This window comes from Ruoffia tabacinasalis (genome assembly GCF_005864045.1).
Taxonomy (GTDB): domain Bacteria; phylum Bacillota; class Bacilli; order Lactobacillales; family Aerococcaceae; genus Ruoffia; species Ruoffia tabacinasalis.
In genome coordinates this window covers 1-50,211 of record NZ_VBSP01000015.1, presented here as the reverse complement: position 1 = coordinate 50,211, position 50,211 = coordinate 1, and the positions used below count along the sequence as shown (strand labels likewise).

The following is a 50,211-nucleotide window of genomic DNA, read 5'->3' as shown; positions in this document are numbered from 1 at the left end:
GGCTTAGTTCCACTAAGCGAATTGGTAGAGTCTGCTTACGCAAGGTATTGAACCGCCGTGTACGGAACCGTACGCACGGTGGTGTGAGAGGTCGACTAGTCAAATAATGGCTAGTCTCCTACTCGATTTCTATTTGCAATCTTTTTGCGAACAAATGTTTGAGTTTTGTGTTATACTTACAAAAGGTAAATACAACATTATTGAGGAGAGAAAGTTATATATGGCTCAAAAAAATATAATCGTAAAAGGCGCAAGAACACATAACTTAAAGAATCTCGATGTAGAAATTCCTAGAGATAAATTAGTGGTTATGACTGGTTTATCTGGTTCAGGAAAAAGCTCGTTAGCTTTTGATACCTTATATGCCGAAGGACAAAGACGATATGTAGAAAGTTTATCTGCATATGCTAGACAGTTTTTAGGACAAATGGATAAACCAGATGTAGATTCTATTGAAGGTTTGAGCCCAGCAATCTCAATTGACCAAAAAACAACCAGTCAAAATCCACGTTCTACTGTCGGAACAGCAACAGAAATTAACGACTACTTAAGACTTCTATATGCTCGAGTGGGGACACCTTATTGTCCAAATCACGATATTCCAATCGAACGACAAAGCCCAGAGCAAATGGTAGATCGAATCTTAGAATTACCAGACAGAACACGTATCCAAATTCTATCACCTGCTGTGCGTGACAAACGTGGACAACACAAGAAATTATTAGAAAGAATAAGCAAGGATGGCTATATCCGTGTGCGTGTTGATGGGGAAATCTATGATGTATCAGAGGTTCCCGAATTAGAAAAGAATAAAAAACATACGATTGAAGTGGTTGTTGACCGTATAGCTATTAAAGATGGCGTGAGATCACGTTTATTTGATTCAGTTGAACAAGCACTTTTATTCTCTGAAGGTTACATGGTTATTGATGTTATCGGGGAAGAAGAAATGTACTTTAATGAACATTTTGCTTGTCCGTTTTGTGATTTCTCCATCGATGAATTAGAACCTAGACTTTTTTCTTTCAACGCACCATTTGGTGCTTGTCCAAGTTGTGATGGTTTAGGCTCACGTTTAACAGTCGATGAAGAATTGATTATTCCGGATGATAGCTTAAGCATCGAAGAAGGTGTTTTTGCACCTTGGAATCCAATTAGTTCAAATTATTATCCATCAATGATCGATCAATTTTCAAAACAAAATAATATTCCAACGGATGTTCCATATAAAGATTTAACCAGTGAACAACAAGAAGTGTTAAAATACGGTGCTCCGGACGCAACTTTTTCGTTCACATTCAAAACAATGCGAGGTGAAACGAAGACGACTGAGAATACGTTTGAAGGTGTCTTTAATAACGTTCAAAGACGTTATAATGACACAAATTCAGACTATACACGTGATGTTATGCGAGAATATATGCATGAATTAACTTGTCCAACGTGTAAAGGTACTCGTTTAAATGAAGAAGCCTTATCCGTTCGTGTATCAGACAAAAACATCGCCGAAGTAACAGCAATGTCTATTGGTGATGCTAAAAAACACTTTGAAACTATTGACTTCTCAGTGACTGATACGATGATTGCCGATCCAATCATTAAGGAAATTGATGATCGATTGACTTTCTTAAATGAAGTGGGACTGGATTATTTAACAATGAGTCGTGTAGCAGGTTCACTCTCAGGTGGAGAGTCACAACGGATTCGTTTAGCGACACAAATTGGTTCGAACTTAAGTGGGGTATTATATATCCTGGATGAACCTTCAATTGGTTTACATCAGAGAGATAATGCTCGTTTAATTCAATCATTACAAAGAATGCGTGATTTAGGTAATACGCTCGTTGTTGTTGAACATGATGAAGAAACAATGATGGCTGCAGATTACTTAATTGATATTGGGCCAGGTGCCGGTGAATTAGGCGGAGAAATTGTTTCTATTGGAACGCCTGAAGAAGTTCAAGCTGATGAGAATTCTCTAACAGGTAAATACCTATCTGGAAAAGAAAAAATTGAAGTGCCTAAAACTCGACGCAATGAAGATAAAGGTTGGGTAACAGTCAAAGGAGCAGAAGAAAATAATCTGCAAAATGTTGAAGCGTCTTTCCCAATCGGGCGATTTACATGTGTTACTGGAGTGTCTGGTTCAGGTAAAAGTAGTTTAGTGAACAGCATTTTAAAAATTGCATTAGCAAAACGCTTAACAAGTACAAAAGAACGACCAGGTAAATTTGAATCGATTGAGGGCTTTGAAGGGCTTGAAAAAGTCATTGATATTGATCAAAGTCCAATTGGACGTACACCAAGAAGTAACCCTGCAACATATACTAGTGTATTCGATGACATTCGCGGGTTATTTGCTCAAACAAATGAAGCGAAGATACGTGGATATGACAAAGGCCGTTTTAGTTTTAACGTTAAGGGCGGACGATGTGAAGCATGTAAAGGTGGCGGAATTAAGCAAATCGAGATGCATTTCCTTCCAGATGTGTATGTTCCATGTGAAGTTTGTCATGGAACGCGCTATAATTCAGAAACACTTGAAATCAAATATAAAGGGAAATCAATTTCAGATGTGTTAGATATGACGATTGATGAAGCTTTAGTATACTTTGATGCGATTCCGAAAATCAAACGCAAAATCCAAACCTTAGTCGATGTTGGTTTAGGTTACGTGCGATTGGGACAATCAGCGACAACTTTATCTGGTGGTGAAGCACAAAGAATGAAGCTTGCCTCTGAACTACAACGTGTTTCAACAGGAGATACATTCTATATCTTAGATGAGCCAACGACTGGTTTACACGCACATGATATTAAGAAATTACTTACAGTATTGAATCGCTTAGTAGATGTAGGTAATACCGTCGTTGTGATTGAGCATAACTTAGATGTTATTAAGACAGCTGACTACATTATCGATATGGGTCCTGAAGGGGGGATCCGTGGTGGAGAAGTCATCGCTACCGGAACTCCTGAAGAAGTGGCTAAAGTTGAAGGCAGCTTTACAGGACAATATTTAAAATACGTCATGGATAAAGATAAATAATCGAAATGATTGAGGCGTTCAACAATGTCCTCATATCAAGAACCCAACCTAGTGGTGGCACTACCACTAGGTTGGGCTTTTTTATGCGGAGATTCGAACTTTTAGAAGCCTCCCATTTTTATGACTAGCTGAATTCACTTAATCTTCTTTGAACAAGTGACTCGAGGAATTCGCTTTGTTATACTATAAAAGATAGAACAAAATTGGAAGCGTTACACATATAAAAGGGAGTGGTAAGCTTTGAATCATGCAGAAATAATTATCATTGGCTCATCCTTTGCTGGAGTATCGTCTGCCTTGACAGCTAGGCAATTATATCCCAATAAACGAGTACTCATCATTGAGAAAGAAGGAAATATTGGACATATCCCCAGTAGTTTAAATTTATTGTTAAAAGAAGAATTAAAACATTTAAGTGATAAAACATTTATTAACGAAGAACAATTAGAAGCTAGTGGGGTTGAGTTATTACTAAACAATGAAGTATTAGATATTGATTTGGCAAATAAATCACTCTTAGTAGAAGATGAAAATACACATGAAAGTTATCACTATGACAAGCTGATTTTGGCTATGGGCTCAAGTCCAATCTCAGAACGTATTTTGGGTTCAAATCATCCGCAAGTGTTAACGACGAAAACGTTAGAAGCGAGTAAGAAGGCATTGCAGGAAATTGAAGGGTCAGAACGGATTCTCATTGCTGGTGGAGGGCAAATTGGTCTTGAAGCAGCGGATGCTTTCAAGCAAGTTGCTAAAAATGTGACCATAGTTGAAGCTTCTGATCAACTGGCTTTCAAATATTTTGACTCAGATATGACTCAATTATTAGAGGAAAAAATACAAGAAAGTGGCGTCAACGTGATTAAAGGACATTATGTCGAAAGCATTCACTCACAGGATACAGAGTTTAACGTTATATTATCACAAGATATTGAAATACTGACAGACCATGTGATGCTCGCTGTGAATTTCCGTCCCAATACAAAGTTAATTGAAGATCAAGTTCATTGCCATTTAGATAAAACAATCGAAGTGGATGAATATTTACAGACGAGTATGGCTGATGTGTTTGCAGTGGGGGATTTAATTCGAGCGCCTTATGCTTATACAGAGACAGATTATTATTTACCATTAGTGAACCATGCCTATCTTAGCGGGAAAATTGCGGCGATGAATCTCTATCAAAAAACAAGCACCGTGCCCCAATCTTTACGAGTGACCGGAAGTCAATTATTCGGCTTATACATGGTCAGTGTGGGCTTAACAGAGCAAGAAGCTGCATTGTTTTATCCAATTGAAACAACGATGCTTGAGAAAGAATTGTCAAAAGAAAATCCATCTCAGATAACGGTTAAACTCATCACAAAGAAAGAAACAGGACAGTTGATTGGAGCGCAAGTTTATTCACAAAGTGATATTTTAACTCTGGCTGATTTACTCGCGATTTCGATAAATGCACAAATGACAGATGAAGCACTGGCTTTTCAAGATCGACTTTTTTATAGAGGAGAATTTTCAATGAGTGAGTGTATTTATGCTTGTGCCTTAAAGAGCTATCAAAAGCGTATGAGTGAGGTGTTTTTAGATGGTAATTGAAGATTTATTTGAGAAACGTGAGCGTGGCCTATGGGTTCTATTATCTACATTAATTAATCATTCGACGGATCTCGAAATTAAAGAGGCAATGGCGCAAACAGCCTTGTCGAAAGTGACTTTATTAAAATACGTCGAAGATTTGAATGAATTAGCCGATTCACAAGGTTTTCCATTATGTATTCAGCTCATCAATGACCGCCTAGGATTAAACTTAGGACCACATGTTACAAAGCAAGATATCGTGCAACTATTCTTATCTTATTCTTTAAAATATCAGATTCTGGACTATTTATTTAAAATCGAAGAGTATACGGTTCAAAAGCTATCACAAGAATTACTCATTAGTGAAGCGACGTTTCACCGTCAATTAGTTTCTTTGAATGTATTACTAGAAGAATTTTCTTTAGCCGTTCGAAGTGGGCGTATTAGAGGTCCTGAACATCAGATTCGCTATTTTTACTTTCGTTTATATACTCTAGTCGAACCTAAAAAACGATTAAGTAAATTAGCACAATCAAAAGAAAGTCAACAAGTGATTCGTTCTTTTCAACAGCTTTGGGGGCAGGATACTTTTGCGGATAGAGAAGCAGAAATAGGTTTATGGCTCATGATAACGCGTCAAAGAATGGGTGTTAAATATAAGGATTTTAACGCTTTAAAAGAGTTGATGAAACCTTATTATTCACATCGTTTCTATCAACAAGTTCGACAGAACACGCTAGTATTTTTAAGTCGCTATGCCCTAGAAAGTGAAGAGGAAGAGGCTATGTGTCAGTTTACGTTTATGACAACAATGTCTATTCTACCTGCATTTGTCATGGAAAGAAGTTTAGGTTACGGTGGGCCAGTTAGTGAGGCGACAACAACGGGCTTGCAATATATTCGCTCAACGGTTTCAAGCCAAGAAAATCTAAATGAACAAGGAATGTATTCATTAAACCAAATACTTGGGAGATTATACTTCTTTAAAGGTGCAATTATTGAACGTAGCATTGATTATGAGTTAGATCGATCACTCATTAAACATGGCATGAATCTAGAAAATGAAGACCTAGCGATCCCCTTACTTGAGGATGTCATCACAAATATCTATCACTACGACCATAAAGAATTAGGTGATGCTTATAAGGAGGCAGAATGGACCTTAACAGAAGTGCTGTCTTATGTTGTTTACCAGATGCCTATGACAATAAGTATCGGGCTAGATCTCATTGGTGATGAGACTGAGAAGTTGCCGATCATATCAGTCATGCGTCAACGACTTGAGGTCAATCGGTTAGTAAGTGTAGAAATATACGACAAGAGAAGAAACTTTAATTTGATTGTCTCCAATGCTTACGACAGAGAGTATCCCGTTCCTTACTATTACCTCAAAGGCTTACCAAATCACTTTGATATGAGGCAATTAGAGAGTATCATTAATGGATTATTTAATGATGACAATTAATTTTTATTTGAAACACTGACTTTAATTACTGAATCCAGTGTTTTATCTTTTTTTTTCAGCGCTCTCAATTTTTTAAATAATTCTAAAAAACGCGATAGTTACAAATTAACTTTAAGAGATACAATATAATCACAAAGAAAGCGATTTCTAAACATAAATAATAATTGCTTACAGATTAATAGGGGGATTAAGATGGAAGAAAAGTATATTTTGTCGATTGATCAAGGTACGACGAGTTCACGAGCGCTGATAATTAACAAACAGGGCGGAAAAGTAGCGAGTTATCAAAAAGAGTTTACTCAAATATTTCCTAAAGCAGGTTGGGTTGAACATAATGCGAATGAGATTTGGAACTCAGTTCAATCAGTCATTGCGGGGGCATTTATTGAAAGCGGTATTAAACCATCAGATATTAGTGCAATCGGAATTACGAATCAACGTGAGACGACTGTTATTTGGGATAAAAAGACAGGATTACCTATTTATAACGCGATTGTTTGGCAATCTAGACAAACAGCGGATATCGCTGAACAATTGAAACAAGACGGTCATGCAGATATGATTCACCAAAAGACAGGTTTGATCGCAGATGCGTATTTCTCAGCGACAAAAATTCGTTGGATCTTAGATAATGTTGAGGGCGCTCAAGAACGGGCTGAGCGAGGTGAATTATTATTCGGGACAATTGATACATGGTTAGTTTGGAAATTAACAGATGGAGCGACTCACGTCACTGATTACTCTAATGCTTCTAGAACGATGCTTTATAACATTAAGGATTTAGAGTGGGATGACGAGATTTTGGAGTTGTTAAATATTCCTCGTAGCTTACTACCAGAAGTGAAATCTAACTCGGAAGTATACGGGACAACGAAACCGTTCCACTTCTATGGTGGAGAAGTGCCTATTAGTGGTATGGCTGGGGACCAACAAGCAGCCTTATTTGGTCAATTAGCTTTTGAACCAGGAATGGTCAAAAACACGTATGGAACAGGTTCATTTATTATTATGAATACTGGAGAGGATTTTGAATTATCTAAGAATAATTTATTAACGACAATTGGTTATGGAATTAACGGAAAAATCTATTATGCTCTTGAAGGGTCAATCTTCATTGCCGGAAGTGCCATTCAATGGTTACGTGATGGAATGCGTATGTTTAGCGATTCAGTTGAGTCTGAAGATTATGCAAGAAACTCAAGCAATAATGATGAAGTATATGTTGTTCCTGCCTTTACAGGTTTAGGTGCGCCTTACTGGGATTCAGATGCGACCGGATCTGTCTTTGGATTAACACGCGGGACAACGAAGGAAGACTTTATTAAAGCAACACTACAGTCCATCGCGTATCAAGTGAGAGACGTTATTGACACCATGCAATTGGATACAGGGATTAAAATACCTTTATTAAAAGTAGATGGTGGGGCTGCAATGAATAATTACTTAATGCAGTTCCAATCAGATATTATCGGAACAGAAATTGCTCGCGCTAAAAACTTAGAGACAACTGCTCTAGGTGCTGCCTTCTTAGCTGGTTTAGCCGTAGGATACTGGGAAGATTTAGATGAAATTAAGAAATTAAACGAAACAGCCGAAACATTTACACCATCAATGAATAATGCACGTAAAGAACAATTATACAAAGGTTGGAAAAAAGCAGTTCATGCGACACGTGTCTTTGCACAAGATGAAGTTGAGATGGAAGAAGGAGAGGAATAATCATGAGATTTTCTAAAGATACACGCCAAAGAGCGATTGAGAAGTTACAAGACCGTACCCTTGATTTATTAATTATCGGTGGAGGAATCACTGGAGCAGGAGTGGCGATTCAAGCTGCTGCCAGTGGGTTAGAAACAGGTCTAATAGAGATGCAAGATTTCGCTGAAGGAACAAGTAGTCGTTCAACGAAACTCGTTCATGGAGGCATTCGTTATCTGAAACAATTCGATGTTGAAGTTGTATCAGATACTGTGCAAGAACGTGCAGTTGTACAACAAATCGCGCCTCATATTCCTAAAGCAGATCCAATGTTATTACCGGTTTATGATGAGCCAAATGCGACATTTAATATGTTCCGTTTGAAAGTAGCCATGGATTTATATGACTTATTAGCCGGCGTTAGCAATTCACCTTTGGCAAATAAAACTTTAACGAAAGAAGAAGTACTGGAACGTGAACCTCAAATTAAAGCCGAAGGCTTAGTTGGTGGTGGGCAATACTTAGATTACAACAATAATGATGCGCGTTTAGTCATTGAGAATATCAAGCGCGCAAACCAAGATGGCGCACTCATTGCTAGTCGTGTGAAAGCTGAGTCGTTTTTATTCAATGAAGAAGGACAAATTAACGGTGTGGTTGCTAAAGATATGTTATCAGGCGAAACATTTGAAATTAAAGCACGTACGGTAATTAACACAAGTGGGCCGTGGAGTGATTTAGTACGTAATTTAAATAAAGAAGATGACCAAATCCAACAAATGCGTCCAACTAAAGGAGTTCATTTAGTCGTAGACAATAGCAAGATTAAAGTACCTCAACCAACATACTTTGATACTGGCTTAGGTGATGGGCGTATGGTCTTTGTCATTCCAAGAGAGAATAAAACATACTTTGGAACGACCGATACAGATTACACAGGTGATTTAGCTCATCCAACAGTGACTCAAGAAGATGTTGATTACTTATTAGGCATTGTGAATAATCGTTTCCCCGAAGCGAATATTTCAATTCATGATGTTGAGAGTAGCTGGGCAGGGTTACGTCCGTTAATTTCAGGGAATAAAGCATCCGATTATAATGGAGGGAATAATGGTTCAATCTCGGATGAGAGTTTTGATCATTTAATTTCAACTGTAGGTTCTTACTTAAATAAAGAAACAACGCGTGAAGACGTTGAAGAAGCTATCGGACAAATTGAAACAAGTACGTCTGAGAAAGCTAACGACCCTTCAGCGGTATCTCGTGGAAGTTCTTTAGATATTGATGATAACGGCTTAATTACACTAGCTGGAGGAAAAATTACGGATTACCGTAAGATGGCTGAAGGAGCAATGAAAGCAATTATTGAGATCCTTTCAACACAATATCAAAAGCAATTTACTTTAGTTAATTCAAAAACTTATCCAGTCTCAGGTGGAGAATTAAATCCAGCAAATGTGGATTCAGAATTAGAAACTTTTGCTCAATTAGGTGTGAAACGTGGTTTAGACAAAGAAGACGCAAGATATATCGCCAGAGTCTTTGGCTCAAATGCACCGCGTGTATTCAACTTAGTTACAACCCTTGAAGCAGCTGAAGGCTTAAGTTTACGCGATACACTGGTATTGCATTATACAATGAGAGAAGAGATGGCTTTAACTCCTGTAGATTATTTCTTAAGAAGAACAAATCACTTACTATTCATGCGTGAAACTCTGGATGATTTAACACTTCCAATTACGAATGAAATGGCAAGATACTTTGAATGGTCTGAAGAAGAAAAACAAGCACACTTAGATGAGTTAGCTGCTGTATTAGCTGAAAATGATTTAAAAGAATTAAAAGAAAACGCCAAATAATAAAAATTAAATATGTAAAAGGGGAAACAGATGGGAACAGAGCTAGTTGGAGAATTTATTGGAACGTTAATCTTAGTCTTATTAGGAGACGGGATTGTTGCTGGGAACTTACTTAAAGGAACAAAAAGCAATGGTGCGGGTTGGTTATCAATTACGATTGGTTGGGGGATTGCAGTAACATTAGGAGCTTTAGCTTCAGGTTATATGAGTCCTGCGCATTTAAATCCAGCGGTAACGATCGCTTTCGCTATTGAAGGAAGTACACCTTGGAGTTCAGTCATACCTTATACAATCGCACAAATGCTTGGTGCATTTTTAGGAGCTGTCTTAGTCTGGGTACAATACAAACCACATTTTGATGTGACTGAAGATTCATCAGCCATCTTAGGAACGTTTGCTACAGGACCAGAAATTTACAATACAGTTTCAAACTTTATTGGTGAATTATTAGGGACATTTGTATTAATGTTTGGTATCTTAAGCTTTTCTAAATATGATATTGCCCCAGGTTTATCAACAATTTGTGTTGGTATCTTAATTATCGGAATTGGTTTATCATTGGGAGGAACAACGGGTTACGCAATTAATCCTGCACGTGACTTAGGTCCACGTATTGCTCACGCGATCTTACCAATTAAACAAAAGAGAGACTCTGACTGGGGTTACTCTTGGATACCAGTATTGGCGCCGATTGTTGGAGCAGCATTAGCAGCACTTGTATTTGGCATCATTAACTAAATATATTTACTAAAGCTAGCGGGAAATCCGTTAGCTTTTTTCTTTTGATGAATTGTAAAATTAAATGCGACAACAAAGAAACTCATAATAGATTCGTGTAAGATGTTAATAACGATAAAAACATACACACGGAGGTCTATTATGAGCTATACATATCTTACCATAGAAGAACGGTCAAAAATAGAAGTGCTTGTTCAAGAAGGTTATAAAATTAACCATATTGCGAATTTATTAGGTCGCAATCGTTCAACTATTTATCGTGAACTTAATCGATGTTCGACTCCATCCTATGTTGCGAAAGCTTCTCAAGCAGATGCGAATCAACTTGCTTCTCACAAAGGCAGAAAAGCGAAGCATACGCCAAAGTTGCTTGAGGATATTCAACATAAATTAGAACTGACCTGGTCACCCGAACAGATTGTGGGACGAGATTATCAAGAGAAACTCTGCTTTAAAAAAATCTATAACTGGATTTATGAAGGCATCTTAAACGTTCCCTTACAAGTGCTAAGACACAAAGGTAAAAGTCGCCAACCTCATGAAACACGTGGTAAGTTCAATATTGGGCGCTCGATCTCCAAACGACCTAAGTCAGTTAGAAACAGACAAGCGTTTGGGCATTGGGAATTGGATACAATGGTTTCTTCACGCGGAAAGAGTAAAGGTTGTTTAGCGACCTTCGCAGAGCGTAAAAGTCGTTTATACCTTGCTTTTCTGATACCCAACCGCACTAAAGACGCTATGCACAATGCAATTGAGCAGTTAACAAGTAATCTGCCTGATCACACCTTAAAATCATTTACTTCTGACCGCGGGAAAGAATTCGCTTGTTACCCAGATGTAGAGGCATCAGGTATTGATTTCTACTTTGCGGATGCTTACAGTGCTTGGCAAAGAGGGACAAACGAAAATTCGAATGGCTTAATGCGCGAATTCTTTCCGAAGAAAACTGATATAGCTAAAGTAAGTGAAACTGAATTATTCACAGCTTTATGGCTGATGAATAATCGACCAAGAAAATGCCTGAATTATCAAACACCTTTAGAAAAATTCATTCACGAAACTTCATTAATTGAGTAAAAAAAATTGTCGCAATAATTATTGCAATTCGTCTTTTATTTAAAATATGGGTCTATAGTCCAATGAATTTATATCCATTTGCTTGCACAATATAGATAGAACGAAAGTAAAAGATATGTCCGTTAACAAATTTGGATATACTTTAACTTACAACTAAGTAAAGATAGGGCTCTGGACCTATGAAGTCCTTGACAATCGATGACATAATAATAAGTGTAGAGAAGCAAATAGATAAAAATCATTGGAGGTAAAATGATATGAATGAAAAAGAGCGTATAATTGAACTAGTAAAACAAAATGTTATTTCCATGGAAGAAGCACTTGATTTATTAGAAGCTGCATCAAATAATGATACTTTATCAGAATCAACGAACACAACAGATGAAGAAACGACTCAAACAACTCAAACAACAGATGACACTGAGAAAGAAACAGAAGCAAGTATTAATCAAACCTTTGAAGAGGTCTTTAATCAAGGAAAAGACTTTGCTAAATATATGGGTGACTACTTTAAACAAAATACTGAGAAAAAGGCTGACTTTGAAGAATGGTCTGAGTTTGAAGAAACTGAAGATACTGAGAAAGTTAAGAATAATCAAGCACGTTTAGCAGAAATTAATACTGAAATTCAAGCATTGAACGATAAGATAGCTAAAGAGAATGAAAAATTAGTAATCAGCAAACAACGCATACGTGAGATTGAGATATTTGAAGAATTAGATGATTTAACCCCTGAAATGATTGAACAAAAAGCAAATACTATTGAAAAAAGAGATCACATTCAAGCTGAATTAGATATTTTACAAAGTAAATTTACTGAATTACAAAATGAAAAAGAAACCTTAGGCTGGAGTAAAGAATCTAACAAGCAAGATTTCAAAGAATTCTTCAATAACCGTTCAGAGAAATTTGCTGAAGCAGCAACACATTTTGGAAAAGAAGCATCCCGTGAAGGAAAAAAATGGGGTTCATTCTTCACAGAGCAATCTAAATCATTTTTAGAGAACTTCAACTTAAAAGATGTTAATGTCTCTTTCCAAGTACCATGGATTAAGACAAGTTCACAAGATTATGAATTTACGTATCCCGTTGAAGGAGTAAATCTCTTTGAGATTGAATTATATAATGGTTCCGTTGAGGTGGTGAGCCATGACGGTGAAGATATTGTCGTTGATGCAGAAGTACGATTCCATGGTAGCCATGAAGAAACGTCGAAAGAGCACTTTGAAGAAGTAAATACGATCGGTATCATTGATAACCGCTTTGTATTGAAAGTGACATCACCGAAATTCTCAGTTGACGGTACAATTAAAGTGCCTCAAGGAGATGTTGATCGATTCCAAATTCAATTACTGAACGGCGAAGTCAATTTAGATGGTTTAACTAGTAAAGAAATTGTAATTAAAGACAAAAATGGAGATATGTCCTTAAATAAAGTTACAGCAAATGAAGTATCATTAGATTTATTAAACGGTGATATTGATATTCAAAACTCACCGATTGATACACTAGTGATGAATGATTTAAATGGGGATGTTCGAGTGAATGGTTACATCCGAAACTTATCAGCAGACACTTTAAACAGTGATTTCTATCTAACGAAAAAAGATACGAATGATGCGAATGTTAAAATCAAGACAGTGAGTGGAGATGTTAAGTTATCGCTGCCAAGTCAAATGAATTTAACCATTGATAGTAAGACTACCCACGGTGAAGTGAAAAACCGTTTATCAAATCTTGAAAGTATTGACGAGCGTCCAACTAAACAAAAAGCACATTACCACCGAATTGTATCAGGTGATACAGATAATGCAGTGGTTAACATCACAACAACTTCTGGCGATATATTTTTAAAAGATAGTAAAAAAGAGTTATAATAAACATAACAAGACATTAAAAATTATGGAGGGATATAAAATGTCAAATCAAAGTGAAAAATTATTTAAGTCATCAACAGATAAACATATTATGGGTGTGTGTGGGGGATTAGCTGAATATTTCAATATTGACCCGACAATTGTTCGAGTAATCTTCTTTATCCTACTTTGGGTAGGGTCATCAGGATTTTGGTTATATATTCTTTTAGGGCTACTCTTACCTTATGACTATCAAGTTAATGGTGGTCAAAGTAGAAAATCGAATCCATTCGGTTCAGATAGATCTTCTTCGAATAATAAACCTAAAGATGTAACACCCGAAGATAATGATAATTGGGATGACTTCTAATTAAACGAAATTAAATAAATTGAACTAAGTCTACACTTGCTTGTATTAAGCAGGTGTAGATTTTTTTACTATATAAGTTATGATTTAATATTTGGTTCGTGATTGTTGGGCAGTTGTGTGATAACATTTAGAAGTAAATAAGATCATTCACAGGAGGAATATACGTCATGACTAATGCAGTAACTGTACAAGAGTTAGTAGACACGCTAGATATCAATTTAATATATGGTGAAGAGTATAAAACAAACAAAATTTATTCAAGTGAAGTTTCAAGACCTGGGCTTGTTTTAACAGGTTACAAAGAATATTATCCACATGAACGTATCCAATTAATTGGACGCACTGAGATGTCGTTTTTAAGTGAAAAGACATCCGAAGAAAGATCAAATATCTTCTCATTAATGTGTACGGATGAGACGCCAGCGATTGTCGTATCACGTGAGATTGATATACCTGAAGAATTAATCCCAGTTGCGGACTCTTTAGGTATTCCTATCTTATCAGCTAGATCCAAAACAAGTCGGGTGTTAGCAAATATTACGAATTATCTCGAGAGAAAACTCGCTGAAAGACTTTCAAAGCATGGTGTCTTTTTGGAAGTCTTTGGTATGGGGGTATTGTTAGTTGGATCCAGTGGTATTGGTAAGTCTGAGATTGGTTTAGAGCTGATTCAGCGAGGGCATCGACTTATTGCGGATGACCGTGTAGAGCTGTATCAAATTGATGAATTGACTTTAAACGGTGAAGCCCCAGAAATCCTACAAAACATGATTGAAATTCGTGGCTTAGGTATTATTGATGTTATGAGCTTGTACGGTGTATCTGCGATTCGTCGTAGTAAACGATTAGAGCTCATTATCAACTTAGTATTGGATGACGGAAACACACAATATGACCGCCTTGGTTATGATAAAGAGTATGAGCAAATATTCGAAGTTCAAGTGCCTTCGATTCGTATCCCAGTTAAAACCGGGCGAAACTTAGCTGCGATTGTTGAATCCGCGGCAATGAATTTTCGTGCGACTCAAATGGGTTATGATGCGAAATTAACGTTTAATAGTAAATTACGTGATTTAATCCAAGAGAACCGTGGGGAACAATAGAATGGGATTGAATTTTTTAGCGATTGATCCGATTGCCTTTGAATTATTTGGCTGGCCGGTCCGTTGGTATGGAATTATAATTGGGTTGGCTATTTTAGTCGGATACATTTTATTTACGCGTGAAGCAAGCCGTAAGGGAATTGATTCAGATACGTCTTTTGATTTGCTCTTTTGGACAGTGATTTTTGGTTTAGTAGGGGCTAGAATTTATTATGTCATATTCTCTTCAAACTCATATCTGTCTGATCCATTAAGTATATTCCGAGTTTGGGAAGGTGGAATGGCCATATACGGTGGTGTTATCGGTGGTGCGATAACAATTTATGTACTTTGTCAAAGATACAAACTCAGTGTCATTAATGTCTTCGATATTGCGATACCCGCACTTTTTGCTGGTCAACTGATTGGGCGTTGGGGTAACTTTATGAACCAAGAAGCCCACGGGGGGTCGGTATCGAAAGCTTTTCTAGAAAACTTAGCTCTGCCTAATTTTATTATTGAACAAATGAATATTAATGGGACCTATTATCACCCGACGTTTTTATATGAGTTTTTATGGAATTTAGTCGGTCTAATTGCCTTACTCCTACTAAGACCCCGTAAAGATTTCTTCAAACGTGGTGAACTCGTTGCATTCTATATGATTTGGTATGGTATTGGACGCTTTTGGATTGAAGGCCTAAGAACAGATAGTTTATATATCGGTCCATTAAGAGTTTCTCAAATATTATCGCTTATTCTAGTAGTTATTGGTATTAGTCTTGTACTTTGGATTCGTCTAAAAGGAAAAGACCGCGTGCCTTACTACACAGATGACCGTTCAACGGTTGTTAGAAATGAGGGAGAATAATGAAGATTGCTGTTATTGGTTCAGGATCATGGGGAACGGCTTTAGCCAAAGTATTAAGTGAGAACAAACATGACACAGTTCTTTGGGGTAGAAAGCAAGCGATTATCGATGAGATTAATCAAACACATACAAATGAAAAGTATTTACCCAATGTCTCTTTACCAAAAGAAATTAAAGCGACGACGTCTTTATCTGAAGCAGTCTCTAAGGCAGCGATGATAATATTAGTTGTTCCAACTAATGCCATGAGACAAATGGCACAAGATTTAAATCCCTTACTTAAAGAACAAACACAGGCACCCATTATCGTGCATGCCTCTAAAGGTTTGGAAATGGATACGCAACTGCGAATCAGTGAAATTTTAAAAGAAGTCCTTAACAAAGCAAATTACCAAGACATCGTTGTCTTATCAGGACCTAGTCATGCTGAAGAGGTTGCTCGCCAGGATGTGACAACTTTGACAGCGGCAAGTGATAATCTTGAAGCTGCTCAAGCAGTGCAACAAGCATTTATGAATCGATATTTCAGAGTGTATACCAATACAGATGTCATCGGGGTTGAATTAGGTGGCGCATTAAAAAATATTATTGCCGTTGGCGCAGGAATTATATCTGGTTTAGGTTATGGTGATAATGCAAAAGCAGCCTTGATTACTAGAGGTTTAGCTGAAATATCAAGACTTGGTACTGCTCGAGGAGCAGATCCATTAACCTTTATTGGCTTAAGTGGAGTAGGAGATTTAATTGTAACTTGTACAAGCCCACATTCCCGTAACTTCCAAGCTGGAACCTTGATTGCTAAAGGCTATTCGAGAGCAGAAGTGAGCGAGAAGATGTTCATGGTAGTTGAAGGGATATTAACTGTAAAAGTGGCCTATGAATTAGCAAAAGAATATGGCATTGACATGCCGATTACGGAAATGCTTTATTTGGCTCTATACACAGATAAGAAAATATCTGTTGAAGATGCGATTGAATCATTGATGTTACGTGAAGGTAAACAAGAAGAGTCGCTTGACAAATAAGATATAATAAATAGTATTAAGCAAATAGATTGATTAAGAACAATCAAAGCTCTATGATATACAATACTAAACAGACGAACCTAGGAGGTTAGAGCGAGTGGTAGAGATAACAAAAGAACGTCTTGAAGCAGATGTAATTATAATCGGAGCAGGCCCAGGTGGAATGACCGCTGCCTTATATGCATCGCGCGCAAATTTAAAAACAATTATAATTGAAAAAGGTGCACCTGGTGGAGAATTAATAAATACGGCAGATGTCGAAAACTATCCAGGCTATACTAAAATTGGTGGACCTGAATTAGCAGGGAAATTCTTTGATAGTTCGATGGAATTCGGTGCAGAGCACTTATACGGTGATGTGACTCATATTGAAGTATCAGGAACAACGAAATATGTTCATACCGCTGACAAAATTTATATCGCACCCGCAGTTGTTATTGCAACAGGTGCCCATCACCGTGAGTTAGGCGTTCTAGGTGAAGACCGTTTAAGCGGTTCAGGTGTGTCATACTGTGCAGTATGTGATGGTTTCTTCTTCCGTGACCGTAACTTAGTTGTTGTTGGTGGAGGAGATTCAGCTGTTGAAGAAGGAAATTACTTAACGCAGTTCGCTGATAAAGTAACAATCATACACCGACGCGATCAATTAAGAGCGCAACAAATACTTCAAGACCGTGCCTTTAATAACCCTAAAGTTGACTTTATTTGGGATAGTGTCGTTGAAGAGATTAATGGTGAAAATGGCGTTAATTCAGTCACAATTCGTAATGTAAAAACGAACAAAGTAGAAGACTTTGAAACGAATGGTGTCTTTGTCTACATTGGTCTAATACCAAACTCATATATTGTTGAGAATTTAGGTGTCACAGATGAAGAAGGCTGGATCATTACCAATGAGCGCATGGAAACAACTGTTCCAGGTTTATTTGCAGTTGGAGATATCCGTCAAAAACACCTACGCCAAATTGTTACAGCTGCCGGAGACGGAAGTATTGCTGGACAAGGCGCGTTTGACTATGTTCAAAGCTTGAAAGATCCAATTAACCAAGTAAACTAATTTATAAAGCATGACCAACGGATTAGACTAACCTCTAATTTAGTTGGTCATTTTTTATGTAAAAATTTATGGAGTATTTACTAAGAAAAGTGATAAAGATAATAAAAGATATCGCGGATTAAAGTAATATATTGCCTAAAACGATAAATAAAATTTGAGAACTGTGAAAAGGCTTTAATTCAGAAAAGGTTAACCTTTGTTGTATTATAAAATGATGTTATAATAAAAATAACATTAGAAAAGGTGGGATAATTATGTCTTGGGAAGAAATATATCAACTATGGAAAAATCATAAGTCACTTGATACACATTTAAGCGAAGAGCTGAATCAATTATCACGCGAAGAAAGCGAAGATGCCTTCGGAGCGAACTTAAGTTTTGGTACTGCAGGGATGCGTGGGGTATTAGGACCAGGTACAAATCGCATGAATATCTATACTGTTCGCCAAGCGACAGAAGGCTTAGCGAAGTTAATCGAAGACGCCGGGGAAGATGCTAAAAAACGCGGGGTAGCGATTGCTTACGATTCACGTCATTTCTCACCTGAATTTGCTATGGAAGCAGCGATGGTGTTAGGAAAACATGACATCAAGAGTTACGTTTATGAAAGTTTAAGACCAACACCTGTCCTTTCATTTGCAGTGCGTCATTTAAACACATATGCTGGTATTATGATTACTGCGAGCCACAATCCAGCCGAATACAATGGATACAAAGTTTACGGCGAAGATGGTGGGCAAATGCCACCAGAAGCAGCAGATAAATTAACAGAATATGTTCGCGCAATTAATAATCCACTTGAAGTAGCTGTCGGAGATAAGACAGACTTGCTAGGATCAGGAACCATTGAAATTATCGGTGAACGAGTAGATAATGCTTACTTAGAAGAGATGAAGGCTGTCACAGTTGATTTAGACTTAGTGCAATCAATGAAAGATGAAGTCAATATCGTCTTCACACCATTACACGGAACAGGTTTAATGATTGGTCTAAAAGCATTAGAGCAAATCGGCTTTGATAACATTCAAGTTGTTAAATCACAAGCAGATTCTGATGGAAACTTTCCAACAGTTAAGTCACCTAATCCAGAGTCCGCAGATGCTTTCGTTCAAGCAGAAGAATTAGGCCGTTCAGTTGATGCTGATATCTTATTAGCAACTGACCCGGATGCTGACCGTTTAGGCGCAATGATTCGTGTCGCAGACGGCTCATACCAATTACTTTCAGGGAATCAAATTGCATCCATCATGTTAGATTATATTCTGAATGCCCGCCGCGAAAAAGGAGAATTACCTGACAATGGTGTTGCTGTAAAATCAATCGTATCAACTGATTTAGCCGATACGATTATTGAAAGCTATGGTTTAGAAATGGTCGAAGTATTGACTGGATTCAAATTTATTGCTGAGAAGATCAAGGAGTATGAAGAAACAAATGAACATACATTCTTAATGGGATTCGAAGAAAGTTATGGCTACTTAGTACAACCATTTGTGCGTGATAAAGACGCGATTCAAGCTTTAGTTATTCTAGCTGAATTAACGGCTTTCCATAAAAAAGCTGGTCGTACTTTAGGTGACGCATTAGAAGCTATCTATGATAAACATGGCTTCTTCGTTGAAAAGACCATTTCAGTTTCATTCCCAGGCTTATCTGGAAAAGAGAAGATGGCAAGCATTATGAGCCAAGTTCGCAAAAATACTCCGTCTCAATTAGGTGGTTTATCTATCGATAAAGCAGCAGATTATCTAGAAGGAACAGTGCAATATGGTGACGGTAAATCAGCAGGCTTAGACTATCCTTCATCAGATGCATTAAAATATACGTTAGAAGACGGTAGCTGGGTTGCTTTTAGACCAAGTGGTACAGAACCTAAGATTAAATTATACTTAGGAGTACGCGGTGACAATCGTGAGACGGTTGATCAAAAAGCAGAAGCGATTGAAGCAGATATGCGTAAATTAACTGAGTAACAATTGAATTAGTCTAAATAAGAGTATCCAAATGATAATTAGTCTGAATATTGGCTTCAATCTGTGCATATCGTTCAATTAGAATGCTGTGGTGAAAGGAGTTTGTATTCGATTAATTATCGTTTGGATTTTTATTTAAAGAAATAAAATAAATTGCTTTTACTAGACGATTACTGATAATATAAGGAAGCAAATTTAGACAAACAGAATATTCAAACGATAATCATAATAAAATCAATGTGATTGTGATATAATATATTAAAATCAAGGGAAAGAGGCGAGATGCATGTCTGATACATTAGAATTAGTAATAATTACCGGTATGAGTGGGGCAGGAAAAACTGTCGCAGTCCAAAGTTTTGAAGACTTAGGTTATTATTGCATCGATAACATGCCACCAAATTTACTTCCTACATTTTGGGAATTAATGAAAGAATCAGGGAAAATTACACGAATCGCACTTGTGATTGACTTAAGGACACGCGAATTCTTCAGTGAATTAGAGAATGTTATTGGCAAGATGGATAACACTCAATTCATTACAACGCGTATTGTCTTCTTAGAAGCCGATGACCAAGCCTTAGTATCTAGATATAAAGAAACACGCAGAAAGCATCCTTTGGCAACACAAGAGAGAACCATTACAGGAATTCAAAAAGAACGAGAAATGTTAAGTGACATTCGAGCACGATCACAAATGATCGTTAACACAACAGATTTATCGCCAAGACAATTAAGAGAGAAAATTATCGAAGTCTTTGCTTCTGATACTTATCAACCATTCCACATTGAAATGGTCTCATTTGGCTTTAAATTTGGGGTGCCCATCGATGCAGATATTGTCATGGATGTGCGATTCCTTCCGAATCCACATTATGTTGATGAGCTAAGACCTAAAACGGGCTTAGATACGGAAGTATATGACTATGTCATGAAGCAACCGGAGACAGAAGAATTTTATTCACGATTTATGAATTTAATTAAATACTGTTTACCAGGTTACAAAAAAGAAGGTAAATCTAGCGTGACAATTGCTATTGGATGTACCGGTGGTAAACACCGTTCAGTTGCCTTAGCTAAGAGAATGGGTCAAGAATTAGAAAATGATCATTACGTGGTGAATGTCTCGCACCGCGATAAATTAAAAAATAAGGAATCGGTCAATCGATCATGAGCGAAAAAGCCAAACCACGCTATAAAGTGGCTGTTATCGGAGGAGGGACTGGCCTCCCGGTAATACTTCGAGGGTTAAAACATTTGAATGCAAGTATTTCTGCTATTGTTACTGTTGCTGATGACGGTGGAAGTAGTGGAGTGATTAGAGACTATATTAATGTGGTACCTCCCGGAGATATTCGAAATTGTATGAGTGCCTTATCGGCACGTGAACCAGAGTTTATTGATTTATTTCAATATCGCTTTGAATCTACGGATGATTTTTTAGCTGGCCATGCGATCGGTAACTTGTTGATTGCCGCTTTAAAAGAAATGCATGGTTCAATGCAAGATGCTATCGACATGTTATCAAGGTGGATGCATATTCAAGGACAAATATTACCAGCAGCTCAAGAGCCTCTGGTACTAAATGCTTTATTTGAAGATGGAACTATTGCGGTTGGAGAATCAAGTATTGCTTCTCACCGCAAGAAGATAAAAGAAGTATTGGTCACAACCACAGAAGGAGAAGAAGCTTTAGAAGCTTCGCCCCGTGTGGTTGATGCTATCATGGATGCAGATATGATTATCTTAGGTCCAGGAAGTCTTTACACAAGTATCTTGCCAAACTTAATGATTAAAGAGATTGGTGAAGCCATTGTCAAGACAAATGCTGAAGTTGTCTACATCTGTAACATTATGACTCAATTAGGTGAGACTGAGAACTTTACCGACGCCGATCATGTAGAAGTTCTCCATCAACATTTGAATAATAAATTTATTGATACAGTTCTAGTGAATACAACGGAAGTCCCCGAAGATTATATTAGAACACAACCAAACGAAGAATATTTATTACAAGTTAAACATGATTTTGAAGGCATACGTAAAGAAGACTGTCGCGTCATCTCTAGCGAATTTTTAAGTATGAAACATGGTGGGGCATATCATGATACTGAGAAAGTTGTCGAAGAATTAGGCTACTTGTTAAATTCTTTAAAATTAGCCCCCCGAAAAGTAGAAAAGACACAATGGTAATAAAGATAGAGAGGTGAGGCACGATGACATTTGCTTCAGACGTAAAAAAAGAATGTACGCTATTAGAAGTACACCGGGAGCATGCAAAAGCGGAACTTACTGCGCTGATTCGAATGAATGGTGCTGTAAGTATATATCAACAAAAGTTCATTTTGAATATTCAAAGTGAGAACGCAGCAATCGCGCGCCGAATTTATACACTTTTAAAGGATCATTATGGAGTCGAAGGTGAATTAATTGTTCGACGCAAGATGAAGCTGAAGAAGAACAATGTATATATAGTACGTTGTCGTATTAGAGTGAAAGAAATTCTAGAAGACTTGAATATTCTGGATATGTTAGGTATTGGCTTGAATACAAAAGTCACAAGTGATATTACCGAGAATGAACAAAAGAAACGTTCATACTTACGAGGTGCATTCTTAGCTGGAGGTTCTGTAAATAATCCTGAGTCAAATAATTATCACTTAGAAATTTATTCAAGTTACGATGAACATAATAAAGATATTTGTCAAATGATGAATGATTTTGATTTAAATGCCAAGACAATCAATCGTCGTAATGGCTTTATAACTTATCTAAAAGAAGCGGAGAAGATTTCCGATTTCTTAGCGATTATTGGCGCATCAAGTGCTGTGTTACGCTTTGAGGATATTCGCATCGTTCGTGACATGCGTAATTCAGTGAATCGTTTAGTAAATTGCGAAAATGCGAATATGAACAAAACCATTGATGCATCTCAACGCCAGCTTGAAGCGATTCGTTTAATTGATGATTATCAAGGACTAACAACTTTACCTGACAAGCTAAAAGTTATGGCAGAATTTAGATTAAGTAACCCAGATATGAGCTTAAAAGAACTTGGAGAGCAAATACCAGGTGGACCGATTTCAAAATCGGGTGTGAATCACCGCTTAAGAAAAATTGTAAAAATGGCAGAAGAAATCGGTTAATTGTAAATTTTATGTAAAATTTGTGTAAATTTGAAAATAAAATAATGGAATCGCCCCTTTTTTACGTATATATATATAGACCAAAAAGAAAGGGGTGATTTTTTTGAATAAAGCAATGTATGTTGGAAGAATTGTACGAGATGTTAAACGTAATAAAGTTGGTCAAAATGGTCGTGTTGTTAATAATGTTATTGCGATCAATCATTACCAAAAAGATGCAAACGGTGAACGCCGAGCTGATTTTATTCCATTTGTCGCTTGGAACCATCTTGCTGATTTGTTGCATAACTATACAGCCAAAGGGCAACAAATTGCCATCACTGGTAAGATGCAAAGTCGCAAATACACAGACAGCGATAATAATGACCGTTACGTTATTGAATGTCTTGTTGAAGAACTAACCTTATTGCAATCACGGGATTCAGACGACTCAAAACAAAAGCAAACCGACAATAATCAAGTTGAGCAAACTCAAAGTGCGGATATACAAATTGATGAAGAAAGCATTCGCGCTGTGATGAACTAATAAAAAATGTAATTCTGTATTTTCATTCATAAACCCCAGTAAAGTATATTATTCAAAAGTACCAAAGCCTAATTTATAAACCTCTAAAGATGCTTAATATAATCGATACCTTTTTATTTACGTATATTCCAACCTCCCAAAAAAGTGACGTAGGTAAATACGAAGGTAGATTATATTGAGCATTTTTTTGCGTGCAAATATGACGAAATTGTGAATATTATGAAGAGATGGGGGATAATGGATTCAAATTGCTTAAAATCATCAAATTCATGTATAATAATGAATACAAGGCACAAGGACTGTGCAAAAGGAGGCAGGAAACAATGATGAACGTTTTAATGATAGAAGATAATGAATCAGTGAGCGAAATGATGTCGATGTTTTTTGAGAATGAAGGCTATGAAGCAACCTTTCATCAGGACGGGGCAGAAGGCTACGAAGCGTATAAAAGCAATCCAACGAAGTGGGATATCGTGATATTAGACTTAAATCTCCCTTCAATGGATGGCATGCAAATCTGCCACAATATTCGAAAAATATCTAAGGAAACACCGATTATAATGTTAACAGCAAGAGATTCAGAAAGTGATCAAGTGATTGGGCTTGAAATTGGGGCAGATGATTATGTAACAAAACCCTTCAGCCCGATTACATTACTTGCTCGTATGAAAGCATTACACCGTCGAGCTCAAGTAACACCGACTCAAGAAGCGGAAGTTGAGACAGCTTCAGAATTTGATGTTGAAACAGAAATTATCCATATCAATACATCAACACGCGAAGCTTATTACAAAGACAATCCTATTGAGAATCTTACACCGAAAGAATTTGACTTACTTGTCGCATTTACAGAGCATCCTAAACGAGTATTTAGCCGTGAAGATTTATTAACAAGTCTTTGGGAAGACCCATTCTTCGGCGATGAACGTACCGTTGATGCACATATTAAGAAATTACGTCAAAAAATTGAACAAGTGGGTCCACAAATTATTCAAACAGTCTGGGGAGTCGGTTATAAATACGAAGCACCTGGTGAGGAATAATGAAGGTTTTATGGCAACAGCTGATTGCATTTTTATTAGTCATTATTGCAACGGTTGCGCTTTTCGCTTATCGAATTGAAGATGAGATGACGACTGAGATTGAACAAACACGGGAGCAACAATTACTAAATTACGGGTATAACATCGTTAATAATAACTTTTCACGGAATGATTTAGTGAGAACATCGCAATTATTAGCCAGTGAGAATATTGTTATTCAAGTGTATTTATCTGACGGAAGAACGATTTACCCGATTTATGATCAACGCTTTGATGCAAATTTATCACAAGAAGAGTTGCAATTAATTCAATCCGGCCAGTATCTTGGTTTCCGAACAGTAGACCGTTATAACCAAAACGGCGAAGTCGAACCTTACTTAACTGTTTATCTACCCCATCATGATGTTGGGGAATTTCCATCAGGCTTTATTAGTTTGGCGGCTCCATTAGATGACCTACAAGCAAGACTCGATGCAGTCAGACAGAATATCTTTATATCACTTATCTTAGCGATTATTATGGGGATTATTATTAGTACTGTCTATTCAATCTTACAAACACGTAAAATCCATCGACTCCAATATGCAACAAGGCAAATTGGTCAGGGGAATTACGATGTAACGATAGCAACGGATGGCCAAGATGAGTTTGGGGATTTATCAAGGGATTTCCAAAAGATGTCACATTCATTAATGGAGTCCCAAGAAGAAATTAAAAGGCAAGAAGGTTTAAGACGTCAATTCATGATGGATGTTGCGCATGAGATGCGAACACCACTGACGACCATGAGCGGTCTTCTGGAAGGTTTACAACACAATATGATTCCAGAGAAGCAACGAGGACGCAGCTTAGAATTAATTCAACGAGAAACGAAGAGACTGACCCGATTAGTCAATGAAAACTTAGACTACGAAAAAATTCGAAGTCATCAGTTCGTCTTAGCTAAACAAGAAAATGATGGAAATAAACTTCTTGACCAAATTAAAGAACAATTATCACGCAAAGCAGCTAAGAAAAATATAAATATATTAGTTGAAGCAGAAGAGGGCTTAATTGTGTGGGCAGATTATGACCGGATTATTCAAATTCTAATTAACCTCGTCACCAATGCCATCCAATTCTCTGAAGACAGTGATATTATTCTTCAAGGGAAGATGCAGGAAGAATATAGTGAAATTAAAGTTATCGACAAAGGGATCGGAATCGACCCGGCACATCTGAAGAGTATTTGGGAAAGATTTTATAAAGTAGATGAATCAAGGAAAAATACCGAATTTGGCGAATCAGGCATTGGTTTATCTGTCGTTCAATCACTTATTGAAGCTCACCAAGGTAATATAGAAGTCGACAGTGAATTAGGTAAGGGTTCAGTATTCACTGTGAAGTTACCACATAAAAAAGAAAGTAAACTCTGAAAGGAACCGTCATGACGAAGCAAGCAAAAATTTTAGTCTCATTGGCCTGTATTATACTTGTTGCGGTAATCATTCAATTAAGTTTCTTTTTGTATTCACAACATCAAGTGAAAAACATCAATCGTCAAGAAGCTTATGCACAAGGAGTTACACAACAAATTGATCAATATTACGTTGAGCAAGAGACAGTCTTTATTATTGAAGATATGAACGAAGAGGATCTTGTGAATATCCGCTCGCACTTAAACGACTTAGAGGAATCAGAAGCTCTTGGACCGAAACAAATCCAAGCGTATAATGATTTACATCGGCGGTATTTCGCTCGCGATGAAGTAAATGCAATGTACGTTGAACCTGTAATCACTGGTGGACACGTCAATAGTAATGTCCCTTATGTTGAAAATATTGACTATTACACTTTACTTGAAACGGTTGATCCTTACCGCTTTCAAGAGACAGAGGATTACTTTCAAGAAACAATCAATTTACTCATTGACGATGCTTTAACCCAAACGTTAAATTACGAAACAGCGATAACGACTTTAAATAATTTAAAGTTTATTCCTGTGACGGATGGGTATTTCGAAGTCATAGCCCGTGGAGTGAAGGAAGCAGAAGAGGCATATGCCTTAGTGTACAATCAAACGTTATTGACTAAACTAAATGATGCTTTTCAAAGCTATGCAAGAGAGTTAATCGAGGAAATAAATACCAGTAATATTGATGTAGCGAACCATCAAGAATTACAAAGCGCTATGGAGATATCTCCATATTTAAAGCGCCTATTTGTAGGAGAATAACTTAGGAGGATTGAATGAGTAAAACGATTGTTTATGTAGCCCACCCAGATGTTGCGACTTCGAGTAGTCAGCAGTTTTTATTAAGTTCAGGTAAACATATCACAGAGGCTACCTATGTAGATTTACAAAGTGAATTTGACCAAAATGGGTTATTCAATGTTGAATCAGAACAAGCGCGTTTATTAGAGTATGACCGAATTATCTTTCAATTCCATCTTTATTGGTATCAAGCGCCAGCAATCATGAAACTGTGGTTAGATACGGTCATTGAAGATAGACAAACAAACGACCGGTTTGCTAGACAATTAGCGCACAAGGAATTAGGTTTAGCCGTTGTGGCAGGTGTGAAGGAAAGTCAGTATCAAGCAGGTGGGCGAGAGAAACGGACATTGTCAGAAGTACTATCACCATATGAATCACTGGCAAACTACTTTAATATGACGTACTTACCAATCTTCTCTGTTCACCAATTTGCTTATATGAGCGAACCAGAGAAGATGGAGTTAATGTATCAATACGCTTGTTATTTAGAAGAAGGCACGCATTTAAGTTATTTAACTTATCAGCGCTACTTGTTAGAAAAATTAGAAACCATTGAAGCTGAGCAATTAAACTTATCAGCAGAAAACGAAATTCTATTTGATTTGTGGAAGCAAACTCTAGAAGATCAAGCGGATGAAGTAAGTGAATTATTCACTTTAACTGATCGTTGGTAGGGAGGGTGATTCAATGAATACACAATATGATGATTACCATAGTGATTGGGTGGAGAAAGCAACAGATTATCCAACCAAAGCTTTATTAGTCGCTGCGATGAGTTTGTTTAAAGAGCAAGAGAAACGCATCGAAAACCATAAAGGGAAACTTGATGGTGCAAGTTGGAGTCCAGAAAATTGGAACGAATAAAAAAAGAAGTCACTTACTAAAAAAGTAGGTGACTTCTTTTTGTTCTGAAGTATTAATCTTCAAAAATAACTAAATGATATTTCTTTTTACCGCGACGAACAATGATGTATTTACCATCAATCGCATCGTTTGGGCCAATCTCATAATCAACATCATTAATTTTCTCTCCGTTGATTGAGATGGCATTGTTATTAATAAATTCACGTGATTGTCTTCTCGAATCAACAATTCCAGTATCAACTAACCAAATAGCTAAGTTCTCTGATTGTCTAGCAACTGTCGATTGTGGCATGTTTTTGAAACCTTCTTCGATTTGTTTCGCTGAAAGTTGGCCAACCTCACCGGTAAAGAGAGCTTCAGTAATTTGTTGCGCTTCATCTAGTGCTTCTTGACTGTGGACAAAGCGTGTAATTTCTTCCGCTAAACGGCGTTGAGCGACACGTAAGTGTGGATTTTCTTCAATTTCTTTCTCTAAAGCCTCAATCTCTTCTTTAGATAAGAAAGTAAAGTATTTAAGGAATTTAGTAACATCTGAGTCTTGTTGGTTAATCCAGAATTGGTAGAATTCATAAGGTGTTGTTTTCTCTGGGTCTAACCAAATCGCATTTCCAGCTGATTTACCAAATTTAGTTCCATCAGATTTAAGCATTAACGGAATGGTTAATCCATAGGCTTCTACTTCAGAACCTTCCATACGACGAATAAAATCAAGTCCCGCTGTAATATTACCCCATTGGTCTGCGCCACCTACTTGTAATTGAACATCTAAGTTCTTGTATAAATAATGGAAATCAATGGATTGTAATATTTGGTATGTAAACTCAGTAAATGAAATCCCTGTTTCTAAACGAGAAGCCACGATATCTTTAGCAAGCATTGTATTGATGTTAAAGTGTTTTCCGTAGTCACGTAAGAAATCTAATAAAGATAATTCACTTAACCAATCGTAATTATTTACAACACGGAAGCCACTATTTTCAGCGTCCGCTTTTAAGAATAATTTATCCATTTGTTGAGTTAATTTATTAGCGTTCTCTTTAACAACGTCCATAGTTTGTAATTGACGTTCACTACTACGACCAGATGGATCACCAATAGAACCCGTCGCTCCACCAATAACAACCACCGGATTATGACCAGCTAATTGGAATCGTTTAAGTATCATGAATGGAATTAAATGACCGATATGCATTGAATCCCCAGTCGGGTCAACGCCACAATATAGACCGATCGCTTTTTTATGTGTTAATTTTTCCAGACCTTCGGAGTCTGTTTGTTGATTGATGGCTCCACGCCACTCTAAATCTTCTAGAATATGCATTATGAGTCTCCTTTTTAGAAATGAATAGATAACCTTATTATAGGGATTTAAGTTAGTTTAATCAAGGTTCTGTTACAAAAATATTGTTGATGACAGTATCCAAGTACTCAAAGTATCCGAATATTATAGGATAGAAAAAATACTTAAATGACAAAAATAGTGATATTTTACAGTAATGTTACAAACAGTATACGAATCAAAGAAAACCAACTATTCGACTCAAAGGTGTGTTATTATCTTCTCAGGTCGAAAAAGAGAAGATTTAATGAATATAATATGAATATAACAAAACTAGTAATAACAAAGGAGCAATAAACAATGAAGAAAACTTTTTCTAAGAGCTTATTCAAAACTTTATTTACATCTGCATTAGCATTAAGCTCGGTTGCAGCACCAGTTTTAGCATCAGCTCAAAACTATGACGCACTGATTAATGAAGCAGACGTACAAATCGAAGGTTTAAGTGCTCAACAAACAGCCTTATACGCACAATTAGCTACAGCATATGCTGAAATTGATACAATTCAAGCAGAGGCAACTGCAGTCCTTGAAGCAGTAGCAGAAGATGATGCGTTAATTGCTGAATTAGAAGAAGAAATTACTCAACTTGAAGATATTATCGGTAAACGTGAAGGCTTATTAGCTGATCAAGCACGTGCTGTTCAAGTAAGTGGTGGATCATCTAACTATTTAAACTATGTAGCATCATCAGAATCAGTAAGTGATTTTGTTGGTCGTGTAGATGTTATTAACAAAATGGTATCTGCAAACAAAGATTTATTAAACGTTCAAATTTCAGATAAAGAAGCGGTTGAAAGCAAAAAATCTGAAACAGAATCAACAAAAAATCAAAAAATCGAAAAAATGGTTGAACTTGAAGCATTAAAAGAAGAGTTGTCAGCACAAACTGCAGCTTCTGAAGAAGTTTACAACCAATTAACAAACGATATTTCATTAGCAGCTTCTCACCGTGAAGCATTAGTTGCTGAACGTCAAGCTTTCGAAGAAGCTCAACGTATTGCAGCTGAACAAGCGGCAGCAGCTCAAGCGCAAGCAATCGCTGAAGCCGAAGCACAAGCTGAGGCGGAAGCTCAAGCAATCGCAGAAGCACAAGCGAATGCAGCAGCTCAAGCTGAAGCAGCGGCACAAGCGCAAGCAGATGCTGAAGCGGCAGCTCAAGCAGCAGAAGAAGCTCAAGCAATTGTAGAACAAACTCCAGTAGTTGAAGAGACTCCTGTAGTTGAAGAAACACCAGTTGTAGAAGAAGCACCTGTTACAGAAGAAACTCCTGTAGTGGAAGTTCCTGTAGAGGAAGCACCAATCGTTGAAGAAACTCCTGTAGTGGAAGTTCCTGTAGAGGAAGCGCCTATCGTTGAAGAAACTCCTGTAGAAGAAGTACCGGTAGTTGAAGAAACACCAGTTGTTGAAGAGCAACCAGTAGAGGAAGAAGTTATTGCAGATACACCTGCATGGGAAGCTGTAGAAGAAGCACCTGTAGTTGATGATCAAGCAGCAGCTGAAGAAGCAGCTCAAGCACAGGCAGAAGCTGAAGCGGCAGCCCAAGCAGAAGCCGAAGCAGCGGCACAAGCTCAAGCAGAAGCTGAGGCAGCAGCCCAAGCGGCGGCAGAGGCGGAAGCCCAAGCAGCAGCTGAAGAAGCGGCGGCACAAGCTCAAGCAGAGGCAGAAGCAGCAGCGCAAGCGGCAGCAGAGGCCGAAGCTGAAGCGCAAGCAGCTCAAGGAAGTGTTGATGCATTATTATCAAACGCATCACAATACTTAGGAACACCATATGTATGGGGTGGGAAATCACCTTCAGGCTTTGACTGTTCAGGATTTGTACAACACGTATTCCAAGAAACTTACGGAATTAACGTAGGTGGCTGGACTGGAGCACAAGAAAACGCTGGAACTAAAATTGGTGTTGGCGAAGCTCAAGCCGGAGATTTATACTTCTGGGGAACACCTGGATCTACTTACCACGTTGCAATCGCAACAGGTAACGGAGACTATATCCACGCGTCTCAACCAGGGACTCCTTTAGAGTACAACTCAGTAAGTTCATACTTCATGCCAAGTTTCGCATTACGCGTGAACAAATAATTAATAGAATTTAACGACCAGGTCAGTCCACTCTGATCTGGTTTTTTGTATTTATAATGTTATTTTGTGTGGGCGAAAGATTTTAGGCGAACTCAAGCCAAACCGTGATGTCATTTATCTTAAGTTGCTCGAACTCAAGCCAAACCGCATATCCATTTGGCTCAAGTACGTGTCAAAAAATCATGTTCAAATAAAATCCACTACCAATTCGTACCGATTCTCTATGAATAAAGCATAATAAGTGTGAGTATGCTATAATGTATTAAAATTATATTATGTAGGAGGCACTCATTCATGACCGAACAAACAAAACCAACTTTTTATATTACAACGCCAATCTATTACCCAAGTGGGAAATTACATATCGGTAATGCCTATTCAACTTTAGCCTGTGATGCTATGGCTCGCTATAAACGATTAATGGACTATGATGTTTACTTCTTAACAGGAACAGATGAACACGGCCAAAAAATCGAAACTAAAGCTGAAGAATTAGGTGTTGAACCGCAAGCTTATGTAGATGGAATGGCAGAATCAATTAAAGAATTATGGAAATCATTAGAGATTACAAATGACGGCTTTATTCGTACAACTGAAGAGCGTCATAAACAAGCGATTCAAACAATCTTTGAACGTTTAATTGAACAAGGAGACATCTATCTTGGAGAATACTCTGGTTGGTATTCAGTGAGTGATGAAGAATACTTTACTGAAAGCCAATTATCAGAAGTTTACCGCGATGAAGATGGGAATGTGACGGGTGGGGTTGCACCCTCTGGACACGAAGTGGAGTTAGTTAAAGAAGAATCTTATTTCTTTAAACTGAGCAAATACGCTGAGCGTTTAGAAGCATATTACGATGCCCATCCAGAATTCTTACAACCAGCATTTCGTAAGACTGAAATGGTTAATAACTTTATTAAACCAGGTTTAGAAGATTTAGCTGTATCAAGAACGTCATTCTCTTGGGGGATCCCAGTAAAATCAGATCCTAAACACGTCGTTTATGTATGGATTGATGCATTATCTAACTACATTACTGCCTTAGGTTACGGAAGTGATAACGATAGTCTATTCAAACAATTCTGGCCTGCAGATGTGCACGTAATTGGTAAAGATATTTCTCGTTTCCATATGATTTACTGGCCAATTTTATTAATGGCATTAGATATACCATTACCTAAGCAAATTTTTGCTCATGGTTGGCTATTAATGAAAGACGGAAAAATGTCTAAATCAAAAGGAAATGTCATTTATCCTGATACATTAATTGAACGTTATGGTCTAGATGCAACGCGTTTCTATCTATTAAGAGAAATGACACAAGGAAACGATACGGTCTTTACACCAGAAGATTTCGTTAACCACATTAACTTTGAATTAGCGAATGATTTAGGAAACTTATTAAATCGTACGATTGCGATGATGAACAAGTATTTTGATGGGAAAATCCCAACGGATTTAACAGCTTTTGATAAAACAGAATTCGATGCGTCAATTGAAGCATTTATCGAAAAAGAAATCGCAGACTATCATACAGCAATGGATCGTTTAGATTTCCATTCTGCGTTAAATAATGTCATGGCAATCGTATCTCGTACAAATAAATATATCGATGAGACAATGCCTTGGACATTAGCTAAAGAAGAAGAAAGCCGAGCGCAATTAGCTTCTGTGATGTATCATTTAGCAGATTCATTAAGAGTTGTGGCGCATTTATTACGTCCAATTATGCCAAATTCACCTGCTCAAATCTTTGAACAACTGGGTATGCCATCAGAAACAGACCGTTTACTGACAGACCTTGCGCTAAACCAAGTGCCTGAGAATACGACCGTGATTAAAAAAGGTGTACCAATCTTCCCAAGATTAGACACTGAAGAAGAAGTTAAATTAATTCAAGAAGCAATGAATGGCAAAGGTAGCAATGAAGCAACTGGTAAAGTTGATGATGAAGACTGGAATCCAGAATCAGTTGAATTAGTTTATGACGAAACGGAATCAGTAGAGTTTACGGACTTCATTAAAACTGAAATGAAAGTGGCTGAAGTGATTGATGTTGCGCCAGTAGATGGCTCTAATAAGTTACTTAGATTCCGCTTAGATGCTGGAGATAAAGGTCATCGTCAAATTTTATCTGGAATTGCGAAATATTATCTAGACCACGAAGCTTTAATTGGTAAAAAGGTTATCGTTGTAGCGAACCTGAAACCACGTAAGATGATGGGATATATTAGTCAAGGAATGATTCTTTCATCTGAATCAGATGGCAAGTTATCATTACTGTTTGCTGATCCAGAAGCAGCTAACGGAAGTTTAATCGGATAATTTATATATATAAAACCTTAGTCTCATTTATTGATTGAGATTAAGGTTTTATTCAGTTATTCTGTATAAGAGACTTTAACAAGGAAGGTAAGATATTTTGAAGTTATTTGATACCCATACGCATCTGAACGCCGATCAATTTGAAGGCATCGAGTCAGAAATCATCCAACAAGCTAAAGACAATGACGTAGAATATATGGCGGTGGTGGGCTTTGATGAGAAGACCATTGAAAAGAGTTTATTACTCAGCCAAGAGAATGAACACATTATTAGCGTCATCGGTTGGCATCCAACAGAAGCGTCACGTTATAATCAAGCCATCGAGAAGCAACTCGAAGAAAAACTCGCAGCACCGAAAGTACAAATGTTAGGTGAAATTGGGCTTGATTACTATTGGCCAGATTCTACTAAAGAAGATCAGCACCGAGTATTTAGACGATTAATTGCGATGGCAAAGGAACATAATTTGCCAATTACCATTCATAACCGCGATGCGACGGACGATGTTTATAAAATTTTAAAAGAAGAAGGTATTCCTAAAGCCGGCGGTATCATGCATTCATATGGTGAAACTAAGGAAGAAGTATATAAATTCCTAGATTTAGGAATGCATATCAGCTTTAGTGGTGTTTTAACTTTCAAAAAGACAGAAGACGTACGTGAAGCGGCTAAAGTTGTCCCAAATGACCGACTTTTAGTTGAGACAGATGCACCTTACTTAGCTCCTGTACCGAAACGAGGTAAACGTAACGAGCCAGCCTATGTTCGCTATGTGGCGGAATTTCTTGGGCAAGTGAAAGACATGCCACTTGATGAAATTGCGACCTTAACAACGAATAATGCCTTTGAAGTATTTAAGTGGTATCCAGAGACGAAGCAACATGAAAAATAATAAGCATGCCAATCCGCCCCGTGAAGTCATTGTTGTTGAAGGGCGAGATGATACGAAAAGATTAATCGAGGCGTTCGGTAAAACTGTCCAAACAATTGAAACGAATGGATCTGCCATTGATCAAGCAACACTCGATCAAATCAAAGCTGCTCATGAAAAGTTGGGAGTCATTGTCTTTACGGATCCTGACTTTCAAGGAGAGCGTATCCGACGAATTATCGAACAAGCGATCCCTAGCGTTAAACACGCCTATATTAAGCCAGAAGAGGCGAATGCAGGGAAGCGAGGAAAGAGTTTAGGTGTTGAACATGCGACCAGAGAAAGCATTATAAAAGCACTTGAAGCTGTTATGACACCGAATACTGTCGAACCGGTATTTATTCACAAAGCTGAATTAATGCGACTCAAACTCATTGGTCACCCCGAAGCAAAAGTCCGTCGAGAATATATATCAAACCATTACCATCTTGGACACATTAATGGTAAACAATTACAGAAAAAGCTAGCAATGTATCAGATTACTTTAGAAGAATTAACAAATCAATTGAAAGCAGGTGAACAAAATGGAAACATCTAAACGATTAATTGCCACACCCACAAGAACTGCCGAAATCATGAATCAATACGATATAAAGATGAAAAAGAGTTTAGGACAAAACTTCTTAGTTGAACCATCAATCCTAGACAAGATGATTCAAACAGCGGATATTACTAAAAATACAACGGTCATCGAGATTGGACCAGGAATTGGTGCGCTGACAGAATTTTTAGCCTTATCAGCCAAAGAAGTACTGGCCTTTGAAATTGATCCCCGTTTTGTAAAAGTATTAGCCAACACCCTATCTGAATATGACAATGTGAACGTAGTTCATGAAGATATTTTGAAAGTGAATTTTAATAATCCGGAATTTGCTCATTTAAAAGAAGCTGAAGATTTAGTTGTTGTTGCGAACTTACCTTATTACATTACAACACCGATTATTATGCACTTATTAGACACAGATTTGCCTTTCAATCGCTTAGCAATGATGATGCAAAAAGAAGTGGCAGAGCGAATGACTGCAGAAGTGGGAACGAAAGCATACAATTCATTGACGATAGCCATCCAGAATAAAATGGAAGCAAGTATTTCCTTTATTGTTCCAAAAAGTGTCTTTATTCCGAAACCAAATGTTGATTCGGCCGTACTAATGTTAAGACGCCGCGAGAAACCTTTAGTCGAAGTGGATGAGCCAAGAGAGTTTGAGAAATTCATTCAAATGGCCTTTACTCAACGTCGGAAAACAATTTGGAATAATGTCAGAAATTATTATCAAAATGGTGAAGCAGACCAAACTAAATTAGCTGAAGGCTTTGAACAAGCTGAAATCGATCCCAAACGCCGTGCAGAAACACTGACAGTTTATGAATTTGAAGAATTATTTAATAAATTAAGCGAAATTTAATTTGAAATTTACTTGTCACCTTTCGAGAGTTGTGGTATCATTGATTTTTTAATCACTATGTGTTATAATGATACGGTGAGGTGATTGGGAATGCCAAATGAATTATCAGAGATAAAGACTTATTTGGAAGATCGTGTTGGTGAAGAGATTAGTGTGACTGTTCAGATGGGGCGCAAAAAGAAAGAAGAACGTAAAGGTGTCCTTAAAGAAACATATCGTTCAGTCTTCATTGTAGATTTAAATCAAGACGAAAATGATTTTGATCGCATTAGTTATAGCTACCGTGATGTATTAACGAATACAATTGAATTAGAATTCAAGTAGCCTTATATATAAATACTGATAAATACCTTAGCTATTCGTTCTGAGTGCGAATAGCTAAGGTATTTTTAGTTATATTAACAAATAAATTACCAGACCGCTGAAGGAGTCTTATCCTTATCTTCAGCGGTCTGGTTCTAATTTTGTGAATTTTTATTCTTCTAAGTTTGCGAAGCTTTCATTAATGATATCACGTAAAGTATTTGCAGAATGGTTCATACGATCTTGTTCTAATTCGTTTAAAGGAATTTGAACAGTAGAGATAATACCTTTTCGGCCTATCACCGCAGGCACTCCGATATAAACATCCTCTTGTCCATATTCGCCGTCTAGATAAGCAGAAACAGGGTAGATAGAATGTGTATTATCTAAGATAGCACGACAGATAGCAGTTAATGAAGCAGCAATTCCGTAATAAGTAGCGCCTTTACGTTTGATAATCTCATAAGCAGCGTCACGAACTTTAAAGAAGACATTAGCTAATGCTTCCTCATCTGTTCCAGGGTGATCTTTAATCCATTCGTAAATTTGTAACCCACCAATGTTTGCATGAGACCAAACTGGGAACTCTGTATCCCCATGTTCACCAAGAATATATCCGTGAACATTACGTGCATCAACATCAACTAATGAAGCAATTTCTTGACGGAAACGTGCAGTATCTAAAGATGTTCCTGAACCAATCACGCGTTCTTTAGGGAAACCACTAAATTTCCATGTTGCATAAGTTAGAATATCCACTGGGTTTGTCGCTACTAAAAAGATTCCATCAAAACCTGAGGCAACCACTTCACCAACGATTGATTTAAAGATTTTTAAATTCTTGTTAACTAAATCTAAGCGAGTTTCACCCGGCCTTTGAGCAGCTCCAGCAGTGATGACAACAATATCAGCGTCATGACAATCAGAGTATTGAGCTGAATAGATTTTTTTAGTTGAATGATAAGCCAATGCACTTGATAAGTCCATCGCATCTCCAACTGTTTTATCAGTATCGATATCAATAATACCTAATTCTCGTCCAACCCCTTGAAGCGTTAATGAGAATGCAAAACTTGAACCGACCGCGCCGTCGCCAATTAAAATAATTTTGTCTAATGTTTCTGTCATAATAAAAATCCCCTTTCATTATATGCTCAGTATATCACAATAAAATCCTATTACTCAATATCAATTATAATTTAAACGTTTCCAAATTGAAAATAATTCAAACTCAGGATTTATAAGTAGGTTTGTGATATACTACCGAAGAGATTTTATTAAGAAATGATAGGTGATAAAAGTGAAGTTAGTAATAGGTTTAGGCAATCCTGGTAGCAAATATAACGGCAGCCGTCACAATATTGGCTTTGATGCCATTGACGAGATTTTGAGACGTCATCATTTAGAAATGACCGAACAAAAATTCAGATCAGACTATACAATTTGGCATCGAAATGGGGAAAGAGTTTTGCTAATGAAACCTTTCACATATATGAATCTTTCTGGAGAAGCATTACTACCAATAATGAGTTATTATGGTGTTGATATTGATGATATATTAGTTATTCATGATGATTTAGACTTGGATCCTGGCCGTGTTCGTTTCCGTAAAAAAGGCAGTTCAGGTGGGCAAAATGGAATTAAAAGTATCATCGATATGCTAGGTACTAACGAATTCAAACGAGCTAAAATCGGTATCGGTCGTCCTCAAGGCGGTTGGAAAGTAGTCGATCACGTATTGGCACGATTTACAGCAGAAGATCGCATTGCTGTCGATGAAGCGGTTGATCAAACTGTCGATGCTATTGAAGCTTGGCTTGATGGCAAGGATTTCCAGCACGTTATGAGTGAATATAATAAGTAAGATATGGTAGAATAAGATTACTATAGATATATGGATTAAAGGGGGTCAGTTACTGAGCCCCTAAATCCGTATTTATTCTTTTAAAAGAAAGGAGCAGACATAAAGAATGACAACAATGTATAAACAACCTTTTAGTCCAATCATCAATCAAATTAACAATTCAACGGATACAGATGCCAAACTCATTACTGGCTTGGACGATAGTGCGCGTTCTATATTTATTGCTCAACAATATTTGAATCAACCACAACAATATTTAGTCATTGAACCGAGACACAAACAACAAAATGAATTATTTGAAGATTTAGTAAGTTTATTGCCGGATGTTCCGGTATTGTTATTCCCTAATGAAGAGTCATTAGCCGTGATGTATTCAATTTCATCGATGGACAATACTGCTGATCGTGTTAAAGCATTAAACGCATTAGCTAGCGGAAAGCCATGCATTATCGTTGCATCTTCAGGTGCTCTACGCATGAGGCTCACACCAGTTGAACGTTGGAAAGATGCTTTATTTACAATGGAAATTGGGATGGATATTGAAAGAGAGGACTTAGAAAAGTTATTCAATCAATATGGTTATCGCCGTGAAGGGATGGTTCAATCACCGGGTGAATATAGTATTCGCGGGAGTATCGTTGACTTCTATCCCTTAAACGCAGATCACCCAGTTCGATTAGACTTCTTTGATACGGAATTAGATTCAATCCGACTATTCAATGCAGAAACGCAAGAATCGATGGAGAATATTGAACAGACTGAGTTTTACCCCGCACAAGATGTCATATTTACACCCCATGATCAAAGAGAAATTTTGGATAAATTAAAGAAACATTTAGATAAACATCTGAAGAAAATAGAAGACGAAGAATTAAAAATGCAATTGAAATCTGTTCAAACGGAGCAATTTACATTATTGGAACAAGGTGAGCCTTTAAAGTATGCCAATGCCTACTTAGGTTTCTGGGATAAAGAGGGCACGTCGCTCATTGATTACTTACAAGATGATGCACGCTTAATCGTCATGGAGATGGGACGAATTCAACAGAATGAATTTCAAGCCATTGAACAAGATCAGTTTTGGATCGAACAAGAAATCAGTAAAGGACAGCTTTTGCCAGGGGTCTCTATCCTATTAGAAGCCTATGAAGAAATTCGCCAAGCGAATAGCCAAGTAGCGGTCCAATATTTCTCACTAATGCAAGGTGGTTTAGCAAATATTCGCTTTTCAGATGTCTTTGCTTTTCAATATCGAAGCATGAATCAGTTCTTCCATCAAATGCCTTTAATTAAAGCAGAGATGGAACAATGGTTGAAGCAAGAGAAATTAATTCAAGTGACCGTGTCAACGAATAAAGATGCGGTTAAAGCGCTGAATTTATTCGAAGAATATAATATTCATCCAACGGTTATCCAAGAGGGAGACGAGCCTCAAACGGGTGCCATCAATATCGTGACGACTTCTTTAGCCAAAGGGTTTGAATTACCGAATGAAAACTGGGTTGTCGTGACAGAGCTTGAATTATTCAATCAATTAAGACGTAAAAAAGCAACGCCACAAGGTTTATCAAACTCAGAGCGAATTAAGAGTTATAACGAGTTAGATGTTGGCGATTACGTTGTCCACTTAAGTCATGGTATTGGACGTTACGTCGGGATTGAAACGATGGAAATAAGCGGCGTTCATAAAGATTTAGTTGCGATTGAATATGAAGATAATGCGCGTGTCTTACTCCCAGTTGAGAATATTAACCAACTACAAAAATACGTCGCGTCAGAATCAAAACAACCGAGACTAAACAAATTAGGCGGAAGTGAATGGAAGAAAACTGTTAGAAAAGTTCAAGCGAAAGTTGAAGACATTGCTGACGAACTCATCGCCTTATATGCAGAACGTGAAAAACGAAAAGGTTATCCATTTACTCCGGATACCCCAGAGCAAAAAGAATTCGAAAACGCCTTTCCTTATGTTGAAACGGCAGACCAATTAAGAAGTACAAAAGAAATTAAAAAAGATATGGAAAAAGATAAACCGATGGATCGTTTACTTGTAGGAGACGTTGGTTACGGTAAGACCGAAGTAGCGATTCGAGCAATTTTTAAAGCTGTCATGGACGGGAAACAAGTTGCCTTCTTAGTACCAACAACAATTCTAGCTCAACAACATTTCAACTCGATTCAAGAGCGGTTTAGTGATTGGCCGTTTGAGATAGGTATGTTAAGCCGATTTGTCTCGCGAGCAGAGCAGACTAAGAATATTAAAAAGATTAAATCAGGCGAGTTATCCATTATCGTCGGAACTCACCGTCTACTTTCAAAAGATATTGAATTTAACGATTTAGGGCTATTAATTGTCGATGAAGAACAACGATTTGGTGTGAAACATAAAGAGAGACTAAAACAATTGAAAGCCGATGTGGACGTATTAACATTAACAGCGACACCGATTCCAAGAACATTACATATGTCGATGATTGGTGTGCGAGATTTATCACTAATTGAAACACCACCACAAAACCGATTCCCAGTTCAAACATATGTGATGGAATTGAATGCAGGCGTCGTTAAAACAGGTATTGAACGTGAGCTAGCCCGCGGAGGACAAGTCTTTTACTTGCATAACCGTGTCGCAACCATCCATCAAAAAGCTGAAGAGATTTCGAATCTCGTACCAGAAGCAAGAGTAGCCGTTGCCCATGGGCAACTATCGGAAGTGGAATTGGAACGTGTGTTAGTCGACTTTATTGGAGGCGAGTATGATGTTCTAGTGACAACTACCATTATCGAAACAGGTGTAGATATACCTAACGCAAACACACTTTTTGTAGAAAATGCGGACCATATGGGCTTATCAACCTTGTATCAACTTAGAGGACGTGTCGGTCGTACACACCGTTTAGCCTACGCATATTTAATGTATGAGCCATTTAAACAACTCAATGAGATTAGTGAGAAGCGTTTAAACGCGATTCGTGAATTTACTGAATTAGGCTCAGGCTTTAAGATTGCTATGCGAGATTTATCGATTCGAGGGGCAGGAGACTTACTTGGTAAGCAACAATCCGGTTTCATCGATTCTGTCGGATACGACCTGTATACACAAATGCTTAAAGAAGCAGTGGATGCTCGTCAAGGCAATAGCGCGAAAACCTTTGGTGAATCGACTTCATTTGAATGGCAAGTCAATATTGATGCCTATATTCCGGGTGAGTATATTGATGACGATATTCAAAAAATCGGTGTCTACAAATCCATTCAAAACATTAGTTCAGAAGAGGATTACCGTAGCTTACAAGACGAGCTGATTGACCGCTTTGGCGAATTCCCAGATGAAGTTTCAGACTTATTAGATATTGCTTTAATTAAACATTACAGTATTGAAGCAGGTATCCTATCATTTACACGTAAGCGTCAAGAAGTGATTGCGACGTTTAATGAAGAAGCAACGAAGCATCTACAAGGAGCGAACATATTCCAAGCCTTACAGAATGTTCCACTACAAGCTAAAGTACAAATCAATAAAAATAAATTAGAAGTCAGTTTAAATGTATATAATAAAGATAATGATCAGTGGTTATCTGCCTTGATTCATTTCACGAAAGATACGGCTGATGTCTTAAATCAAGTAACACAGGAGGTGTAAAGATGCGTCTAGACAAATTTTTAAAAGTGTCTCGTTTAATCAAACGTAGAACCGTAGCAAAAGAAGTAGCAGATCAAGGACGAATTACAATTAATGGTAACGTTGCTAAATCAAGTTCAGCCGTTGCAGTAGGTGATGAATTAACGATTCGTTTTGGGAATCGACTAATGACGGTTGAAGTCAATGAATTACAAGAATCAACTAAAAAAGAAGATGCTCAAAACATGTACAAAATCATTTCAGAAGAACGATTAGAACAGTAAAATTTAATCGAGTCAGTTCACTAAATTTTATCAATTAAATTGGATATTTAAGGGAAATACTGTTATACTCGGATATGAATAAGGGGTGAAACGCGTGCAACAATCGAAAACAAATAATCATAGAAATAATGAGAAAATTGTGTATCTTCCGAATCAACGGGGACAACATCGGAATGTATCTGCTGACCCCGCTGAAGTAAACAACAAACCTAAGAAAGCATTCAAAATGCAAACATTAGGTGTTCTAGCAATAGGTATTATCGGAGTAACACTAGCCACTGTCCCTCTCGTGCAAGCATATCTGGAATCAGATGCGTTAACACAAGAGTTAGCTACTGCAAAAGAACTGGAAAAGGAAGCAATGCAGGAGAATATTCAGGCTCAAGAAGAGTATAAACATATGCAAGATCCTGAATACCTCGCGGATGTTGCAAGACGTGACTATTATTATAGTAAACCAGGTGAAATTATTTTTGAATTAGATGATGTTCAAGAATAATCCCTTACTCATTACAATAGATAGATAGAAAATCAAGGAGGAAATTGTAATTAATGTCAGTTGAAGTAGGTCAAAAAGTTTCAGGTAAAGTAACAGGTATAACAAACTTTGGTGCATTTGTTTCATTACCAGAAAATAAATCAGGACTCGTTCATATTAGTGAAGTTTCAGATGGATTTGTCAAAGATATTAACGATATCTTATCAGTAGGCGATGAAGTCACAGTTAAAGTTCTTAAAATCACCCCAGATGGAAAGATCAACTTGTCAATTCGTAAAGCGAATGAACAAGCACAACCAGATCAAGCAGCTTCAAGACCTGCACCTTCACGCGATAAAAAACCGAGTGAACATAAAGGGCAAAGTCACAGCAATAAAGGTAGCTATAGCAAACCAAACCACAGTTCAAATAGCAGACCACAACAAAGTAGAAGCAATAACAGTAACAATAGTGGTGGGAATGACTTCGATTCATTAATGAACCAATTCCTAAAAGATAGTGAAGATAACTTATCATCTTTACGTCGTAATACTGAAGGTAAACGCGGTGGTCGTGGCGGCCGTCGTAACTAATCTACTTATTCAATCAAAAAGAGCGGACACCATTGCAATATGGTGCCCGCTCTTTTGCTGTATACAGATTCATGCGCGATATATGTGAGAGGAAGATTCAAATGACTTTTCAAATGAAAAGTATAAGGTACGCATGAATTGTTTATTTTGAATGTTCAATTTTCTTATGAGGTAATGTAATGATGACTTTCGTTCCATCACCAAGTTCACTTTGATATTCGATAGTTCCTTCGTGGTTGTCAATAATACGTTTAACAATCGCTAAACCAAGTCCATTGCCTGAACTAAAGCGACTACCGTCAACTTGGAAGAAACGCTCAAAAATAATATTTAACTTCTCTGAAGGAATACCAATCCCCGTATCTTCGATAATCACTTCAACCGAATCTTTTGAGTCTTTCAAGTGAACGATGATTTGACCTTCTTGTTCACTGTATTTGATTGCATTGTCTAAAAGGTTCATCCAAACTTGATTCAATAAATCTTCATTAGCATAAAGCACGGTTGAATCTAAGTCGATCGTCATCGTCAAGTTTTTCTCCATCCATTGGTTATGGAGGCTTAAGATACTTTCGCGAATTTGCTCATCTAAACGATACGACTTTCTTTCAATTGAAATGGACTGATTATCAAGTTTAGATAACTTTAATATATTATCAGATAAACCAGAAAGTTGTTTAGTTGCAACGATAATTCGATGTTGATAAGTTTCTCGTTCACTTGCGGTCAAATCAGGAGACTGCAAAAGCTGTGCATAACCTTGTATCGAAGATAGAGGCGTCTTGAACTCATGCGAGATAACGGATGTAAAGTCACTCTGTAAACGTTGAATACTACTTAATTCATTTACCATTAAATTAAAAGAATGATACAATTCCGATACTTCAGCAATACGTTCATCTTCATCCAATTGAACAGAAAAGTCACTTTCAATCACTTTAGTCATCGCTTTTTTAAGTTTGATGATAGGATTCAGAATTTGTATCATAACAATTCCAGATATAACCAATCCCATGAGACTACTAAAGATGATGGGAATGACCCAAGAAAGTTTAGGAGATCCTTCCAAACTTGGCAAGAGGGCAAACGCTTCTAATAATAGAATAATGACAATTAAAGCAACCGCAATGACGATTGTTAATATTAAAGTTATGAATGAAAAGTAGATCCATAAGCGTGATTCAAGCCACTTTTTCATTGTGCGACATCTGCCTTGTAGCCTAGTCCGCGTATGGTCATAATCTTGAAGTCCTCATTATCAGCAAAGCGATCACGTAATCGCTTGATATGTACATCAATCGTACGTTCGTCTGTTTGCGTATCTAATCCCCAAATTTGATCCATTAATTGTTGACGTGTAAAAATCTTATCTGGGTAGGACAGCAGTTTTTGTAAGAGTAAAAACTCTTTTTGTGGCAATGATGAAACGTCTTCGCCAGTAGTTACTGAGAAGTTATCTTGATTCAAAGTTGTGTCTCCAATAATTAAATGACGACTGTTCGCTATCTTAGAGCGACGAAGTAAAGCTTCAACTCTCAGAACCATTTCTTTAACATCAATGGGTTTAACCATATAATCATCAACGCCGATTCTAAAGCCGAGTTTCTTATCTTCATAATCATCTTTGGCTGATATAACTAGAATAGGGACTTCGTCTCCGATTTGACGCATGGATTCCGCAAATTCATAGCCATCCATTTCTGGCATCATAATATCCGTTATAATTAAATCAACATATTCTTTATCTAAGTAATCCAGTGCCAGGACACCGTTACCAACTGTTTTAACGTCATAATCCGCATGTTCTAAGACGGATTGGAACATATTTGCTAATTCCAAATCATCTTCTATAATTAAAATTTTAGTCATTTGAATTCCTCCTATATATTAGGCTTAATCTAGCATGGATGTATTAACTATTTATGAAGCAATATGAATTAATACGAGTGCTTAAGAAAAAAGATTGATAATTTCAGAAATATGCTGAATCGTCGTTGGATGATTTGGATTGTCACGTCTGTGTGTAGGGTGTGTATAATGAATCGCATGCCATCCTGCTTGAGATGCACCTAGAATATCGTTAGTGTAATTATCACCGATATAAGCAAATTCATGGCTCAGGTAACCTAGCTCTTCTGCGACATGGTTAAATATTTCAATATCAGGTTTTGAACTATTTAATTCTTCTGAGATAAACCAACGATTTTCTGGAATCCATCGGTTGATTTGTAAGGTGTTTAATTTATTTCTTTGATCGATGGAAGGGCCATTTGTAAGAATGAATAAGTCATATCCAGCTGTTTGTAAATGCTCAAAGACATGAATGATTTCTGAATCTAGAGTTAAATGTTGACGGTAATATTCATTTAGTGCTTGGAATATCGTCGCTTGCTCAACACTCATTTCGCAATTGAAATATTTATAAGTAGAAAGGATTCGGTCAAGTTGATATTGCTCCTTAGCTTTTTCTTCACGAATAAATTTCTCATATTCAATATCGGATTGCACTTCAAAGATACGATAGAAAGTTTCAAACGATTGATGAATATGAATCACATTTTTCTGCATCGTTTCGAATGCAGCACGGTAAAAATCACTTCTTTGATAAAGTGTATCATCTAAGTCCCAACCAATGGCTTTAATCTGTTTCATGATGTCTCCTTTGTAAATCTACCTTATAATATCAGGATTTATGTTTATGTAAGTATATGATAGCATGTTAATAGAGAGTTCCAAAAAAATATGACGAAAGTTTAATACACTTAATGTATAGTTAATATATTTATTCTATACTTTATTTCTAATCGTGTTAAAATATACTTCGTTACTGAGAAAGCGAGGTGATGACGCATGAGTGATTTATTATATAACGTCAAACAATTATTGAATGAATGGCCCGAATGGTTTAAAAGTAAGCGTATCTTACTTGCCGTGTCAGGTGGCATAGATTCGATGGTATTATTGACAATCATGCTTCAAATAAATGAACAATTACCTAAAGAAGAAAGAAAAGAATTAATTGTTGCCCACTTTAATCATCGATTAAGAGAAGATAGTGATCAAGATGCCCAATTGGTAAAAGAGTATTCCCAAAAATATAAGTTAACTTACTTTATTAGTCATTGGGACAAACCAGCTTCAGTGAATGTTGAAGCAAGTGCGAGAGATGCGCGTTATCAATTCTTTGGGGATGTCATGGTTAAGACGAATAGCGATACGTTGATGACAGCACATCATTTGAATGATTTAGGTGAAACGGTATTAATGCGTTTAATCCGAGGAACTTCATTACGAGGTGTTCGCGGAATTCGCTCTAACTACCAACGTATATTAACTACTTCAACGAAATTTTCGAAGTCTGTTCGTGTCTTAAGACCTTTTAATTCAACTAAAAAGGAAAAAATAAATGAATATGCCAAAGAACATCATATTCCTTTTAATGAAGATCAGACGAATACGGATATGACTTATATGCGTAATCGTATGAGATATAAGATGTTGCCTTTTTTTGAAGAGGAAAACCCGCAGTTTTTATCTAATTTACTTCTTCTGTCAGAACAGTTAGAAGCAAGTTATGATGCGCATTTTAATCAGTATTTACAGAAAGAACCCGAACTGTTGATGCAATTGTCACAGGGACGGTGGCTTTTATATGTACCTAAGTTTCTAGAATTATCTGATGATTTAATGCAGATATACTTAGCTATATTTTTGGAGGAAAGATTAATTCACCAAATTCAATCCTATAATAAAGCAGCTGTTAAGCAGTTAGAACAACTCATTAGACAAACAGATGCTCCAAATATGTTGATGAATATAGCGAATAACTGGGTAGCTTTAAGAGAGTATGATTATATTTGGATTCAACCTCAAGATTACGGCGTTGAAGAAGCTGAACAAAGTGAGATTAAGATTGAACAGTTTAATCACTGGTACGAATTGAATGAGCAAGAATTAGCAGGTGTGTTTGATATGGATGCGATTGCGACAGACTTAAAGAAAGATTTGTATGTTGAAATACCTTTATCTTTAACCGAAGGAAAACCAAGTATAACGTTGCGACATCGAAAGAATGGAGACACGTTAACTTTGCGTCGCCCAGATGGAACAAGTTATCATAAGAAAGTATCTCGAATCATGATCGATCAAAAAATCCCAAAATCAAAACGTGAAGATTATTGGGTCATTGAAAATCATGAAGGGACGATACTAGGAATGTTACCACCGATTAGTAAGGATAAAACTTACGTTAATTTGGAAGAAAAGCAAACTCATGTATTTATATATCAAAAAAGCGAGAATATTTCTTGATAATATGGTAACATTTACTTCATAACATCAATAAAATGACGCTTTCGCTTTTATTTAAACGTAAAAGAATGAGAATTGGCGTTAAGAATATATGATAATACAAAATAAAGGAGAAACTAAATGTTAGAACAAGACATAAAAGAAGTATTAGTAACCCGCGAGGAGATTCAAGAAGCTGTGAATCGCTTAGGTGAACAGTTAACGAAAGAATATAAAGACAAAGAGGTAGTAGTTGTTGGAATACTACGTGGGGCTTCAATTTTTATGGCAGATATTGTTCGAGCAATGGATGTCTATTTAGAGATTGATTTCATGGATGTATCTAGTTATGGTGATGCATTTGAATCTTCTGGAGAAGTAAAAATCATTAAAGATTTAGACACACATCTAGAAGGACGTCACGTTCTAGTCGTGGAAGACATTATCGACACAGGTCGTACATTGAAGTACTTAGTTGATTTATTCAAATACCGTAAAGCTGCATCTGTGCAAGTATGTACGTTATTAGATAAACCAGTGCGTCGTGTTGTGAAAGATATTATTCCAGATTACGTAGGCTTAGAAGTACCAGACGAATTCGTTGTTGGGTACGGTCTTGACTTTGAACAAAAATATCGTAACTTACCATACATTGGTGTACTAAAACCTGAGATTTATCAATAATTTTAAATTCAATGAAAAAGCAATATTGTAGTGTAAATCCGCTCAATTATGCTATTATAACTAAGATACATAATAATATGTATGCAAGGAGGAGATAGATAAATGAATAATCGAAATCCAAACCCGAATCGTAATTTCTTTCGGGGAACTTTACCTTACATCCTAATATTTTTAGCGATTATTGGTATGTTTCAAGTATTCTCAGGTAACTTAGGTTATGCTGGGCAAACTGAAGAGATATCATCGTCTGAATTTATGAGTGAATTAGAAAGTGGGAACATTGAAACTTTCGAAATTCAAATTGGATCTGGGGCTTATTCAGTTCATGGGGAATACCGAACACCTAATGAAACTGTAGAGCAGGAAGAAGATAACTTTTTACAAGTTATTCAAGGATCTAACGAAGTAAGTTTATTTGAAACAACTATTTTAGGTAATGACGCAACGTTGAACATGGTGACGGATGTTGCTTTAGAAAATGATACTACAATTCAAACAATTCCGGAATCAAGTGCAGGTTTATGGTTAAGTTTCTTACCATTCTTAATCTTATTAATCCCGACATTTTTCTTAATCTATTCAATGACTCAACAAGGTTCTGGCGGCGGAAAAGGCGTGATGAACTTTGGAAAGTCTAAATCAAAAGACGTTTCAAAACAGAAAGTCAAAGTACGCTTCTCTGATGTTGCAGGTGCAGAAGAAGAGAAACAAGAATTAGTTGAAGTGGTTGAATTCTTAAAAGATCCAGATCGCTTTACAAAGTTAGGTGCGCGTATACCAGCGGGTGTTCTTTTAGAAGGGCCTCCAGGTACTGGTAAAACGTTACTAGCTAAAGCTGTTGCGGGAGAAGCGGGCGTTCCATTCTACAGTATCTCAGGTTCTGAATTCGTTGAGATGTTTGTCGGTGTTGGGGCGAGTCGTGTAAGAGATTTATTCGAAAATGCTAAGAAAAATGCACCATCGATTATCTTCATTGATGAGATTGATGCCGTAGGTCGTCAACGTGGAGCTGGTATGGGTGGAGGACACGATGAACGTGAACAAACACTTAACCAATTACTTGTTGAGATGGATGGTTTCGAAGGTAATGAAGGTATTATCGTTATGGCTGCAACAAACCGTTCTGATGTTTTAGACCCAGCTTTACTGCGTCCGGGTCGTTTTGATAGACAAATTCTTGTTGGTAACCCTGATGTTAAAGGGCGTGAAGAAATCTTATTAGTTCACTCACGTAACAAGCAATTAGCCAATGATGTCGATTTAAAAGTGATTGCACAACAAACACCAGGTTTTTCTGGTGCGGATTTAGAAAACTTACTAAACGAAGCGGCTTTAATTGCGGCTCGTGTCGATCATACATCTATCCATGCGGAAGATATTGATGAAGCACATGACCGTGTCATTGCTGGACCAGCTAAAACAAACCGTGAAATGTCAGTGAAACAACGCGAAACGGTTGCTTATCACGAAGCAGGACATACAATTGTTGGTATGGTATTAAGTGATGCGCGTGTCGTGCATAAAGTAACGATTGTTCCTCGTGGACGTGCAGGTGGATATGCGATTATGCTTCCTAAAGAAGATCAATATATCATTACCGAGAAAGAATTATACGAACAAGTTGTTGGTTTATTAGGTGGACGTGCTGCTGAAGAGATTGTGTTTAATCACCAATCAACTGGGGCAAGTAATGACTTCCAACAAGCAACTCAAATTGTTCGTTCAATGATTACAGAATATGGTATGTCTGAAAAATTAGGAACTGTTCAATATGAGGGGAATCAAAAACCTTTTGCTGGCCGTCAATATGGTCAAAGTGTGACATATTCTGAACAAATTGCTTATGAAATCGACTCAGAAATTCGTCGTATTACAGACAAAGCGTTAACTGATGCACATAATATTATTAATGAACACCGTGAACAGTTGAATACTATTGCTGAAAAGTTATTAGAAATCGAAACATTAGATCAAAGAGCGATCAAATCTTTATTCGAAACAGGCGAAATGCCTGCGCCTGAAGATACAGATTCAAAGGATAAACCAGAATTACCAGATGAACCTGATAGCTTCAAAGATGCGAAAGAAAAAGCAAAAGATGATGAAGATCATTCTGAAACTTATGATCGTGCAAAAGAAGAGACAACTTATGTTGAACCAGATGATTTAGCACCTTCAGACGATACAGAAGAAAGAAATTCTCACATTAATCAAGACAGAGATTTATAATTAGCGAAAGAAATCGGTTCTTGAATTTTTGGTGTTGGTGAGAGAAATCTCACTGACACCTTTTTTTGTATGTACACAAAAAGCCAGTGAATTCCTATATAATAAAGTTACCACACATTACTAAAAGGAGAATTCACTTGGCTCATATGAATTATATCGCAGACTTACTAAATATTAAAGATAAACATGTTCAACTTCAAGATGACATCATGGAGGAAATGCACAAGGGGGTGCGGTGTAA

Annotated in this window: 42 protein-coding genes; 37 read left to right on the top strand and 5 right to left on the bottom strand. The window is 37.1% G+C overall.

What is annotated here, in order from left to right:
- Positions 1-220 precede the first annotated feature (220 nt).
- From uvrA to FEZ33_RS12405, 23 genes are all read left to right on the top strand, one after another.
- Positions 221-3,049: an excinuclease ABC subunit UvrA gene (gene uvrA / locus FEZ33_RS05735; protein WP_138404450.1), complete on the top strand. Its 2,829-nt coding sequence runs from the start codon at positions 221-223 to the stop codon at positions 3,047-3,049.
- Positions 3,050-3,289: 240 nt separating this feature from the next.
- A complete protein-coding gene (locus FEZ33_RS05730) occupies positions 3,290-4,645 on the top strand; it encodes an FAD-dependent oxidoreductase (RefSeq protein ID WP_138404449.1) in 1,356 nt (451 codons plus the stop codon).
- A complete protein-coding gene (locus tag FEZ33_RS05725) occupies positions 4,635-6,092 on the top strand; it encodes a helix-turn-helix domain-containing protein (RefSeq protein ID WP_138404448.1) in 1,458 nt (485 codons plus the stop codon). The genes FEZ33_RS05730 and FEZ33_RS05725 overlap by 11 nt, the downstream gene beginning before the upstream one ends.
- A 192-nt stretch (positions 6,093-6,284) precedes the next feature.
- Complete coding sequence (gene glpK / locus FEZ33_RS05720; protein ID WP_138404447.1) at positions 6,285-7,811, top strand: glycerol kinase GlpK; 1,527 nt, start codon at positions 6,285-6,287, stop codon at positions 7,809-7,811.
- A 2-nt stretch (positions 7,812-7,813) separates the two neighbouring features.
- Positions 7,814-9,649, top strand: coding sequence for a type 1 glycerol-3-phosphate oxidase (glpO, locus tag FEZ33_RS05715; RefSeq protein ID WP_138404446.1), 1,836 nt, complete (start codon positions 7,814-7,816; stop codon positions 9,647-9,649).
- Positions 9,650-9,679: 30 nt separating this feature from the next.
- Positions 9,680-10,387 (top strand): MIP/aquaporin family protein, encoded by a 708-nt coding sequence (locus FEZ33_RS05710; protein ID WP_138404445.1) that lies wholly within the window; start codon positions 9,680-9,682, stop codon positions 10,385-10,387.
- A 141-nt stretch (positions 10,388-10,528) separates the two neighbouring features.
- Positions 10,529-11,467, top strand: coding sequence for an IS30 family transposase (locus FEZ33_RS05705; protein WP_138404444.1), 939 nt, complete (start codon positions 10,529-10,531; stop codon positions 11,465-11,467).
- A 257-nt stretch (positions 11,468-11,724) separates the two neighbouring features.
- Positions 11,725-13,344, top strand: coding sequence for a DUF4097 family beta strand repeat-containing protein (locus tag FEZ33_RS05700; protein ID WP_138404443.1), 1,620 nt, complete (start codon positions 11,725-11,727; stop codon positions 13,342-13,344).
- Between the two features lie 40 nt (positions 13,345-13,384).
- Complete coding sequence (locus tag FEZ33_RS05695; protein ID WP_138404442.1) at positions 13,385-13,693, top strand: PspC domain-containing protein; 309 nt, start codon at positions 13,385-13,387, stop codon at positions 13,691-13,693.
- Between the two features lie 167 nt (positions 13,694-13,860).
- A complete protein-coding gene (gene hprK, locus FEZ33_RS05690) occupies positions 13,861-14,796 on the top strand; it encodes an HPr(Ser) kinase/phosphatase (RefSeq protein ID WP_138404441.1) in 936 nt (311 codons plus the stop codon).
- 1 nt (position 14,797) lies between these two features.
- Entirely contained in the window at positions 14,798-15,646 is an 849-nt protein-coding gene (gene lgt, locus FEZ33_RS05685) for a prolipoprotein diacylglyceryl transferase (protein ID WP_138404440.1), read from the top strand.
- Positions 15,646-16,671, top strand: coding sequence for an NAD(P)H-dependent glycerol-3-phosphate dehydrogenase (locus tag FEZ33_RS05680; protein WP_328590771.1), 1,026 nt, complete (start codon positions 15,646-15,648; stop codon positions 16,669-16,671). Before lgt ends, FEZ33_RS05680 begins: the two co-directional genes overlap by 1 nt.
- A 106-nt stretch (positions 16,672-16,777) precedes the next feature.
- Entirely contained in the window at positions 16,778-17,728 is a 951-nt protein-coding gene (trxB, locus tag FEZ33_RS05675; RefSeq protein WP_138404452.1) for a thioredoxin-disulfide reductase, read from the top strand.
- Positions 17,729-17,982: 254 nt separating this feature from the next.
- Entirely contained in the window at positions 17,983-19,701 is a 1,719-nt protein-coding gene (locus FEZ33_RS05670) for a phospho-sugar mutase (protein WP_138404438.1), read from the top strand.
- A 286-nt stretch (positions 19,702-19,987) separates the two neighbouring features.
- Positions 19,988-20,875 (top strand): RNase adapter RapZ, encoded by an 888-nt coding sequence (rapZ, locus tag FEZ33_RS05665; RefSeq protein WP_138404437.1) that lies wholly within the window; start codon positions 19,988-19,990, stop codon positions 20,873-20,875.
- Positions 20,872-21,894, top strand: a complete 1,023-nt coding sequence (locus FEZ33_RS05660) for a gluconeogenesis factor YvcK family protein (protein ID WP_138404436.1) — start codon at positions 20,872-20,874, stop codon at positions 21,892-21,894. The genes rapZ and FEZ33_RS05660 overlap by 4 nt, the downstream gene beginning before the upstream one ends.
- Positions 21,895-21,917: 23 nt before the next feature.
- A complete protein-coding gene (gene whiA / locus FEZ33_RS05655) occupies positions 21,918-22,847 on the top strand; it encodes a DNA-binding protein WhiA (RefSeq protein ID WP_138404435.1) in 930 nt (309 codons plus the stop codon).
- Between the two features lie 103 nt (positions 22,848-22,950).
- Entirely contained in the window at positions 22,951-23,373 is a 423-nt protein-coding gene (locus tag FEZ33_RS05650) for a single-stranded DNA-binding protein (RefSeq protein ID WP_138404434.1), read from the top strand.
- A 326-nt stretch (positions 23,374-23,699) separates the two neighbouring features.
- Positions 23,700-24,416 (top strand): response regulator transcription factor, encoded by a 717-nt coding sequence (locus FEZ33_RS05645; RefSeq protein ID WP_138404451.1) that lies wholly within the window; start codon positions 23,700-23,702, stop codon positions 24,414-24,416.
- The gene (locus FEZ33_RS05640; protein WP_138404433.1) at positions 24,416-25,831 is read left to right on the top strand and encodes an ATP-binding protein; all 1,416 of its coding nucleotides are present in this window, start codon (positions 24,416-24,418) and stop codon (positions 25,829-25,831) included. Before FEZ33_RS05645 ends, FEZ33_RS05640 begins: the two co-directional genes overlap by 1 nt.
- An 11-nt stretch (positions 25,832-25,842) precedes the next feature.
- Positions 25,843-26,631 (top strand): hypothetical protein, encoded by a 789-nt coding sequence (locus FEZ33_RS05635; RefSeq protein WP_138404432.1) that lies wholly within the window; start codon positions 25,843-25,845, stop codon positions 26,629-26,631.
- 14 nt (positions 26,632-26,645) lie between these two features.
- Complete coding sequence (locus FEZ33_RS05630; RefSeq protein ID WP_138404431.1) at positions 26,646-27,347, top strand: NAD(P)H-dependent oxidoreductase; 702 nt, start codon at positions 26,646-26,648, stop codon at positions 27,345-27,347.
- 13 nt (positions 27,348-27,360) lie between these two features.
- Complete coding sequence (locus FEZ33_RS12405; RefSeq protein ID WP_171031295.1) at positions 27,361-27,537, top strand: hypothetical protein; 177 nt, start codon at positions 27,361-27,363, stop codon at positions 27,535-27,537.
- Between the two features lie 52 nt (positions 27,538-27,589).
- Here FEZ33_RS12405 and tyrS read toward each other — a convergent pair whose 3' ends face one another.
- Positions 27,590-28,858, bottom strand: coding sequence for a tyrosine--tRNA ligase (tyrS, locus tag FEZ33_RS05625; protein WP_138404430.1), 1,269 nt, complete (start codon positions 28,856-28,858; stop codon positions 27,590-27,592).
- A gap of 318 nt (positions 28,859-29,176) precedes the next feature.
- Here tyrS and FEZ33_RS05620 point away from each other — a divergent pair, with 318 nt between their 5' ends.
- From FEZ33_RS05620 to FEZ33_RS05595, 6 genes are all read left to right on the top strand, one after another.
- On the top strand, positions 29,177-30,958 hold the full coding sequence (locus FEZ33_RS05620) for a C40 family peptidase (RefSeq protein WP_138404429.1): 1,782 nt from the start codon (positions 29,177-29,179) through the stop codon (positions 30,956-30,958).
- A 294-nt stretch (positions 30,959-31,252) separates the two neighbouring features.
- Positions 31,253-33,286 carry a methionine--tRNA ligase gene (gene metG, locus FEZ33_RS05615; protein ID WP_138404428.1) on the top strand — a complete coding sequence of 678 codons (2,034 nt, stop codon included), beginning with the start codon at positions 31,253-31,255 and terminating at the stop codon, positions 33,284-33,286.
- A gap of 97 nt (positions 33,287-33,383) precedes the next feature.
- Positions 33,384-34,178 carry a TatD family hydrolase gene (locus FEZ33_RS05610; protein WP_138404427.1) on the top strand — a complete coding sequence of 265 codons (795 nt, stop codon included), beginning with the start codon at positions 33,384-33,386 and terminating at the stop codon, positions 34,176-34,178.
- Entirely contained in the window at positions 34,168-34,755 is a 588-nt protein-coding gene (gene rnmV / locus FEZ33_RS05605; RefSeq protein WP_138404426.1) for a ribonuclease M5, read from the top strand. The genes FEZ33_RS05610 and rnmV overlap by 11 nt, the downstream gene beginning before the upstream one ends.
- A complete protein-coding gene (gene rsmA, locus FEZ33_RS05600) occupies positions 34,742-35,623 on the top strand; it encodes a 16S rRNA (adenine(1518)-N(6)/adenine(1519)-N(6))-dimethyltransferase RsmA (RefSeq protein ID WP_138404425.1) in 882 nt (293 codons plus the stop codon). Before rnmV ends, rsmA begins: the two co-directional genes overlap by 14 nt.
- A 90-nt stretch (positions 35,624-35,713) precedes the next feature.
- Positions 35,714-35,947: a Veg family protein gene (locus FEZ33_RS05595; protein WP_138404424.1), complete on the top strand. Its 234-nt coding sequence runs from the start codon at positions 35,714-35,716 to the stop codon at positions 35,945-35,947.
- A gap of 150 nt (positions 35,948-36,097) precedes the next feature.
- On the opposite strand, the gene FEZ33_RS05590 is transcribed toward FEZ33_RS05595, so the two are convergent.
- A complete protein-coding gene (locus tag FEZ33_RS05590; RefSeq protein WP_138404423.1) occupies positions 36,098-37,054 on the bottom strand; it encodes an L-lactate dehydrogenase in 957 nt (318 codons plus the stop codon).
- Positions 37,055-37,226: 172 nt separating this feature from the next.
- Here FEZ33_RS05590 and pth point away from each other — a divergent pair, with 172 nt between their 5' ends.
- From pth to FEZ33_RS05565, 5 genes are all read left to right on the top strand, one after another.
- On the top strand, positions 37,227-37,790 hold the full coding sequence (pth, locus tag FEZ33_RS05585; protein WP_138404422.1) for an aminoacyl-tRNA hydrolase: 564 nt from the start codon (positions 37,227-37,229) through the stop codon (positions 37,788-37,790).
- Between the two features lie 106 nt (positions 37,791-37,896).
- On the top strand, positions 37,897-41,433 hold the full coding sequence (gene mfd / locus FEZ33_RS05580) for a transcription-repair coupling factor (RefSeq protein ID WP_138404421.1): 3,537 nt from the start codon (positions 37,897-37,899) through the stop codon (positions 41,431-41,433).
- Between the two features lie 2 nt (positions 41,434-41,435).
- The gene (locus FEZ33_RS05575; RefSeq protein ID WP_138404420.1) at positions 41,436-41,696 is read left to right on the top strand and encodes an RNA-binding S4 domain-containing protein; all 261 of its coding nucleotides are present in this window, start codon (positions 41,436-41,438) and stop codon (positions 41,694-41,696) included.
- Positions 41,697-41,790: 94 nt separating this feature from the next.
- The gene (locus tag FEZ33_RS05570) at positions 41,791-42,195 is read left to right on the top strand and encodes an FtsB family cell division protein (RefSeq protein ID WP_138404419.1); all 405 of its coding nucleotides are present in this window, start codon (positions 41,791-41,793) and stop codon (positions 42,193-42,195) included.
- A gap of 53 nt (positions 42,196-42,248) precedes the next feature.
- Positions 42,249-42,767 carry a S1 domain-containing RNA-binding protein gene (locus FEZ33_RS05565; RefSeq protein ID WP_138404418.1) on the top strand — a complete coding sequence of 173 codons (519 nt, stop codon included), beginning with the start codon at positions 42,249-42,251 and terminating at the stop codon, positions 42,765-42,767.
- A gap of 142 nt (positions 42,768-42,909) precedes the next feature.
- On the opposite strand, the gene FEZ33_RS05560 is transcribed toward FEZ33_RS05565, so the two are convergent.
- The 3 genes from FEZ33_RS05560 to FEZ33_RS05550 all read right to left on the bottom strand — a co-directional run bounded on the left by FEZ33_RS05560 (position 42,910) and on the right by FEZ33_RS05550 (position 45,419).
- Positions 42,910-43,965 carry a sensor histidine kinase gene (locus FEZ33_RS05560; protein ID WP_138404417.1) on the bottom strand — a complete coding sequence of 352 codons (1,056 nt, stop codon included), beginning with the start codon at positions 43,963-43,965 and terminating at the stop codon, positions 42,910-42,912.
- A complete protein-coding gene (locus tag FEZ33_RS05555) occupies positions 43,962-44,636 on the bottom strand; it encodes a response regulator transcription factor (RefSeq protein ID WP_138404416.1) in 675 nt (224 codons plus the stop codon). Before FEZ33_RS05555 ends, FEZ33_RS05560 begins: the two co-directional genes overlap by 4 nt.
- A gap of 81 nt (positions 44,637-44,717) precedes the next feature.
- Complete coding sequence (locus FEZ33_RS05550) at positions 44,718-45,419, bottom strand: HAD family hydrolase (RefSeq protein ID WP_138404415.1); 702 nt, start codon at positions 45,417-45,419, stop codon at positions 44,718-44,720.
- Between the two features lie 198 nt (positions 45,420-45,617).
- Between FEZ33_RS05550 and tilS the strand changes: the two genes are divergently transcribed.
- From tilS to ftsH, 3 genes are all read left to right on the top strand, one after another.
- Positions 45,618-47,078: a tRNA lysidine(34) synthetase TilS gene (tilS, locus tag FEZ33_RS05545; RefSeq protein ID WP_138404414.1), complete on the top strand. Its 1,461-nt coding sequence runs from the start codon at positions 45,618-45,620 to the stop codon at positions 47,076-47,078.
- Between the two features lie 120 nt (positions 47,079-47,198).
- On the top strand, positions 47,199-47,741 hold the full coding sequence (gene hpt / locus FEZ33_RS05540) for a hypoxanthine phosphoribosyltransferase (RefSeq protein ID WP_138404413.1): 543 nt from the start codon (positions 47,199-47,201) through the stop codon (positions 47,739-47,741).
- A 102-nt stretch (positions 47,742-47,843) separates the two neighbouring features.
- Positions 47,844-49,970, top strand: a complete 2,127-nt coding sequence (gene ftsH / locus FEZ33_RS05535) for an ATP-dependent zinc metalloprotease FtsH (protein ID WP_138404412.1) — start codon at positions 47,844-47,846, stop codon at positions 49,968-49,970.
- Positions 49,971-50,211: the final 241 nt, after the last annotated feature.

What these genes read in the sequence shown, in the direction of transcription:
- uvrA (WP_138404450.1), top strand. Translation starts at nt 221, where the DNA reads ATGGCTCAAAAAAATATAATCGTAAAAGGCGCAAGAACACATAACTTA.
- FEZ33_RS05725 (WP_138404448.1), top strand. Translation starts at nt 4,635, where the DNA reads ATGGTAATTGAAGATTTATTTGAGAAACGTGAGCGTGGCCTATGGGTT.
- glpK (WP_138404447.1), top strand. Translation starts at nt 6,285, where the DNA reads ATGGAAGAAAAGTATATTTTGTCGATTGATCAAGGTACGACGAGTTCA.
- glpO (WP_138404446.1), top strand. Translation starts at nt 7,814, where the DNA reads ATGAGATTTTCTAAAGATACACGCCAAAGAGCGATTGAGAAGTTACAA.
- FEZ33_RS05710 (WP_138404445.1), top strand. Translation starts at nt 9,680, where the DNA reads ATGGGAACAGAGCTAGTTGGAGAATTTATTGGAACGTTAATCTTAGTC.
- FEZ33_RS05705 (WP_138404444.1), top strand. Translation starts at nt 10,529, where the DNA reads ATGAGCTATACATATCTTACCATAGAAGAACGGTCAAAAATAGAAGTG.
- FEZ33_RS05700 (WP_138404443.1), top strand. Translation starts at nt 11,725, where the DNA reads ATGAATGAAAAAGAGCGTATAATTGAACTAGTAAAACAAAATGTTATT.
- FEZ33_RS05695 (WP_138404442.1), top strand. Translation starts at nt 13,385, where the DNA reads ATGTCAAATCAAAGTGAAAAATTATTTAAGTCATCAACAGATAAACAT.
- hprK (WP_138404441.1), top strand. Translation starts at nt 13,861, where the DNA reads ATGACTAATGCAGTAACTGTACAAGAGTTAGTAGACACGCTAGATATC.
- lgt (WP_138404440.1), top strand. Translation starts at nt 14,798, where the DNA reads ATGGGATTGAATTTTTTAGCGATTGATCCGATTGCCTTTGAATTATTT.
- FEZ33_RS05680 (WP_328590771.1), top strand. Translation starts at nt 15,646, where the DNA reads ATGAAGATTGCTGTTATTGGTTCAGGATCATGGGGAACGGCTTTAGCC.
- FEZ33_RS05670 (WP_138404438.1), top strand. Translation starts at nt 17,983, where the DNA reads ATGTCTTGGGAAGAAATATATCAACTATGGAAAAATCATAAGTCACTT.
- rapZ (WP_138404437.1), top strand. Translation starts at nt 19,988, where the DNA reads ATGTCTGATACATTAGAATTAGTAATAATTACCGGTATGAGTGGGGCA.
- FEZ33_RS05660 (WP_138404436.1), top strand. Translation starts at nt 20,872, where the DNA reads ATGAGCGAAAAAGCCAAACCACGCTATAAAGTGGCTGTTATCGGAGGA.
- whiA (WP_138404435.1), top strand. Translation starts at nt 21,918, where the DNA reads ATGACATTTGCTTCAGACGTAAAAAAAGAATGTACGCTATTAGAAGTA.
- FEZ33_RS05645 (WP_138404451.1), top strand. Translation starts at nt 23,700, where the DNA reads ATGAACGTTTTAATGATAGAAGATAATGAATCAGTGAGCGAAATGATG.
- FEZ33_RS05640 (WP_138404433.1), top strand. Translation starts at nt 24,416, where the DNA reads ATGAAGGTTTTATGGCAACAGCTGATTGCATTTTTATTAGTCATTATT.
- FEZ33_RS05635 (WP_138404432.1), top strand. Translation starts at nt 25,843, where the DNA reads ATGACGAAGCAAGCAAAAATTTTAGTCTCATTGGCCTGTATTATACTT.
- FEZ33_RS05630 (WP_138404431.1), top strand. Translation starts at nt 26,646, where the DNA reads ATGAGTAAAACGATTGTTTATGTAGCCCACCCAGATGTTGCGACTTCG.
- FEZ33_RS12405 (WP_171031295.1), top strand. Translation starts at nt 27,361, where the DNA reads ATGAATACACAATATGATGATTACCATAGTGATTGGGTGGAGAAAGCA.
- tyrS (WP_138404430.1), bottom strand. Translation starts at nt 28,858, where the DNA reads ATGCATATTCTAGAAGATTTAGAGTGGCGTGGAGCCATCAATCAACAA.
- FEZ33_RS05620 (WP_138404429.1), top strand. Translation starts at nt 29,177, where the DNA reads ATGAAGAAAACTTTTTCTAAGAGCTTATTCAAAACTTTATTTACATCT.
- metG (WP_138404428.1), top strand. Translation starts at nt 31,253, where the DNA reads ATGACCGAACAAACAAAACCAACTTTTTATATTACAACGCCAATCTAT.
- rnmV (WP_138404426.1), top strand. Translation starts at nt 34,168, where the DNA reads ATGAAAAATAATAAGCATGCCAATCCGCCCCGTGAAGTCATTGTTGTT.
- rsmA (WP_138404425.1), top strand. Translation starts at nt 34,742, where the DNA reads ATGGAAACATCTAAACGATTAATTGCCACACCCACAAGAACTGCCGAA.
- FEZ33_RS05595 (WP_138404424.1), top strand. Translation starts at nt 35,714, where the DNA reads ATGCCAAATGAATTATCAGAGATAAAGACTTATTTGGAAGATCGTGTT.
- FEZ33_RS05590 (WP_138404423.1), bottom strand. Translation starts at nt 37,054, where the DNA reads ATGACAGAAACATTAGACAAAATTATTTTAATTGGCGACGGCGCGGTC.
- mfd (WP_138404421.1), top strand. Translation starts at nt 37,897, where the DNA reads ATGACAACAATGTATAAACAACCTTTTAGTCCAATCATCAATCAAATT.
- FEZ33_RS05575 (WP_138404420.1), top strand. Translation starts at nt 41,436, where the DNA reads ATGCGTCTAGACAAATTTTTAAAAGTGTCTCGTTTAATCAAACGTAGA.
- FEZ33_RS05565 (WP_138404418.1), top strand. Translation starts at nt 42,249, where the DNA reads ATGTCAGTTGAAGTAGGTCAAAAAGTTTCAGGTAAAGTAACAGGTATA.
- FEZ33_RS05560 (WP_138404417.1), bottom strand. Translation starts at nt 43,965, where the DNA reads ATGAAAAAGTGGCTTGAATCACGCTTATGGATCTACTTTTCATTCATA.
- FEZ33_RS05555 (WP_138404416.1), bottom strand. Translation starts at nt 44,636, where the DNA reads ATGACTAAAATTTTAATTATAGAAGATGATTTGGAATTAGCAAATATG.
- FEZ33_RS05550 (WP_138404415.1), bottom strand. Translation starts at nt 45,419, where the DNA reads ATGAAACAGATTAAAGCCATTGGTTGGGACTTAGATGATACACTTTAT.
- tilS (WP_138404414.1), top strand. Translation starts at nt 45,618, where the DNA reads ATGAGTGATTTATTATATAACGTCAAACAATTATTGAATGAATGGCCC.
- hpt (WP_138404413.1), top strand. Translation starts at nt 47,199, where the DNA reads ATGTTAGAACAAGACATAAAAGAAGTATTAGTAACCCGCGAGGAGATT.
- ftsH (WP_138404412.1), top strand. Translation starts at nt 47,844, where the DNA reads ATGAATAATCGAAATCCAAACCCGAATCGTAATTTCTTTCGGGGAACT.